The organism is Pseudomonas sp. PS02290 (assembly GCF_029960075.1).
GTDB lineage: Bacteria > Pseudomonadota > Gammaproteobacteria > Pseudomonadales > Pseudomonadaceae > Aquipseudomonas.
The window spans coordinates 1-57,443 of sequence record NZ_JASCOY010000024.1; the positions used below are offsets into that span (position 1 = coordinate 1).

The following is a 57,443-nucleotide window of genomic DNA, read 5'->3' on the forward strand; positions in this document are numbered from 1 at the left end:
CGACCTGGGTGCAGGCTGAACGCAGGTCTCGCGCAGTGGGCCGAGCCGCATGGATGCGGCGAGAGCGCCGTCAGGGCATGGATGCCCGTTCGGCGCGGGCCCACGGAGCGGGACCGGAGTGAAGGAACCCTGACGAAGGAAGGGCCCAACCAGGAGCACAAGCCCTTGGTTACTTGGGGCTTTATCAAGTAACTCGCCGAAGGCGAAACAGTCTGCCCCCAGGCAGACGCCCTTGATCTTAAGGATCTTGATCTTGATCTTAAAGATCTCGCCTCACGGCAAAGGCCGCGTCTCCTGAGACATGAACTCGGTAATCCGCGAACGCAACCACCGCTCAGCCGGATCGTTATCGTGAACACCCGCCCAGACCATCGACAACTCCGCCGGCGCGATCGGGAATGGCGGATCCTCCGCCCGCAACGCGCAGCCTTCGATCAACGCGCAGGCCGCGTAATCGGGGACGGTCGCGATCAACTCGGTGCCGGCGAGCAGCGCCCGCAAACCGCTGAACTGCGGCACCGCCACCACCACCCTCCTCGCCCGCCCGACTTTCGCCAGGTCGATATCGATGTTGCCGCTCAGATCGCCAGAGAACGACACCATGGTGTGCGGCCGCTGGCAGAACTCGTCCAGCGTCAACGGCTCGGGGCGTTTGTCGCCGCGCAGGACCTTGACGCCGATGTCCCGCAGCTTTTTGCGCTTGGCGTTGGCCGGCAGCTCCGTGGTGTAGCTGATGCCCACGGAAATCTCCCCCGACGCCAGCAGCGCCGGCATCAGCAGGAAATTGGCGCGACGCACAACGACAATAATGCCCGGCGCTTCTTCACGCAGACGGTTGAGCAGGGGCGGGAACAGGCCGAATTCGGCGTCGTCCGACAAGCCGATGCGGAAGATGTCGCAGCTGGTCGCCGGATCGAACTCCTTGGCCCGACTCACCGCCCCGGAAATGGTGTCCAGCGCTGGCTGCAGTTCTTTGAGAATCGCCAGCGCCCGGGCGGTCGGCTCCATGGCGCGACCGTTGCGCAGCAGCAGAGGGTCGTCGAACAGGTCGCGCAGCCGCGCCAGTGCCGCGCTGATCGCCGGTTGGCCCATGAACAGCTTCTCCGCCACCCGCGTCAGGTTGCGCTCGAACATCAGCGCTTCGAAGATCACCAGCAGGTTCATGTCGACGCGGCGCAGGTCGTTGCGGTTCATTCAGCGATTCCGGAGTAGGCGTTTTCGGGAGGCCTGACGATGCCAGACCGGCGCAGGTATACACAGGCGCCGAGGGGGTGTCTTGAACATCGGTGCTGCCACCCGCCCAATGCAGATGGAAGGATAGCCGTCCTCAACAGGCATGCACGCTCTGCGCCACGCTCCCCTTGGCGGGCAACAGGGTCATGGTGCGACGCCAGCTGAACGGGGTCAGCCCCACCACGCGGGTGAACACCCGGGTGAAATGGGACTGATCGGCGAAACCGCAATCCAGGCTGATCTGCGAGATGGTCAGCACTGATTCGCCAAGCAAGGCCCGGGCCTTGTCCAGGCGCATCTGCAAAAACCAGTCGCGGGGCGAGAGACCGGTGTTCTTCTTGAATGCGCGGGAGAAATGACTGCGTGACAGCGAGCACTCGGTGGCAATGCGGGCAATGGACAGGCCCTTGTCCATCTGGCTGGACATCAAGTCCTTGGCCCGGCGCTCCTGCCACGGCGACAGGGCGACGCGTTCGAGAACGGATTCAGGGTTCAGCGAGGGGTTGAATGCAGTCATGCCAGGCACTCCAGCTTCACAGTTGGCGGTGAGTGAAGTGTCTACAGCGGCGTTCTTAAAGTCCTTCTCGGGGTATTAAACGTTCTGAAAAGTCGTACGACGACGTGCATCGCTGCGGTGCGCCGAGCCACGCTTCAGAACATTTAAGACCGCACCAAGGACGGCATTTGGCCTGCACACTACCCTGCTCACTCCAACGGTTCGGTTCGCTGCGAGGGACGGCATGTGACCACCCGATACGTGGCTGGCATTGTGATTCCCGACGGCGCGATGGCCCGCGCGGCGACCGACCTGATGCGCGATCATCAGTCAGATCTGCTGCTGAACGCGGCCTGGCGCACGTTCGTCTTTGCCAGCCTGCTGGGGCACAGTCGCGGGCTGCGTGTCGATGCCGATCTGCTGTACACCGCCGCCCTGTTTTTACGCATCGGCATTACCCGGCTGTACGCCCGGTCGCAACTACGGTTCGAGGTCGACAGCGCCAATGCCGCCGCCCAGTTCCTGCGCGGGCACGGGCGCTCGTGGGATGACATCGCCCAGGTCTGGGACGCTATCGCGCTGCATACCACGACGGGCATCCCGCAGCACAAGCCGCCGTTGACCGCCCTGCTCTGCGCCGGCGTCGAAACCGACCTGACCGGCGCCCATTGCCGGTGCTTCAGCCCTGCCGCACAGGCACGGGTGTTGAGCGCGTACCCCCGCGAACCGGGGTTCAAATTCAAGTTTCTGCATGTGATGGCATTGGGTCAGGTGCATCGCCCGCAGACGACCCTGGGCACGACCAACGCCGAGGTGCTGGCGTTTCATGCCCATCGCCTGAACGCGGGCGGCTTCTGCGAACGACTGCTGGCCTCGACGTGGCCGTACTGAGCGGTGAGATTGGGCCTTAAGATTGAGCCGTGCGATTGACTGGGTGCATCTCGATGAGCCGTCGGCGTTACGCGGCGATGGGCAAGGTAAACACGAAGGTCGCACCGCCGTAGCGCGCCGGCATGGCGTAGAGGTTGCCGCCGTGGGCACTGATGATCGACTGACAGATCGCCAGCCCCATGCCCATGCCTTTGTCCTTGGTGGTGAAAAACGCGTTGAACAGCTGATCCAGGTCCAGCGGGTCGATCCCGCGCCCGCTGTCTTCAACGCTGACCACCACATAATCGCGACCCACCACTTCGCTGGTGATCGACAGCCGCCGCAGCACGTGATCCCCCGCGCTCATGGCGTCCAGCGCGTTGAGGATCAGGTTCAGCACCACTTGCTGCAATTGCACACTCGAGGCGCAGACCCGCAACGGTGAACAGGTCAGGTGGGTTGTCATCAAGACCCGCTGTTGCTCGACCTCGATGCCGGTCACCGCCACCACATGACGAATCACGTCGTTGACCAGCAGCTTGCGCCGGTGATGGGGCCCCTGCCGCGCCAGGCTCTGCAGCGCGTTGACGATTTCCCCGGCGCGCCGTCCTTCGGCCACGATGTCTCGCAGGCCCGACAAGGCTTCGTCCACCTGCGGGTTTTCGCGATTGAGCCAACGGATCCCGGCGGCAGCGTTGGACACCATCGACGCCAGCGGCTGGTTGATTTCGTGGGCAATGGACGCCGCCAGTTCACCCATCACCGTGGCGTGGGCCACGCTGGCCAGACTGGCCCGGGCGCCGCGCAGGGCGATTTCCACATCCCGACGCCGCGCGTTTTCCTGCTCCAGGGCCTGGAGCAGGCGCGCGGTTTCCAGGGAGATCGCCGCCTGGCTGGCGAGCAGCTCTAGCACTTCGGTGCGACAGGCCGTGAACACGCCCGGCGCGAGGTTGTTTTCCAGGTACAGCACGCCGAGGATCCCGCCCTGTTTGACCAGCGGCACGCACAACGCCGAGCGCACCGGATGCTGACGCAGGTATTCGTCGGCACTGAAATAGGCATCGGCGCAGACGTCGTCCAGCACCAGGCGCTGGCGGGTGCGCATCACCCGATACAGGATCGACAGCGGCAGGTGGTGTTTGTCGGGGACCGTGTCCGTCAGCTCGATGCGCAAGCCGTCGTTGCCGCTCTGGCCGGTTGCGCAAATCACCGGTGCCTCGTCTTTCACCAGCAACAGCAACGCCCGTTGTGCACCGGCGTGAACGATGGTGTTGCGCAGCAGGGTCTCGATCAGCCGGTCCTGCTCGCTTTCGTCGCGCAGGGCGTGGGCGGATTTCATGACGGAGGACAGGTCGAGGGCATCGCGTCCGGCCAGGGTGATCGATGTGCGCGGGGACGACACGTTCTCCAGCCCCGGCGCAAGGTTCGGACCCGGACCGCGCGGGATGGCAAACGCGCCACGTCGTCCGTCTGGCAGGTCGGATTGCAGATCCGGAATGTCCCGGAATTGCTGCCACTGCTGGTGCATCTCGCTTAGCGCCTGATGCAGCGCGGCGGCACTTTGATAACGGTCATCCGGGTTTTTAGCGATCAACCGATGCACAAGATCGGCCAGCGGCCCGGGGATGTCGCCACGGTGCTGGCTCAGCGGCGGCGGGATGCGCGCGACATGGCAATACACCCACTCCACTGCATCGGCGGCCTCGAACGGCAATCGCCCGGCCAGCCATTCATAAAACGTCATGCCCAGCGAATAGAGGTCGCTGCGTGGGTCGGCCTGACGCTGCACCCGGCGCGACTGTTCGGGGGCCATGTAGCCGAGCGAGCCGCAAAGCGTGTCGGACATCGGCAGTTGCGGCGCCGACTGCACATCCACACTCAAGCCGAAACCGCTGAGCCGCACCTCACCTTCGGCACTTTCGATCAGGTTGCACGGTTTGATATCGCGGTGCAGCAGGCCTGCCTGGTGAGCGCCCGTTACGGCGGCAGCGGCAGCAATGGCCCGCTGCAAAAAGCCCTCGATGGACAGCGGCGCGTCGGGTTGATCATGCAACGACACGCCGCTGGCATCCTCCAGCACCAGCAGCGTGCCGTCCGGCCCCGACAGCAACGCCACCGGCTGCACGGCCCATTGCGGCATCAGCCGGGGGGCCAGTGAAAATTCGTGTTCCAGACGGCGGACCGCGGCAATCGCGGCGCCGGGTGCGGGACGGACGATGCGCCAGTGGCGATCTTCCTGCGGCAGTGTGACCCGGTAATGGGCGAGTTCTCCATCGACAAACAGCAACTGCCAGACGAGCTGCTCCAGCCACTGAGGCCCGAATGCCCCGGCGCTGGAGATCGCTGTGTAAGGCCCGTTGAAAATGGTGCTCATGAAGCCCCTTTATTGGAATCCCGCTGCTGGCACCGTCCCGGCCATTCCCGGCTGAAGCCGGTCCTACAAATACAACGCAGATCCCTGTAGGACCGGCTTCAGCCGGGAAGGCGCCGGACGTCACACCGCCAGTCAAAGGTTGCTCAATCCGGCCTCTTCCCGGCTAAAGCCAGTCCTACAAAAACAACGCATATGCGCCGGGGTCAGTTCACGTGACAGCCCAGCCGGTCACTCATCTTCAGCAGCTCGATCACATTTCGCGCATTCATTTTGGTCAAAACGTGCCTTTTGTGGACCTTGGCGGTGACTTCGCTGGTGCCCAGTTCCACTGCAATCTGTTTATTCATCTTGCCGGTGATCAGCAGCGCCATGACCTGCCGTTCCCTCGGGGTGAGGCTGGCGAAACGCGCTTTGACGCCTGCGGTCAGGCAGCGCTCGTCCAGGCTCGTCGCGTCGCTGGTCAGTGCTTCGCGCACCAGATCCAGCAATTGCTCCGGCTCGAAGGGTTTAGTCAGGAACTCGCGGGCGCCGGCCTTGATGGCGCGCACGGACATGGCGATGGTGCCGTAGCCGGTCATGAAAATGATCGGAAAGGTCTGGCCACGATCCAGCAAGGTCTGCTGCAGATCGAAGCCGGTGCCCTGGGCCAGATTGACGTCCAGCAGCAGGCAGAGGGGGCCTTGGCTCAGGGGCTGGGCGAGAAACGCCTGAGCGCTGTCGAACACCTCGCAGACGATGTCCGCCGAATGCAACAGTCGCTGCAAAGAGGTGCGGATGGCGGCGTCATCGTCCACCACATAGACCTTGGGATTCACAGTCATGACGGGCTCATAAAGGGTTGCATCAACTGCCAACGGCCAGTGCTCTCTGATGCCGCGCATGATACCCGTCGGGCCCGGCCGGCACAGCTCTGATGCTTTGCAAGGTCGCCAGCGCCGAAGGTGCGTCGCAATCCTGTACGCGCGGCACGCTCAGCTCCGGCGTCACGGTGTCCTGAGCGCTGGCCGTCAGCAGGCAGGCGCGGGTGGTGCCGAGCATCCGGTAGAAACGGAATGGCCCCTGGGCGCTGACCATCAGCAACGACTTGGTCGCCAGCCGCACGATGCAGTCCATGACGCAGGCGCGCGGCAAGCGGGTGCGCTGCAAGGCATCGCAGGCACGTTCCAGGGTGAAGCGACCGTCCAGCTCGGCCAGCCGCCGCAGCACGGTGCGCTCTTCGCGACCGAGCAAACGCAGGCTCCAGGCCAGGGAAGCCTGCAGCGTTTGCTGACGCGGCGGCGCAGTGCGCAACGACGCCGAGAGCAGGTGCAGGCTGCCGTCCAGGCTCGCCACCAGTTGATACAGCCCCAGCGCGCAGGCCCGGGCGGCGGCCATTTCCAGTGCCAGCGGCATACCGTCGAGGCGACGGCAGATTTCCCCCACCAGCTCGACGCTGTAGTCGTCCAGCTCGGCGTTGCCGTCAGCCGCCAGATGGCTGTCCAGCGCACGCCATTGCCGCAGGAACAACTGCGCCGACGCACTGCGCAGAATGGTGTCCGGGGAGGCGTTCAGGTCTGGAATATCGAGGGGCGGCACTTGCAGGCTGCGCTCTCCGGCAATGCGCAACGGCTCGCGGCTGGTGGCAATCGCGCGGACCGCCGGCGCGCCACGCAGGATGACTTCCAGCAGGCTGGCGACGCTTTCGACCAGATGCTCGCAGTTGTCCAGAATGATCAGGCCCGGCTGTTGCTGCAGATAGCGGATCAGCCCTTGCAAATCCGGGTCGCCGCCGCTGCAGTCCACGCCGACCGCGCTGGAAAACGCTTCCAGCAGCAGTTCGGCGCATTGCAGTTGCGCCAGCGGCACGAAGTACACGGGGGTGGTGCCGGCTTCCAGCAGCGTCTGACCCAACTCGGCGGCCAGCGCGGTCTTGCCGACGCCGCCCGGGCCGATCAGCGTGACCAGCGCGCAGCCTTCCGCCAGTGTGTTGCTCACTTCATCCAGCAATGCCTGACGCCCGAGCAAGGCGACGCGGGCGGGCAGTGGGTGATGACAGCTGACGCCCTGAAGCACGACCGAGGTGCGGGTGTCGGTCTGTGCGCCATCCCCGCCCAGCAGCACGTAACCGCGGCCGGGCACGGTGCGGATCTGCTCGCGGTCGGTGCCCAGCGCCTTGCGCAACGCGGAGATATGCACTTGCAGGTTGTTCTCTTCAACCACGGTGTCTGGCCAGACACTCTGAAGGATCAGTTCCTTGCTGACCAACTGACCTTGATGACGCAGCAACAGGTCGAGTATGTCGAAGGCGCGGGTGCCAATGCGCATGGCGACGCCGTCCTTGAACACGTCTCTGTGCTCGCGGGAAATCATCGTCTGACCGAGACTTATCATTTCATGCTGTCCTTGGGAGTGGAGTCGCAGGCCCTGATTCGCTGACCATCGTCCGGGCGGGCTTGAATCCCGGAGACGTTCAGCGCAGCTATCCATTTTTAACAAGCGCTCATCTAACCAGTTAAAACCAGACACCGATATTAGCTGTAGGGATAGTGACCGAGGGGTTAGGCGGCAAGCTGCAAGCGGTGATGACTGAACAGGAGGGTTGCGCGCAGTGGCCGATGCCTGGCCTCGAGTAAAACGCGCAATAAAAAACGCCCCGGCTTTTAGACCGGGGCGTTTTTATTGGATCCTCGAGCTATTCCAGCAACGGCACATGGGCCGCGCGTTGATACGGGCCGTACTCGACCGGCACCCACTGGAAGTGTTTGTCGATGGCGACGATGTGGCCGGTGCCGGGGAATGGCAGGTGTGCGGCGGCGACCCAGATCTTCTTGCTGGCCGCTTGAGTGAACACCTGATCGCGGCTGATGATGGCTTTCTGGCTGTTCTCGTCGAAGGCGATGCTGACGTCCGGGTGATCGAACTGCACGGCGAGGCTGTGGATCAGGTCACCGATGAACAGGATGGTCTGGCCTTTGGAGCTGAACTGATACGTGGTGCTGCCTGGCGTATGCCCCGCTTCCAGCGCCGTGCTGACTTCCGGCACCAGCGACTGGCCTGGAGTGAAGGTCTTGAACCGGCCAGCGGCGACGTAGGGTGCGGTGGAATCCTGGGCGATCTTGAAGTAGGCCTTGGCCTGTTCCGGCACGCGGCCAATGGCGGTCGGGTCGAGCCAGTAATCCGCTTCGGGCTTGGCGGCATAGACGGTCGCGTTGGCAAACACCGGTTTCTTGTCGGCGTCGACCAGGCCGCAGACGTGATCCAGGTGCATGTGGGTCAGGAGAATGGTGTCGACCTGATCCGGCTGATACCCGGCGGCCTTGATGTTCTCCGAGAGCATGCCGGCCGTCTCGCCGATGCACTGGCCGGCGCCGGTGTCGACGAGGATCAGGTGCTCGCCGGTGTTGACCAGGAAGGCGTTGAACGCTGTCTGCATGCCCGGTGTTTCGATGGCGCGACGGGCCAGCAAGGCGCGGATGGCGTCGGGCTTCATGCCTTTGAGCAGCTTGGGCGACAGGTCGTTGTAGCCGTCGAACAGCGCCGTAACTTCGTAATCGCCGACGGCCAGCCGGAAATAACCGGGCACCTGGGTCTTCTGCTGGGCGGGCGCCTGAGCCAGCGTGACGCCGGAGCACAAAGCGGCTGCGAGAGCGACGGAGCCCGCCAGAGCGACGGAACGGGCGATTGGAAGAACGGATGCGCGCATGGGGATGCCTTGAATCGGAGAACGTGAGACGTCCGATACTGCGCGGCTCAGGGGCAAGGGTCTTGAAGCAATGTGCTGGAAGCCATGTGTTTTTGGCAGGATCACCAGGCCCCATCGGTTATAGACATCGATCAGAGCGGTGCCTACATTGTGCGCGCGCCTTCGCGCGGGTCGGTCCTGCCCTGCACTTGGCCCCTGCACTTCAGCCCTGCACTTTTCCTGCGGATATCTTCCATGTCGACCGTCGTTCCCCATTACTCGCTGGCGTGGAGCCTGCTCCTGCTGCTCGCCGACGTGCTGGCCTGGCACTTGCTGGCCGACCGCAACCGGCTGGCACGCATCGCCACGCGGCTGGCGGCATTCGTCGCCTACAGCCTGGTGATCATCAATGCCGGCGTGAGCCCGCTGGAAGCGCCGGCCTGGCCTGACGACAGCGCCCTGCAATTCGGCGCCACCGCGCTGGCGATCGTCTGGTGGCTGTACGCCGCACGCACCCTCACCGTGGTCCTCGGGTTGGCGCTGACCAGTCGCGTCGGCCACAGCGGTCGGCTGTTGCAGGAGGTCATCGGTGCGGTGATTTTCCTCATCGCCATCGTGGCGGCGGCGGGTTATGTGCTGCAGCTGCCGGTCAAGGGCTTGCTGGCGACGTCCGGCGCGATGGCGATCATCGTCGGCCTGGCCCTGCAGAGCACGCTGAGCGACGTGTTCTCCGGGATCATCCTCAACACCACCAAGCCGTATCAGGTCGACGATTCGATCTCCATCGACGGCATGGAAGGCAAAGTCATGGACATCGACTGGCGCGCCACGCACCTGCTGACGGGCGTCGGCACCATGGTGGTCATCCCCAACTCCGTGGCGGCCAAGGCCAAGATCGTCAATTTGAGCCGACCGGTCCATATTCATGGCGTGTCGATCAACATCATGATGTCGCCGCACATTCGCCCGCGCCGGGTGCTCGATGCCCTGGAGCGCGCGCTGCAGGGTTGCAGTGCGTTGCTGCAGACGCCCAAGCCTCGCGCGGTGGTCAAGGAAACCAGCCCGACCACCATCGAATACGTGATCACCGGTTTCATCAGCGACCTGAACAACAAGAGCGACGTGCGCAATCTGCTGTTCGATCTGGCCTATCGGCATCTGGAAGCCGCGGGTATCGCCTGGCAATCGGAAACCACCGCCGAAGCGATGTCCCGGCCGCGCGCCTTGCTGGACGAGGTCAAGGTGTTCCGCACCAGCACTGCCGAGGAGAAAAATCAGCTGGCCCAGAGCATGGTCGCGCGCGAGTACACGGCCGGGCAGACGATTATCGAGGTCGATGAGGTCACCGATGGCTTGCTGGTGATTGCCACGGGCGTGGTGTCGGCGAGCGTCAAGGACGGCAACGAGATGGTGGAAGCCGGGCGCATGGGCCCGGGCGAAGTGATGGGTGAGCAGAGTGTGCTGGCCGATACGCCTTCGCAAGCGCGCTTCACCGCCCTCACCTCCTGCGTGGTTTACCGCATCGACAAAGCCGCCACGCGGCAGGCTATGGAACAGCGGGTTGAAATTGTGACGGCGTTGAACAAGCTGCAAGCAGTGCGCCAGCAAGGGACCCAGCATGTGCTGATGCGTAAGCCGGTGGTGATCAAGAAGAATAATTTTCTGGGGTGGTTGCAGAAGCGCTAGGTGAACGGCGAATTCAGTGGGACCGGCTTTAGCCGGGAAGAGGCCAGTATGTACACCATAAGATTTTCGGTGTTACGCCTGACGCCTTCCCGGCTGAAGCCGGTCCTACATCGAATTGGCTTTCAGGCAACGAACCCGTCACCTTCTAGCAGCGAGCGCAGCATCCAGGCGGCTTTTTCGTGGACTTGCATGCGCTGGGTCAGCAGGTCGGCGGTGGGCTCGTCGCTGACTTTCTCCAGCAGCGGGAAGAGTTCGCGGGCAGTGCGTACCACTGCCTCCTGCCCTTCGACCAGTTGCTGGATCATGTCGGTCGCAGCAGGCACGCCCGGCTCTTCCTTGATCGACGACAACCGCGCATAGGTGGAATAGGTGCCCGGCGCCGGGAAGCCCAGGGCGCGGATGCGCTCGGCAATGGAGTCCACCGCCGTCGCCAGTTCGGTGTATTGCTCTTCGAACAGCAGGTGCAGCGTGCGGAACATCGGGCCGGTGACGTTCCAGTGAAAGTTGTGGGTTTTCAGGTACAGCACGTAGGTATCGGAAAGCAGTCGCGACAGTCCTTCAACGATCTCTGCACGGTCCTGCTCGTTGATTCCGATTTCAATAGCCATGAATTGCTCCCTAAGGTCTGTTGATTGCTGAGGGGTCGATTCTAGTGGCGACGACCGAGGGACGGAAATCAGCCATGGCAATCGCGGCCATCGACGCGGCCTATGAAACGTCCTCGGCCCAAGACATTCAGCGTTGACACAAACGGGCGGTTCAGGCGACGTTACGGCCTGCCCTTTTTCGCTCCCTGAACCTTCCGAACAGGCAACGCCATGAACGAATTGCAGCAGCTGAATGAAAGCCACGGGCTGTTGCTGGTGTTCGTCAACGTGCTGCTGGAGCAGATCGGCTTGCCGGTGCCGGCGTACCCGACGCTGATCGTCACCGGGGCGCTGGCCATGCAGAGCAAGCCACTGCTGGGCGCCGGGGTGCTGGTGGCGATGGTCGCCTGCCTGATTGCCGATGGGCTGTGGTACTGGGCCGGCAAGCGTTATGGCGGCGTGCTGCTGAAAACCATCTGCAAGATTTCTCTCTCTCAGGACTCCTGCGTTCGTCAGGGGTTGACCGTTTATGAGCGCGTCGGTCCGCAGGCGATGCTGCTGTCCAAATTTCTCCCCGGCGCCGGTGCGCTGGTCACCACCGTGGCCGGCATGAATGCCACGCCGGTCTGGGTGTTCGTGCGCTATTCCCTGGCCGGTTCGTTTATCTGGGCGGGCTCGGCGCTGCTGCTGGGCATGCTCTTCAGTGACGCGCTGATCCCCATGCTCGACTGGTTGAGCGGTTACATACCGATCGCTATCGTCAGCGTGCTGGCGGTGCTGGGGCTGTTCATTGGCTGGAAGTACTTCAAGCGGCGCCGGCTCAAAACGCGCACGGCGCGAGTGCCGCGCATCACCGTTCCCGAACTGCTGGCCCTGCGCGACACCGACGATGCGCCAGTGGTCATCGACGTGCGACCAAGTTTCCATGCGGCCGTTATCGAAGGCATTCCGGGGGCGGTGTCGATCAGTCTCGAGGAGCCGATAGCCCCGTGGATCGAGCGCCTGGGGGATGTCGACATGGTGTTCTATTGCGCCTGCCCGAATGAGCTGTCGGCGGCATTGCTGGCGGAAAAGCTCCACGCCCACGGCCTGACCCGGGGCAAGGCGCTGATAGGAGGGCTGGATGCCTGGCAGGCGGCGCATGTGCAGCCTGAGGTGTCGGACAGAACGGCGGCGTGAGTGTGGGATTCAGCCGGGAGTGCCTGCCGGGATGCGGTTAATGTGGGAGCGAGCTTGCTCGCGAAGGGTGCTCCAGGCGACAGACCTCTGCTGAATGTGCCGGCCTCTTCGTGAGCAAGCTCACTCCCACAAAATCTGCGGCCTGTCCCGGAACTGTGACCCACATAACACCCGGCCCCTCCCAGGGGTCCGCGGCACGTTTCAAAACCGCGGTCTGCCCCCGCTCCAAACACTCTCCAGTGAGTGAGAATCAGATCCCGCTGAGCGCCAGGTCCATCGCGAAGTACGTGAAGATCAAATCCGCACCCGCGCGCTTGATCGCGCCGAGGGTTTCGCGGACGACGCGGTGTTCGTCGATGGCCCCGGCCTGGGCGCCGAACTTGATCATCGCGTACTCGCCGCTGACCTGATACGCCGCCAGCGGCAGGTTCGAGGCTTCGCGGATGTCGCGGATGATGTCCAGGTACGCGCCGGCCGGCTTGACCATCAGCGCATCGGCGCCTTCGGCCTCGTCCAGCAGCGATTCGCGCAGGGCTTCGCGGCGGTTCATCGGGTTCATCTGGTAGGTTTTACGGTCGCCCTTGAGCGCCGAGCCACCGGCTTCGCGGAACGGACCGTACAGCGCCGAGGCGAACTTGGTCGAATAGGCCATGATCGGCGTCTGGGTGAAACCGGCGGCGTCGAGGGCGGCACGAATCGCCTTCACCTGGCCGTCCATCGCCGCCGACGGGGCAATCACGTCAGCACCGGCACGGGCCGCCATCACCGCCTGCTTGCCAAGGTTTTCAATGGTCGCGTCGTTGTCGACATGGCCGCCGTGCATCACGCCGCAATGGCCGTGGTCGGTGTACTCGCAGAAGCAGGTGTCGGACATCACGATCATTTCCGGCACGGCAGATTTGATGGTCCGAGAGATCCGCGAGACCAGACCGTTTTCCTGCCAGGTGTCGCTGCCGGTAGCGTCCAGGTGGTGGGAGACGCCGAAGGTCATGACCGACTTGATGCCGGCCCGGGCGTAACGCTCAACCTCCTGCGCCAGCTTGGACTCGGGAATGCGCTGTACGCCGGGCATGCTGTTGATCGGCACGAAGTCGTCGATTTCTTCTTCGACGAAGATCGGCAGCACCAGATCATTGAGGGTGAATTCGCTTTCCTGAAACAGCGAGCGGAAATGTTCGTTGCTGCGCAGACGGCGTGGACGGGCAGCGGGAAACAGGCTGGACATGGCGGTTCCTGAGTCAAGAATATCCGGAAGATCGCCGGACTCAACACGTCCGGCGATATCAATGGCGCGAAGCTTATGCCTGGGACGGTTTCGATTCAAACGCCCTGACAAGAAAGTCCGTTACGTTAGCCGCAACAGTGCGCAGAACCAAAACAATGGCGCCGGGTCATTTAGCAATGCCGCAGCCGTTTCGCTTGCGCACCGTCAGAGTGAGGCCGACCTTGAGCAACCCATCCGATCAGCGCAATAACCGTTCTCTGGACGGTCTTAACTTCTTTCTGGCGGATGTGCGCGACGGCCTTGGGCCCTATCTCGCGATCTATTTACTGGCCGTCCACAAGTGGGATCCGGCGAGCATCGGGCTGGTGATGACCCTCGCCGGCATCGCCGCGCTGGTCACACAAACCCCGGCGGGTGCGCTGATTGACCGCACCCGCAGCAAGCGGCTGGTGGTCATCGTGGCAGCGTTGCTGGTGACGGCCGGCTGTCTGGTGCTGCCGTTCATTCACTCGTTCACCTGGGTGGCGATCACCCAGAGCATCAGCGCCATTGCCGGCTCCGTATTCGCCCCCGCCATCGCGGCCATCTCCCTGGGCATCACCGGGCCGAAAGCCTTTACCCGCCGGACCGGGCGCAACGAAACCTGGAACCACGCGGGCAACGCCGTCGCAGCCCTGCTGGCCGGCATCTTCTCGTGGATGTTCGGGCCGATTGCGGTGTTCTACCTCATGGCGTTCATGGCCCTGGCGAGCATTGTCGCGGTGGCGTTCGTCGATGCCTCGGCAATTGATCACGACGTCGCCCGAGGCTTCGACCCCAGCCATGACCAGGGTAAGGACCAGCCCAGCGGGTGGGCAGTCCTGCTGCACAACCGACCGCTATTGGTGTTCGCCATCTGCTGCGGGCTGTTTCACCTGGCCAATGCGGCGATGCTGCCGCTGGTGAGTCAGAAGCTCTCGCAGATCGACGTCAACCTCGCCACGCCGCTGACGTCCGCCTGCATCGTTGCTGCGCAACTGGTGATGGTGCCGGTGGCCTGGCTGGTCGGCGCCAAAGCCGACGTGTGGGGACGCAAACCCTTGCTGCTGGCGGGTTTCATTTTCCTGCCGCTGCGGGGTGTGCTGTATGTCATGTCCGACAACCCGTACTGGCTGGTGGGTGTGCAATTGCTCGACGGCATCGGCGCCGGGGCGTTTGGCGCGCTGTTGCCGTTGGTGGTCAAGGACCTGACGCGGGGCACCGGGCGCTTCAATGTCAGTCTCGGTGCCATCTCGACGGTGTTCGGCCTGGGCGCGGCGCTGAGCAACGGCCTGGCCGGGCTGGTCGTGCGCGAGGCAGGCTACAGCGCGGCGTTCCTGACGTTGGCGGCCATTGCGGCGGTGGCGTTTGTGCTGTTGTGGCTGGCGGTGCCGGAAACCGGCGACCGCGTGGCGCAGGATCAACCCGAGGGCGCGCCGGCCACCTGATCGGCTGGGTTAACGGTCGGGGGTCGTGCTTGCGCCCTCCCCCAGTTCGCGCTGCATGATCACCGTGTCCAGCCAGCGGCCGTGCTTGAAGCCGACGGACTCGAACACGCCGACCTGGCGAAAGCCCAGTCGCGCGTGGAGCCGGATAGAGGCGCTGTTCTCGCTGTTGCCAATGATCGCTACCATCTGCCGGCGGCCGGATGCCGTGCAGTGCTGAATGACCGCCGCCAGTAACGCGTGACCAATACCGAAACCGACCATGCCCTCGCGCACGTAGACCGAATCTTCCACGGTGAAGCGATAGGCCGGGCGCGGCCGGTACGGGGTCGAGTAGGCGTAGCCGACCACTTCACCGTCGCGCTCGGCGACCAGATAGGGCAAACCGTTGGCGCAGATGTCGGCCCGGCGCTGCAGCATTTGCTCCAGGGTCGGCGGTTCCAGCTCGAAGCTGGCGGTGCCGTGAATCACATGATGGGCGTAGATCGCCTGCACGGCGGGCATATCGGACTCGCGGGCGTCGCGCAGGATCGGTTCGTCGGCCATGGCATTTCCTTTTCCGGATCAGAACGCAGAGAGCGCTGAGCTTGCCCGTGAAGCGATGGGCTGTGCAACCCGGTTAGCCGCGTGTGCCCGAGGGTTTCGCGGCGGAAGCAGGGGCGACGAACGCGGGTTCCGCGATTGGTCTAGAATGCCGCCCTTTCCCACTGCCGACCTGCCGCCCACCGATGAATGCCGCCGCCCTCGACCTGCTCGACTCCCACCTTCAGACCGCCCTCGCCGACGCGCCCGCCGAGACCCGCCGGCTGTTTCACGGCCGTGGCCGACGCTGGCCGGGGCTGGAACAACTGACCGTCGACTGGATGCAGGGCGTGGTGCTGGTGTCGCTGTTCAAGGAGCCGGCGGCCGATGAGCTGGAAGCGCTGAAGCAGCGATTGTTCAGGCTAATCGAGTCACCGGCGTGGCAGCAATCCCGCGCCCATACGCTGTTGTTGCAGCACCGCTATCTGCCGGACAGCCACACCGAAGCGTTGTTGGGCGAGGTGCTGGAGGAATGGACGCTGACCGAGGGCGGCCTGCGCTATCTTGTGGATTTCGGCAAGAAGCAGAACACCGGGCTGTTCCTCGACATGCGCTATGGCCGCGACTGGGTGCGGGCCAATGCGGCGGGCAAGCGGGTATTGAACCTGTTTGCCTACACCTGCGGGTTCTCGGTGGCGGCGATCGAGGGCGGCGCGGACTTTGTGGTCAATCTGGACATGTCGCGCGCGGCGCTGAGTCGCGGTCGTGACAACCATCGCTTGAACGGCCATGACCTGAGCAAGGTGACCTTCCTCGGCCACGAGCTGTTCAAATCCTGGGGCAAGGTGAAAAGCACCGGGCCGTATGACCTGGTGATCATCGACCCGCCGTCGTTTCAGAAAGGCAGTTTTCTGCTGACCAAGGATTATCAGCGGGTGCTGCGCAAACTGCCGGAGCTGTTGACGGCAGAAGGCACGGTGCTGGCGTGCATGAACGATCCGTTGCTGGGCGCGGACTTTCTCATCGAAGGCGTGACCCGCGAAGCGCCCGGGTTGCGCTTTGAACAGCGCCTGGAAAACCCGCCGGAATTTGCCGACGCCGAGGAAGGCGGCGGGTTGAAAGCGCTGGTGTTTCGCCAGGGCTAACCGCAACGCACGGTCCCACTAGGTGACCGCGCTGTGTCAGTGGGACCGGGTTTAGCCGGGAAGAGGACCGTTTGTACGCCATCAATTCTGCGGTGTGACCTCCGACGCCTTCCCGGCTAAAGCCGGTCCCACTAAGTGATCGCGCTGTGTCAGTGGGACCGGCTTCAGCCGGGAAGAGGCCCGTTTGTACGCCATCAATTCTGCGGTGTGACTTCCGACGCTTTCCCGGCTAAAGCCGGTCCCACAAGGACGCGGAGCGTCCAGGGCTGCATGCCCACGCGGAGCGTGGGAACGATCATCATGTGAGGCCAGACGCTTAGGCACTCAACCGCGAGATCACGTCATTCAACCCCACCGACAACACATGCAGATCCTGGCTCGCGGTCTGGGTGCGCTGGACGTTGTCCTGGTTGGTGGTGGCGATGGCGGTGATTTCCGTCAGGTTGCGGGAGATGTCTTCGGCCACGGACGTTTGCTCTTCGGCAGCGGTGGCGATCTGGCGGTTCATGTCGCGGATGGCTTCCACGGCGCTGGTAATACGTTCCAGCGAAGAGCCTGCCAGCGCCACCTGATCCACGCTTTCCTGGCTGCGTGCCTGCCCGCTTTCAATCGCCTGGGCAGCATCGACCGCGCCGGTCTGCACCGAGCTGATGATCTGGTTGATTTCCGCCGTCGACGCCGCCGTGCGCTGGGCCAGCGTGCGCACTTCATCGGCGACCACCGCAAAACCGCGCCCGGCATCGCCGGCGCGGGCCGCTTCGATGGCGGCGTTCAGCGCCAGCAGGTTGGTCTGCTCGGCGATGCCGCGAATCACTTCCAGCACCTTGCCGATCCGCCCGCTGTCGGTTTCCAGACGACGAATGACGTTGGCGGTGTTGCTGATCTCGGTGCGCATCTGGGTGATGGCGGTGATGGTCGCGCCCATCACCTTGCTACCTTCCTGGGAACTGCGGTCCGCTTCGTCAGCGGCCTGGGCTGCCTGGGCCGCGTGGCGGGCGACTTCCTGGGCGGTGGCGGACATTTCGGTCATCGCCGTCGCCACCTGGTCGGTGCGCTCGAACTGCTCGTGGGTGCCCTGGGCCATCAGCGCGGCAATCGCTTTCAGCTCGCCGCCGGCACTGTCCAGGTCAGTGGTGCTGCGCTTGAGGCGGGTGAAGGTGTCGGCGAGGAAATCCCGCAGCGTGTTGGCGGCAACGGCCAGACGCCCCAGTTCATCCTGACGGGTGATGCTGACGCGGTCGCTGAACTTGCCCTGACTCAATTGCGCGACGTATTCGATCAGCAGGCGGATCGGGCCGACGATATTGCGGTTGACCATCCACAGGGTGAGCACACCCACCAGCAGCGCCGAGGCAAGCATGACCAGCGTGCCGATGAGAATGGTCCGGTCAGCCGTGCTGCTGAGGATTTTCGACTGCTCGTCACTCTGCTTGCGCAGGCCCGTGACCAGGCCGGTCATCTGCTCGCTGGCGGCACGGTCGACGCCTTTAACGGCCATATCACCGGCGACCGGATCACCGCCGGCAGCGATGTAAGCGTCACGGCCTTTGCGGTAGGCCGCACCAAGGGTACGGTGCTCATTGCGCAGCGCATCAACCTGGGTTTTGGTGGCCGGATCCAGCCCGTCCATTGCACTCAGCCTGCCGAGGGTGTCCTGCACCTGACGTTCCTGGTCTTCGAATTGCGCCCAGAACTTGTCGCGATCGGCCGGCTGTTTGCCGCGCAGCAATACGTTTTTCCACTCCTGCACCTGAACCTTGAATTGCAGGTTGGCCTGATCGACCAGTTGCGAGGCGTGCAGCGGCCCTTCAAGCAGACCGCGATAGGCGTGCACGTTGCTGGACAGGAACTGGAAACACGCGAGGGCAATCAGCACGACCAGCACGAGGCTGCCGCTGAGCAGCGCGAGGATCTGCAATCTCAGGGATTTCGACATAGGAGGATCTCAAAAGGGAGGACAACCTGCTCCGAGGATCACCCGGAGTTTTTGCGGCTTGCCACATCCCTGTGCCATCGCGTCGGACCGATCCGAAAACGAGGCGCCTGCACAGAGTGATTCGACCCCGCGCAGGGCTTCTTGAAGGCCGGTCGGGCAGATCCGACCAACGGCTGAAAAGCGCCAACGGCAAGGGCTGCAGCCCAGTCAAACGGTGGTCGAGACGTGCTGAACGGGATTCAGATGAGTGCGTACCGGCCAGCAATCACTCCCGCTGACCGAACACCTGGGAGGGTCTGCGCAGCACCGGATCGAAGGGGTTGATTTTCTGGCTGATCGCCGCGGCCTCGCGCTTGAGCATGTCCACCACCGTGGGCATGCGGTCGGCACTGAGGCGGTCGCTGATGGTCGCCACACTTAACGCCGCCACTGCCCGGCCATCACGGTCGAGGATCGGCACCGCCAGACCCGCCATGCCCTCCAGCACACCGGTGTTGCGCGCGGCATAGCCGGTACGCCGCACCGTGTCGATTTCCGAGCGCAGCATCACTTCGTCGTACAGATGGAAATCCCGCAGGCGCGGCAGGTTGTAGCGGATCACGGTCTCGCGTTCGTCTTCCGGCAGAAACGCCAGGATCGCCAGACTGCCCTGCCCCACGCCCAGCGCCACGCGGCCGCCGATATCGCCGGTGAAAGTGCGGATCGGGTACGGCCCTTCGCTGCGGTCCAGGCACACGGCGTCGAAACCACTGCGGGCGAGCAGAAACAACGAGTCCCCCAACGAGGCCGACAGGCGCAGCAAGCTCGGCCGCACCACGTCCCGCAGGTTGCCGGACTGCCCGGCGCGCGCGGCCAGGGCGAAGAATTCCAGGCTCAGGCGGTAACGCTTGCTGCGCAGGTCCTGCTCGACCATGCCTTCGTCCATCAGGCTGCGTAGCAAGCGGTGGGTGGTCGGCTGCGACAGGCCGACCTGTTGAGCCAGTTGCGTCACGCGCTCACTGCCATCGGGACACTTGCCCAGCGCCCGCAGCACGGCAAACAGGCGAGAGACCGCGCCAACGCCCGTTTCTTTCTCACCGCTCTTCCGCTCAGTGGAATTCATTTCGCTCTACTCCTCATTTCTTTTCGCTGAATGAATGAATTCAAAAAAACGACTCACTCAATGAAATTGCTCGTTGAGCGCATCCTAGTCTTGGGCCTAGGATCGGTCCACAGGGCGATTTGAATAACAGCGGCAGCCGACACCGATCGAGCGCCAGCGTCCACGGCCACACGCAGCACTTCTCTTCGCATCTGCCCATAAAAAACGCGCGCCGTCGGTGCGCACGAAAAAAGGTGGAACGCAGCCATGGCTTTTCTTCAACTCCAGGCACTGTGCAAGCGCTACGGCCCCATCGATGCCGTCGTGGCCACTGACCTTTCGGTGGAGCAAGGCGAATTCGTCTCCCTGCTCGGCCCCTCCGGCTGCGGCAAAACCACCACCCTGCAAATGATCGCCGGCTTCGTTGATGTCAGCGCCGGGCGCATCCTGCTGGACGGCCGCGACATCACCCACGCCAAACCGGCCAGTCGCGGGCTGGGTGTGGTGTTCCAGTCCTACGCGCTGTTCCCGCACATGACCGTGCGCGACAACGTCGCTTTCGGTCTGAAGATGCGCAAAGTCTCCGCCGCCGACATCGAGCGCCGCGTCTCCCGGGTGCTGGAGCTGGTGCGCCTCACGCCCCATGCCGAACGTTACCCCCGCGAGCTGTCCGGCGGGCAGCGTCAGCGCGTGGCCCTGGCCCGGGCGCTGGTGATCGAGCCGCCGGTATTGCTGCTGGACGAACCGCTGTCCAACCTCGATGCGAATCTGCGCGAAGAGATGCAGTTCGAAATCCGCCGCATCCAGCGCGAAGTCGGCATCACCACCCTGATGGTCACCCACGACCAGGCCGAAGCGCTGTCCATCAGCGACCGCGTCGTGGTCATGCAGGCCGGGCGCATCACCCAGATCGACGAGCCCTACACCCTCTACGAACACCCGCGCACGCGTTTCATCTCCGGCTTCGTCGGCAAGGCCAATCTGCTGCGCGGCGATCGCGATGCCAGCGGCGCGGCCCAGGTCCGTCATCAGCCCGGCGATGGCGAACTGGTGTTGAGCCTGCGCCCGGAAAAAATCGATCTGGTGCCTGCGGGGACCGGTCGCCTGCAAGGTCGCGTGGTCATGCGCTACTTCCTCGGCAGCCAGTGGCTGTACCGCATCAAAACGCCCATCGGCGAAATCACCGTGGTGCGCCGCAACGATGGCGACGCGCCGATGAACGAAGGCTTCGCGGTGGGGCTGGACTGGCCGTCGGACCTGCTGCGGGTGTTGAGCGTCGACGAGGTGCCGGCATGAGTGTGCTGCGCGACACCGGACGCGGGTATCTGCTGTCGGCTCCGGCCCTGGCGCTGTTCTTCGGCCTGCTGGTGCTGCCATTGGCCTTGACGCTGGTACTGTCGCTCAACGTGTTCGACTACGAAGTCGGGGTCAAGGGCGGTGAATGGACCCTGGCCCAGTACGCCAATCTGGTCACCGATTCGTACTTCTACGAGATCTTCCTGCGCACCTTCTGGATCAGCGCCCTGGTGACCCTGCTGTGCGTGGTGATCGGCGTGCCCGAGGCCTACATCCTCAGCCGCATGGGCACCCCGTGGCGCTCGATTTTCCTGATCCTGATCCTCACGCCGCTGCTGATTTCGGTGGTGGTGCGGGCGTTTGGATGGAGCCTGTTGCTGGGCGCGGACGGTCTGATCAATCAGGCGATTCAGGCCCTCGGCGGGCGTCCGATCAAGATGCTGTACACGCCGTTCGCGGTGATTCTGGCGCTGGTCCACGTGATGCTGCCGTTCATGATCATCCCGGTATGGACCTCGCTGCAGAAACTCGACGCCTCCGCCGAACAGGCCGCGCTGTCCCTCGGCGCGACTCAGGCGCAGGTGATGAGGATGGTGGTGCTACCGCAGGTGATGCCGGGCGTGCTGTCAGGGACGTTGATCGTCTTTGGCCTGTCCGCCAGTTCGTTTGCCATCCCGGGTCTGCTCGGCGGACGCCGGCTGAAGATGGTCGCCACGGTCGTCTACGACCAATACCTCTCGGAACTCAACTGGCCCATGGGCGCGGCGATTGCCGTGGCGCTGCTGCTGATCAACCTGTTGGTCATGCTGTCGTGGAACCGGCTGGTTGAAGGCCGCTACAAAAAATCCCTGGGGGAATGAGCGATGTCCAAGAACGGTCCTCTGGCCCTGTCGTTTCATGCCCTGGTGGTGGTGTTCATGCTGGCGCCGCTGGTGGTGGTCTGCCTGGTGGCCTTCACCCCGGAAAACACCCTCAGTCTGCCGTGGCACGGTTTTTCCCTGCGCTGGTTCAGGGCGGTGTTCGAGCGCGCCGACTTCATTCAGTCGTTCTACAACAGCCTGATTCTGGCGGTGGTCGCGGCCACCCTGGCGACATTGATTGCCGTGCCGGCGGCATTGGCGATCACCCGCTATCGCTTTCCGGGTCGCGACTTTCTCAACGGCCTGTTCCTGTCGCCGATCATCATTCCCCATCTGGTGCTGGGAGTGGCGATGCTGCGTCTGTTCGCGCTGATGGGGGTGAACGGCAGTTTTGTCTGGCTGATGTTCGCCCACGTCGTAGTGATCACGCCCTACGTACTGCGCCTGGTCATCGCCGCTTCCATCGGCATGGACCGCAGCGCCGAGCAGGCCGCTGAATCCCTGGGTGCCAGCCGCTTCACCCTGTTTCGCCTGATCACCCTGCCGATGATCCTGCCGGGCGTGGCCGGTGGCTGGTTGCTGGCGTTCATCAACAGCTTCGACGAGGTCACGCTGTCGATCTTTGTCACCTCGCCGTCGACCCAGACCCTGCCGGTGCGCATGTACGTGTACGCCACCGAATCCATCGACCCGATGATGGCGGCCGTGTCCGCGCTGGTGATCGCCCTGACGGCGGCGACCATGATCATTCTCGACCGGGTGTACGGCCTGGACCGTGTGCTGGTGGGGAGGCATTGATGACTCTTTCATCCTTTGACATCTGTTTCAGGGAGCGCGCGCCATGGCATTGCTGAAACGACTGGCCGAACACGACCGCGCCGTGCTGTCCTTCACCCTAGACGGTCAGCCGGCCAGTGGTTTGCAGGGCGATACCTTGCTCACGGCGGTGCTGACAGCGGAGGACTCGCTGCGCGGCAGCGACTTCAGCGGCGAACCCCGCGCCGGTTTCTGCCTGATGGGCGCGTGCCAGGACTGCTGGGTGAAACTGAGCGACGGCCGACGGGTGCGGGCCTGCTCGACGCTGCTGGAAGCCGGCGTGTGCGTGAGTCGTGAACCGGGGCGCAACCAATGAGTGCGCCAACCCTTCAGGCCATGAACACCGTCATCGTCGGCGCCGGGCCGGCCGGAATTCGCGCCGCGCAGACACTGCTTGCCCACGGCCTTCGCCCTTGTCTGCTGGATGAAAGCCTGCGCGGCGGCGGTCAGGTCTATCGTCGCCAGCCGGAGAACTTCAAGCGCTCGGCCAAGGCGCTGTACGGTTTCGAAGCAGGCAAAGCCGTGTCGGTTCACGCCACCCTCGATCAGTTGCAGACCGAAATCGACTACCGCCCCGAGACGCTGGTGTGGAACGCCGAAGCACGCACCCTCGACACCCTGCGCAATGGCCGCACGGCGCAGGTGCCGTTCAAGCATCTGATCGTGGCCACCGGCGCCACCGACCGCATCTTGCCGGTGCCGGGCTGGACCTTGCCCGGCGTCTACAGCCTCGGCGCAGCGCAGATCGCGCTGAAGTTTCAGGGCTGCGCCATCGGTCAGCGCGTGGTCTTCGCCGGCAGCGGGCCGCTGTTGTATCTGGTGGCGTATCAGTACGCCAAGGCCGGTGCGACGGTGGCGGCGGTGCTCGACAGCTCGCCCTTATCCGCCCAGACCCGCGCCCTGCCCGCGCTGCTCGGGCAACCGTCGACACTGGCCAAAGGGCTTTATTACCGCGCCTGGCTGACGGCCCACGGCATCCCGGTGCATCAGGGCGTTCATCTGCACGACATTCAGGGCGAGCGGCGGGTCAGCGGGGTCAGCTGGCAACAGGGCAATCAGCGGAAAAACCTCGCCTGTGACGCCGTCGCCTTCGCCCACGCGCTGCGCAGCGAAACCCAATTGGCCGATCTGCTCGGTTGCGACTTCGCCTGGAGCCCGTTGAATCGCGCCTGGCTGCCCACCCGCGACGCTGCCGGGCGCAGCAGTGTCGAGGGGGTTTATCTGGCCGGTGATGGGGCCGGGATCATGGGCGCCGACGCTGCGGAAATGGCCGGCGAACTGGCAGCGCTGACCTTGCTCGGCGACATCGGTTACCGCATCGACCGCGCCCGCAGCATCGAATTGCAGCGGCAACTGGAAGCCATCCAGCGGTTTCGCCAGGGCCTGGAAACGGCGTTCCCCTTCCCCGAAGACTGGGCCGCGAAGGCGCCGGACAGCCTGACGGTGTGCCGCTGCGAGGAAGTCAGCGCTGGCGACATCCGTCAGACCGTGGCCGAGGGTCACTGGGAGATCAACCGCGTCAAGGCCATGTGCCGGGTCGGCATGGGCCGCTGCCAGGGGCGCATGTGTGGACTGGCCGCGACGGAAATCGTCGCTCAGGCGTCGGGGCGCGACATCGCCAGCGTCGGACGATTGCGCGGGCAGGCGCCTATCAAGCCGCTGCCGTTTGGCGTGGAGGCAGAACAATGAGCCAGCCCGTTGAAGTGGATGCGGTGATTATTGGCGGCGGGATCGTCGGCGCCTCGGCGGCGCTGTTTCTCGCCCTGAGCGGCAAACGCGTGGCGCTGCTGGAGCGGGACTTTTTCGGCTCTCACTCAAGCGGCGTCAATTATGGCGGCGTGCGCCGTCAGGGCCGGCCGTTGTCGCAGCTGCCGCTGTCCCGGCGCGCCCACGAAATCTGGGGGGACCTGCGCGCATTCATCGGCACTGACGGCGAATACGTGCGCTCGGGGCATCTCAAGCTGGCCCGCAGCGACAAAGACATGGCCGCGCTAGTCGCGTATGAAGAGGCGTCGCGCGGGTTCGGAATGGAGCTGCAGTTGCTCGATCACGGCCAGTTGCGCGCGCGCTTCCCCTGGGCGGGCGATGTGGCGGTGGGCGCTTCGTTGTGCGCCGACGACGGCCATGCCAATCCGCGCCTCGTCTCCCCCGCGTTTGCCGCTGCCGCACGCCGCGCCGGTGCGCAGACGTTCGAGCAGGCCCAGGTCAGCGAGGTCGTCCACGACGGGCAGTCTTTCCGGGTGAGGACCGCCAGCGGCCTGAGCCTTCGAGCGCCGTGGCTGCTCAATTGCGCCGGCGCCTGGGCGGCTCAACTGGCCAATCAGTTCGGCGAACCGGTGCCAATGCGCGCGGGTCACCCGGCGATGCTGGTGACCGAGCCGCTGCCGATGTTCATGGACGTCAGCACCGGCGTCGAAGGCGGCGGGATTTATGCGCGGCAGGTGGCGCGGGGCAATTGCGTGCTGGGCGGCGGTCAGGGATTTCCGCTGGACCCGGCCACCGCCCGCCCGGGTCAGGCGGCGATTCTGGAGATCCTGCGCAACGCCGTTGAGCTGTACCCGCCGCTGGCCGGTGCCCAGGCCATTCGCACCTGGAGCGGCACCGAAGGGTATCTGCCCGACCGCGAGCCGGTGCTGGGGGCCAGTTCGACCCAACCCGGTCTGCTGCACGGCTTCGGATTCGCCGGATCGGGCTTTCAGATTGGCCCGGCGGCGGGCGAGGCCCTGGCGCAGATCGTCTGCGTCGGGGCGTCGAACATCGTGCTGAGCCCGTTCTCGATCACACGCTTTCAATCGCAACCGCACACTTCATCGCCCGCCATCGTCGTGCCGTCCGGCACCGATAACGTCATTCCATTGCTCAGAGGAAGTTCGAACCCATGACTCACATGAAACGTGTTGCCGTAACCTGCTTGTCTTGCCTGCCGCTTGCCGTGTTGCTTGCTTCGATGCCCGCACAGGCCGAACCGACGCTGTACCTGGGCATGAACGGCGGCACCATGGAGCGCTTGTACGCCGACAATGTGCTGCCCGCGTTCGAGAAGGCCAACAACGTCAAGGTGGTGATCGTGCCGGGCACGTCCTCGGACATCCTCGCCAAGGCCCAGGCCAGCAAGGACAACCCGCAGATGCACGTGATGTTCCTCGATGACGGCATCATGTACCGCGCCATTTCCATGGGCCTGTGCGGCAAGTTGAACCCGAGCGCGAGCCTGGCGGACATTCCGGCCAAGGGCAAGATCAAGGAAGAAGCGGTGGCCGTGAGCCTGGGTGTCACCGGGCTGGCCTACAACACCAAGATGTTCAAGGACAACGGCTGGAGCGCGCCGACGTCCTGGGCCGACATGGCGGACCCTAAATACAAGGAGAAGCTGGTGTTCCAGTCGCTGGCCTCCTCCACTTTCGGGCTGCACGGTTTTCTGATGTTCAACCGGCTGCAGGGTGGCAACGAAACCAACGTCGAGCCGGGGTTCAAGGCATGGCCGAAGACGGTGGGCCCGAACGTGCTGGAGTACATCGCCAGCTCGGCGAAGATCTCGGAAATGGTTCAGACCGGCGAAGCGGCGCTGTTCCCGCTGACGCCGACCCAGGTGACCGCGCTCAAGCTCAAGGGCGTGCCGGTGGAATACGCGCCGCCGAAGGAAGGCGGTGTGGTCTTGAACGTGGCCGAATGCACCATCGCCAACAACGACCAGCCTGGACTGGCGCAGAAACTCGCGGCGTTCCTGCTGACCCCGGAAGCCCAGGCGCCGGCCCTGGAGATGGGCGACCAGATCCCATCCAACCCGAAAACCCCGACCACCGACAAGACCCGCGGTCAGGTGGAAGCCATGAACAAATACCTGGAAACCGCCGTGACCATCGATTGGGATCAGGTCAACCAGGTCCGCCCGGAATGGAACGCCCGCTGGAGCCGCTCGATCGAGCGGTAGGTGATTAAGGTTGGACCGCGATCCAGTAGTAGGACCGGCTTCAGCCGGGAAGGCGTCGGAGGCCATGCCGGAAAATGGATGGCGCGCACGCTGGCCTCTTCCCGGCTAAAGCCGGTCCCACTAACGCGCCGCGTATGCTGCAGGACCGGCTTCAGCCAGTCCCACCCAAGTGCCGCGTATCCTATGGCACCGGCTTTAGCCGGTCTCTGACCCGGAACGCCGCAAATCACACCACATATGCACCTTCGACACGTACTGCTCCCCCACCGCCACCGCATACGGCTCGACCCCGAACGCCTCAAACCCCATCCGTCCATACAAGTCCTGGGCACCGCGGTTGCCGTCGGTCACCGTCAACTGGACGAGCAACAGCTGCGGCACGCTCTGCGCATAGGCCAACACGCTGCCAACCAGATCATGCCCGACACCTTTCCCCCGATGGGCCTGGGGAACGTACATCCCGAACAGCGTGGATTTGTGGCGAGCTTTCTTTCTGGTTTCAATGGAAAGGCCGGCAACCCCCAGCAAGGTGCTTCCTTCAACGGCGCCGAACACCACCTCTGTCGCCTCAGTCCCGACCACGAGCCGTTTCTCCCACCAACTGATCGGCAAGGCTTCGCGCTCGCCGACGTCGGACGTGAACGCATCAGGATGGAGGGCGTAGGCTTCAAGCATCAGGGCTCGATAAGCCGAAGCATATTCCGGGGTCAGTCGCTGAATGGTTGTGGTCATCGAATTCACACTGCAGGGTCGAGCGCTGATTATGGGTATCAGCCCGCGTGACGACTACGGCCGGGGCGCAGAATAAACAAACACCCTCTCCCTTCGCGCCCGTTCGGTCACGCATCGGCGTGCAGCATGCGGCGAAACACCGGGTTTTCACGCCAGCTATTGCAAAAACCCTGCTCATCGCTGCAACCTCCACGGTTTGTGCGGCTCAGACTATTTCGCGACAGGTAAAATCGCGCACCGTGGGCGCGTCAGTTCGAGGGAGATTTCCATGCGTTTCAGATCATTCATCCAGTGTCTCGCTGTTGTGCCCCTGGCGCTGCTGATGGCAGGGACGGCCGTCGCCAGCGAAGAAACGCAACTGATCCAGTCAATCAATACCTATCGCAGCCAGGCTCAGCCCTGCGCCAATGTGGCGTCGACCGAGCTGCCGCCGCTGAACAGCGACCCGCGCCTGAACCTGCCCGCCAGTGGCACGGTAGATCTGCAGCCGATGCTGGCCCGGGCGTCGTATCCGATGGTCAGCGTCCAGGCCATCACTCTCTCGGGCCCGCGCGACGCGCAAGCGGCCATGGCGGCGATTCAGGAAAGTTTTTGTCAGGTGGTGCTCAATCCGCAGTTCGTCGACATCGGCGTCAGCCGCAACGACAGAGACTGGCGCATCGTGCTGGCGCGTCCACTGCTGGCGGGCGGACTGGGTAACGCGCAGGCCGAGGGCCAGAAACTGCTGGGGCTGATCAATGAAGCGCGCAAGCAACCGCAGCAATGTGGCGCTCAGTCGTTTTCCGCTGCTGCCCCGCTGGTGTGGAACGACACGTTGATGAGCGCAGCCGAAAGCCACTCGCGCTCCATGGCCAACAACAACTATTTTGATCACAAGGGTCGCAACGGCGGGACGCCGGGGGATCGTGCGGAGCTGGCCGGGTATATCGGCCAGCAGATCGGCGAGAACATTGCCGCCGGGCAGGACAATGCGCGCAAGGTGGTCGAAGGCTGGCTCGCCAGCCCCGGCCACTGCGCCAACCTCATGAACCCGCAGTTTCATGACCTCGGCGCCGCCTACGCCACCGACCCGAAGAGCGACGCCGGTATTTACTGGACGGCGCTGTTCGGGGTGCAGTAAGCGCTGATGGGCTTGCGAGCCGCCCTACCAAGCGGCTCTGCGATCAGAGGCCGTCAGCGGCGTGCAACGTGCGCAGTTCAACGTCCGCCGCGCTTTTCTTCTGCCAGACCGGCCAGTACTCAACCCGCTTGGACTCGACCGAGCTCTTGTTGCTCTCGAACCAGCTCAGGGATTTAGGCGAGTTGGTCATCAGCTTGGTGTCGGCGATCCAGTCCTTGAAATCGCTGGACTGCGAGCTGTATTCCGCTTTCGGGTCGCGGGCGACCGGCCATGGCGAGAAGCGTGCTTTCCACATGCCCATGCGCGGGATGACCATCGAATAGTAGGTCTTGCCCGGGGCCAGGTCGGCTTCCAGGAAGTCCGCCGCTTCCGAGACCACCATGAAGGTATGGTGGCCCGGCGTCGTCGGGTAGGCGATCTTGGTGCCGTTGGCCAGAATGCCGATGAACTGGGTCTTGCCACCGGTCACGTCATACACGGACGCGTCGATGGCCTTGGCCATGAACGCGCTGCGCATGAAAACGACCTGTGCGCCGTCCTGAGGACTGGCTTCGATGGCTGGGTTGTCGGCAGGTTTCATCATGGACGAACAGCCGGTCAGCACCAGTGTGCCAACCAACGCCAGAATGTGGGTAATGCGCATTTACAGCTCCTTGGGAAAAATATCCGGCCCGAAAACGGATCGGGCCCGGGGCTGTATCGGCGCTGACACCTTTCTCTTGAATGAAAAAAACACCGCGAGGGCTCTGGAATCGGCGTCCCAAGGCGCCTTGATCGAAGCGCAGTCCGATTATCCCGCCTGGATCGCCGACGCCGGAACCTGCCCGTCACTCACGTTCGCCTCGGTGTAATGCCGCCGGTGCGCCAGTGCCTCACCCTGTTCATCGAACAGATGGCAACGGTGGCTCTGCACACCGACGCGCAGCGATTGCCCCGCCTTGACTGCCGACATTCCCTCGCCTTTGACCATCAGATCATGGCCATCGTCGGTCTGCGCGTGGGTAAACGTCTCCCCGCCCAGATGCTCGACCACCAGGGTTTTTACCGGAATTTGCGCATCGCCCTCGCCCCGATCCGACAGATGCTCGGGCCGCAGGCCCAAGGTCAACGGGTCGCCCGCTTTCACATGCTCGCCCGTCACCGGAACCCACAACAGCTCGCCACCCGGCAGGCTGACCTGGACGCCTTCACCACTGATGGCCACCGCCGTGACCGGTAGAAAACTCATCTGCGGCGAGCCGATAAAGCCGGCAACGAAACGGTTGCGCGGATGGTGATAGAGCTCCAGCGGCGAACCCACCTGTTCGATGCAACCCTTGTTGAGCACGACGATTTTGTCGGCCAGGGTCATGGCTTCGACCTGGTCATGGGTGACGTAAACCATGGTTGCCTGGAGGTCAGCGTGCAGCTTGGCGATCTCGATACGCATCTGCACGCGCAGTGAGGCATCGAGGTTGGAAAGGGGTTCGTCGAACAGAAATACTTCGGGCTCATGGACGATGGCCCGGCCGATGGCGACGCGCTGACGCTGGCCGCCAGACAATGCCTTGGGCTTGCGGTCGAGCAGCGGTTCGAGCTGCAGGATGCGCGCGGCGTTGCGCACCTTGGCTTCGATCTGGTCCTTGGGGGTCTTTTGCATCTTCAGCCCGAAGGCGATGTTGTCGTAGACCGACATGTGCGGGTACAGCGCGTAGGACTGGAACACCATGGCCACGCCGCGATCGGCCGGCTCCAGGTAGGTCACGTCCCGGGCGCCGATGCGAATTTGCCCCTGGGTGATGCTCTCCAGGCCCGCGATACAGCGCAGCAGGGTTGACTTGCCGCACCCCGAAGGCCCGACGAACACCACGAACTCGCGGCTCTCGATACTCAGGTGGATGTCATGCAAGACCTTGATCTCGCCATAGGCCTTCTCGACGCCACTCAAACTGAGCTCAGTCAAAATCGTATCCCCTGAATTATTGTTGTTTGGGCATTTTTCACGGCAACGGCGCGCTGATTTGACAGCAATGCATTTTGTCCTACGATCATTTGTAATTCGTAAATTACAAATGTCAAGGAACTCGCCCGAACCGGATTGACTGCCCCGTAGATCCACCTATATGCACCGTTAACTCCTGTACCCGCGTAACCCTCACCCACAACAATAATGAGGTCACGTAAATGAAGAAGCTGGTTTGGAATGCCCTCGCCCTGTCGATTGCGCTGGGTTCCGGCGCCGCACAGGCCTGGACGCTGGAAGAGGCCGCGGCGCCGTACAAGGGCACCGAAATCAAGGCGATTTTCCTCGACCGTCCCGGTTACGCCGCCGCCATCAAACTGCTGCCGGAGTTCGAAAAGAAAACCGGCATCAAGGTCAGCTACGAAACCATCCCCTACGAGAATAGCCGCGAACGCGAGGTGCTGAGCTTCACGTCCGGCGAGCAGCTCGACGTCGTGCTGACGGACGTGGTGTGGATCGGCGAATTCGCCGGCAACGGCTGGCTTGAACCGGTCACCACCTTCACCCAGGACGCGAAGCTCGCCGACCCGGACCTCAAGCTGGAGGGGTTCTTCCCGATCCTGCTGGAGTCCTTCGGCAGCTGGGACAAACAGACCTACGGCCTGCCCTTCGATAACTACTCAGGCCTGCTGTTCTACAACAAGTGCATGCTGAAAGAGGCCGGTTTCGACAAGCCGCCGGCCACGTGGGATGAGCTGCTCAAGGACTACGCGCCCAAACTCACCGACAAGACCAAGGATCGCTACGCCTACGCCCTGCAATCGCGGCGCGGTGAAACGCAATCGGCGGACAGCTTCATGCGTTTCCTCTGGCCGTTCGGTGGCTCACTGCTGGACGATAAATTCAAATCCAACCTCAATTCCAAGGCGTCCCAGCAAGGGCTGCAATTTCGTCAGGACCTGATGAAATACATGCCGCCGGGCATCGTCGATTACGACCACAACGAAGCGGTCAACGCCCTTGCCCAAGGCAAAGTGGCGATGATCACCGAATGGTCAGCGTTCTACGGCACCTTGGCCGACCCGACCAAATCCAAAATCACCGACTGCCTGGCCGTGGCCACCGAGCCCAAAGGCCCGGCCGGTCTGAAGCCGGCCCTGGGCGGGTTCTCGCTGGGGGTAAACGCCAAATCCGATGAAAAGCAGAAAGCCGCGGCGTGGCTGTTCATTCAGTGGGTCACCTCCGAAGCCATGGCCAAGCCGTACCTGGACGCCGGTGGCGTGAGCGGGCGGATGTCGGTGTACAAGGACGCCGACGTGCAGAAGAAATACCCGTTCGTGCAGCCGATGGTGACCTCGTGGGAAGGCGGCGTGCCTGACTACCGCCCTCGCTTCCCGCAATGGCCGGAGATTTCCGAAGTGGTCGGCGAAAACGGCACGGCGATCATGCTCGGCAAAACCAGCGTGGAGGCCGGGGCCAAGGCGATTGGCAGCAGGATGGAGGAGATCCTGAAGAAGGCCGGGTATTACGACGGCAAGGTCAAATTGCTGAAGTGACGGTTTGACCACACTCCCGTAGGAGCCGGTTTGCTGGCGAATGGAAAATGTCTGACACCTCTGCGGTGAATGGCACAGCGTATTCGCCAGCAAGCTGACTCCCACAGGGGTTCAGCGTAATGCCGTGAGATGCCCGCACCTTCGAGACCCAACACATGCCGAACAAGAAAAAACCACCCTTCCCGACCCTGTGGAACAACACCCGCGCCGCCTTTGCCTTTCTCGCGCCGGCCACCGTTGCCCTGGCGCTGATCGGCATCTTTCCGACGGTGTTCGCGCTGGTCAATTCGTTCCGCCAGTACAACTTGGCCCGGCCAAAAGACGCGACGCCTTTCATCGGCTTCGACAATTACCTCAACGTGCTCAACGACGCTTCGTTCTGGGCCGCGCTGGGGCGAACCGGGCTGTTTCTGATCACCGTGGTGCCAATCCAGCTGGCGCTGGGCCTGATCATCGCGCTGATGCTGCACAAGCCCGGCCTGTCCGGTTTCAAACTGCTGGCGCGCATGAGCCTGGTCATCCCGCTGGCCACCGCGCCCGCCGTGGCCGGGCTGATTGGCCGGCTGATCTTCAACCGCGATTTCGGCGTGGCCAACGCCCTGCTCTCAGTGGTCAATGCCGGGCCGGTCGAATGGCTGGGCGACACCACCAACGCGTTCATTGCCGTGGCGCTGATGGACATCTGGCAATGGACGCCCTTCTGCGCGCTGGTACTGCTGGCCGGGCTGACCATGGTGCCCAATGAAATCGAAGAGGCTGCGCGCCTGGAAACCCGCAGCCGCTGGCAGATCGTGCGCTACGTGCAGTTGCCGTTTCTGCTGCCCAGCGCGACGGTGATTCTGATTCTGCGCACCGCTGACATCCTCAAGATGTTCGACACCGTGTTCACCATGACCCGCGGCGGGCCGGGTGCGGCCACCGAACTGGTCAGCGTGTACATCCAGCGCATCGGCTTTCGGGTGTTCGATCAGGGCGTCGCGTCGGCGCAGGCGATCCTCATGCTGATCCTGACCATCGTGCTGGCCCGGCTGTACATCAAATTCGTTTATCGGGAGATCTGACATGGCCACCGTTGCGACTGCAAAAAGCCCGGCCACCCCCGCCCTGGTTCGCCCACGGGCAAGCGTCAATGCCTGGCATCTGGTCGGTCTTCTGGCGATCTTCCTGTTCGCGGTGTTTCCGTTCTACTGGATGGTCGCCACCAGCCTCAAGACCCAGGCCGAAGCCCTCGCCTCGCCACCGATCTGGGCGTTCACGCCGCACCTGGATAACTACGTGAAAGTGCTGTTTGAGCGCGACGTGCTGCACAGCCTCGGCAACTCGCTGATCGTCGCGGTCTGCACCACCGTGCTCGCCGTCGGCCTCGGTACGCCAGCGGCCTACGCCCTGGCGCGGTTCGAATTCAAGGGCAAGGAAGACCTGTGGTTCTGGTTCATCACCAACCGCATGCTCAGCCCCATCGTCGTGGCACTGCCGATCTTTCTGATGGCGCGCAACATGGGCCTGATCGACACCCATCTGGTGCTGATCCTGATCTACCTGACCTTCAACCTGCCCATCGTCGTGTGGATCTGCACTGACCAGTTTCGCGGCGTGCCGAAGGATCTGGACGAAGCCGCGCGGCTGTCGGGCGCGTCACGCTTCACCATCTTCTGGCGCATCGCCCTGCCCCTGGCGATGCCGGGGGTGGCGGTGTCGGCGATCTTCTCGTTCATCTTTTCCTGGAACGAGCTGCTCTATGCCCTGGTGCTGACGCGCAACACGGCCCGCACCGCGCCGGTGACCGCCACCAGTTTCATGAGCGGCTACGACTTGCCCTGGGGCGAGATCATGGCCACCGGCACGCTGATCGTGTTCCCGGTGATCATTTTCGCGTTGATGGTATCCAGGCATCTGGTACAAGGGCTGACCATGGGCGCCGTGAAATAGACGCCCCGCTTTACCGGCCACAGTAAGGACACCGCCGTGCAGAACCTTTACCCGGACACCCCCTTCGCCACCGAACCGGTGAACGCCGAGGATCAGCTCAATATCCGCATCGCCTGGTCCTATTACGTCAACAGCATGACCCAGCAGCAGATCGCCGACCGGCTGGGCATCACCCGCGTGCGGGTCAACAAGGCCCTGGCGACCTGCCGCGAAACCGGCGTGGTGCAGATTCGCATCACCTCGCCGCTGGCGGCCTGCATCGAACTGGAAGAGCGTCTGCAGAATCGCTTCGGCCTGCGTCGCGTCACCGTCGTGCCCTCACCCGACGATCCGTCGACCATCTTCCGCGTGCTGGGCGTCGGCATTGCGCCGAGTATCGAGGAATACCTCAACGACGGCAGCATCGTCGCCGTGGGCTGGGGCCGCACCCTGCGCCAGGCGGTGCGCGAACTGTCGGCGCGGGCGCTGCCGAACCTGACCGTGCTGTCGCTGCTCGGCGGCCTGCATTACGGCTCGGCCAACAACACGGTGGAAATCGCCTCGAGTTTTGCCGGGCTGTTCGGCGGCTCCTGGTACTACCTCGCCGCGCCGGTGTTCGCACCTTCAGAGCAATACCGCGACATGTACCTCGAAGAAGCCTCGGTGCAAGCCGTGCTCGGCAAGGCGCGGCAGGCCGATCTGGCCTTGCTCACCGTCGGTGATTTGAGCGAGCGTTCACTCATGCTGGAACTGGGGCTGGTCAATGATGAAGACGCGCGCTCGTTGCGGGCCGCCGGTGCCGTCGGTGACCTGCTCGGCCGCTGGCTGGACCGCGACGGCATCGAAGTCAATCACCCGCTGAACCGCCGCGCCGTCTCCCTGGACCTCGAAGACCTGCGGCGGATCAAGAAGGTCGTGCTGGTCTCCGGCGGGCCGTACAAGGCCGACATCATTCGCGCGGTGCTGCTGCGCAATTTCGTCCACGAGCTGGTCATCGACGAAAGCGCGGCGCGGCAACTGCTCGATCAGGACAAATAAATCCCCCCTTCTGGAGCGATCGCGATGGCCCATTACGACTTTGGCGGCAAGCGGATTCTGGTCACCGGCGCGGGCAAGGGCATTGGCCGGGAAACCGTGCAGTGGCTGGAGCGATGCGGCGCGGAGGTCATCGCCATGGGACGCAATCCGGAGGATCTGGCCTATTGCGCGCACAGGGCAGTGGCGGACCTCGCCGACGTCGAGGCGACTCGCGCGGCGGTGGCCTCGGTGCTGCCCGTCGATCTGTTGGTCAACTGTGCAGGAGTGGTCGAGCTGGAGTCGTTTCTCGACACCTCGGTCGAGACTTTCGACCACCTGATGGCGGTGAACACCCGGGCGCCCATGGTAGTGGCGCAAATCGTCGCCCGCGACCTGATCGCTCGCGGCGTGCCGGGCGCCATCGTCAACGTCTCAAGCCTCGCCGCTGCGGTGGGCACCCGGGATCATCTGGCGTATTGCGCGTCGAAAGCGGCGCTGGATGCCATGACCCGAGTGATGGCCGTTGAGCTTGGCCCCTTCGGCATTCGGGTCAACAGTGTGAATCCGGTGGTGACACTGACGCCGATGGCAGACAAGGCCTGGAGCGGCCCGGTCAAGGCCGGCGCGATGCTGTCGCGGATTCCCCTGGGCCGCTTCGTTCAGCCCGGGGAAATCGCCGCGACCATCGCCTTTTTACTCAGCGACGACGCCGGCATGATCAACGGCGTGACCCTGACCGTGGACGGCGGTTTCAGCGCGGGCTGAGGCGCACGTCTAAACCGGCGTTCAGCCCCACAAGGTGCGGCCGAAGAACGTCAGCGCGCGGTCCATGGCCAGTTGCGCCCAGACCGGATCGTATTGCGTGCCCGGAATGCGGCCAGGGCCGACGGCTTCTTCGTTGGCGAAGGCGTGGTGGGCCAGGTAGCGGTGGAATTCCAGGTCGACGCCGCCTTCGCTGAGTTTGGCTTCCAGCTGATCGACGCCGTCCGCCGGGAAGAATTCATCCTGAGTGCCCCAGTGCGCCTGAACGGGCACCTTTATCGCCGCAGGGTCGAGGAATTCCAGCGGCGGCATGCCGTAGAACACCACGCCGGCGGACAGCTCGGGGATGAAGTTGAGTGCCAGCAGGGTCAGCGCGCCGCCCATGCAAAACCCGGTAACACCGACTTTCTGGCTGTGTCCCTTGAGGTATTGCACGGCGCCGCGGATGTCCTGGGTGGCGGCATCGGCGAAGTCGAGCTTGTCCATGAGGTGATGGGCTTCTTCTTCCTCGACCGTCATTTCGCCGCGATAAAGATCAGGCACAAGCGCCAGGTACCCGGACGCCGCCAGCCGATCGGCCACGCCACGGATCTGGTCGTTGAGGCCCCACCACTCCTGAATCACCACCACGGCGGGTGCGCCTTCGGTCTTGGCCGGGCTGGCCAGGTAGCCACTCAACTCTTTGCCGTCCGGGCGTTTGAACGTGATGGTCTTGCCCGTTGCCTGTGTCGATGCTTGAGTCATGGGGTTCTCCGGATAGAAATTCGGTTGGATTAACAGCGTAAGACGACTGACCGTCAGTTCTACGGCAGCAACACGACGGTGAACAGCGTGACCCACGTGAAATTACTGACAGGTTCGGCGTGAACCCCGTTCAACCGTTTTGCAGATCCGTGCCCATGGCAGCGCCGGTCATGTCTCGACGACGCTCGTCACGTGGGGCAGCGCGATGCTCGCGCAACTGCTTTTTCAGGGTGGCCGCCGAGGGCGCATAAAGAAAGCCGAACGACACGCTGTTGCGTCGGCCTTTCACCGCGTGGTGCATCAAGTGTGCGTGGTAGAGGCGTTTGAGGTAGCGATTGCGCGGCCGTGGTCGCGCAGGCCAATGGCGATGGACCATTCCGTCGTGGACCAGCATGTAAATCAGGCCGAACGCCGCGACGCCTGCGCCCACCCATTGCAGCGGCTCATGGCCGTGGTTGCCGGCAACGATCAGCGCGACCGCCACCATGCCCAGCGCCAGCAAATAAATATCGTTGGTTTCGAAGGCGCCGAGCTGTTCTTCGTGGTGGGATTTGTGCAGGAACCAGCCCCAGCCGTGCATGACGTACTTGTGGGCCAGAAAGCCGACCCCTTCCATGGCGACAAGGGTGAGGAGAAAAATCGTGAAGTTGAAGATCATAGCGTCGGGAAGGCCGATGGGTCTGGACGTCGACGTGCAGCATACCGGGGTCACGGGAAATTTCCAGATTCGCGCTCACAACGTTTGCTTTCCTGACCAACCGATGTAAAAAATGGCCCCATGGGTGAGCGTCCCGGACGTTCACTGTATTCGTGCCCTGCCCCCTCGCGGCGGCCGGCACCGCTTTCAAGGAATCAAGCATGGCTCCAAGACACGTCATCAACGCTTCGGTCAGCCCCAAGGGCAGCCTGGAAACACTCTCGCAACGTGAAGTCCAGCAACTCAGCGCCGCAGGCTCCGGCAGCATCTATACCCTTTTCCGCCAGTGCGCCCTGGCCATTCTCAACACCGGCGCCCATGTCGATAACGCCAAAACCATCCTCGAGGCCTACCAGGACTTCGAAGTGCGCATTCACCAGCAAGACCGTGGCGTGCGCCTCGAACTGCTGAACGCCCCGGCCGACGCCTTCGTCGACGGCGAGATGATCGCCAGCACCCGGGAAATGCTGTTCAGCGCCCTGCGCGACATCGTCTACACCGAGAGCGAGCTCGACAGCCAGCGCATCGACCTGAGCAGCTCCCAGGGCATCACCGATTACGTTTTCCACCTGCTGCGCAACGCCCGGACCCTGCGCCCCGGCGTCGAACCGAAGATGGTGGTGTGCTGGGGCGGTCACTCGATCAACACCGAAGAATACAAATACACCAAGAAAGTCGGCCATGAGCTGGGCCTGCGCAAGCTGGACATCTGCACCGGCTGTGGCCCCGGCGTGATGAAAGGCCCGATGAAGGGCGCGACCATTGCCCACGCCAAGCAACGCATCACCGGCGGCCGTTACCTGGGTCTGACCGAGCCGGGCATCATTGCGGCCGAAGCACCGAACCCGATCGTCAACGAACTGGTGATCCTGCCGGACATCGAAAAGCGCCTGGAAGCCTTCGTCCGTGTCGGCCACGGCATCATCATTTTCCCGGGTGGCGCAGGCACGGCAGAGGAATTCCTCTACCTGCTCGGCATCCTCATGCACCCGGACAACCAGGACCTGCCGTTCCCGGTCATTCTCACCGGCCCGAAAAGCACCGCGCCGTACCTGGAGCAGCTGCACGCGTTCGTCGGCGCGACACTGGGCGACGCCGCGCACAAGCATTATCAGATCATCATCGACGACCCGTCTGAAGTGGCGCGGCAGATGACCCTGGGCCTTGCGTCGGTGCGCCAGTTCCGCCGCGACCGCGCCGACGCGTTCCACTTCAACTGGCTGCTGAAGATCGAAGAGAGCTTCCAGCGTCCGTTCGATCCGACCCACGCCAACATGGCCAGCCTGCAACTGCGCCGCGACCTGCCGCCCCACGAACTGGCGGCCAACCTGCGCCGGGCGTTCTCCGGGATCGTGGCGGGCAACGTCAAGGACAAGGGCATTCGCCTGATCGAGGAACACGGTCCGTATGAAATCCACGGCGACGCGGAAGTGATGCAGCCGCTGGACAAGCTGTTGCAGGCCTTCGTCGAGCAGCACCGGATGAAACTGCCGGGCGGCGCGGCGTATGTGCCGTGTTATCGAGTGGTTTCCTAACGGCGCATGGCCTGAGGTCATACTTCAGGCATGACACTGCACCACCCCTGTGGGCGCCCAATTGTGGGAGCGAGCTTGCTCGCGAAGAGGCCGGAACAGCCGCTAAATATCCAGCGGCTGAAAGAACCTCTTTGTGAGCAACGTACAGCGCCACCCCGGTCACTCCAACAAGTGCTATGCCGCAAGCACCTGCCTCTCCCCGAATTCCGGAATTGATCCATGATCCACATCCGCCCCATGACCGCCGATGACTTCGCGGTCTTCTGGCCCACCTTTCAGGCTGTTGTTCTGGCGCAGGAAACCTACGCCTACGCCCCCGACCTGAGCGTCGAGCAAGCCCGGCACCTGTGGCTGGAATACCCGCTGCACACGCTGATCGCCGAAGAAGACGGCATATTGCTGGGCAGCTATTACCTCAAGGCCAACGCTGCCGGCCCTGGCAGCCATGTCAGCAACTGCGGCTACATGGTCACCCCGGCCGCGCGCGGTCGTGGCGTCGCGCGCCTGATGTGCGAGCACTCCCAGCAACTGGCGCTGGACAGCGGCTTCTCGGCCATGCAGTTCAACTCCGTGGTCGCCACCAACGACGTCGCCGTCGCGCTCTGGCAGAAACTCGGTTTTGAGATCGTCGGCCGTCTGCCCCGCGCTTACCGCCATGCCCGGCTCGGGCTGGTGGATTGTCTGGTGATGTACAAATGGCTGGCGGACATGCCGGCCTCGCGCAAAGCCAAAAGCCCGTTGCTGATCGGGCGCAAGAACATCGAATCGGTGATCTCCCGCCCCCGGCGCAAACCCTCTGACGGACCTGCCTGATCTTTTCGTTAATCGGGAACCACCTGCCTGCCTGACGCCACTCACCCTGCAAAGTACTCACTTGCACGGACGGCGTCAGCATGGCTTTACCTACAGTCTCACGTGGCCAGACCACCAATGTCGGCACCACCCATCTGAACCCTGCCGCTGCAACGGCAACCGGCCCCACGCAGCGTAAAAACGTTCTGGCGCGCATGGCCACTGCCAGCCGGTCGACGCTGCAGAAAAGCCGCCACTTCGCAGGCGGTCTGTTCAAGGCCCGGCCGGGCGATGCCTCGTCCATCCCACGCGCCTCCGGGGCCGGGAACACCACCAACACTGCGCTCGCACCCAACGCGGCGGCGGCATCAACTACGGCCGCTGCATCAGCCGCGCCACAGGCGAACGCGCCGGTGCCGCCCACCGGTCCTGCGACAACCCAGCTACCCGCCATGGCGATGACAACCCGGCTGAGCATGGCGTTGCACAATCAGCAACTCACTTTTGGCGGCTCCGGCCAGCCCAACCGCACCGAGCGCCTGCTCGAAGGCATTCTGAGCAAGCACGACCAGCGTTATCAGGGCTTGGCGGAGCTCAATCAGAGTGCAGAGAAAACCGAATACCTGCTGGTGGATACGCAGCACCGGCTGCTCCACGCCCATGCCAGTGACGCGGCCATTTCCCTGTTCAAAAGCAGTGAAAAACGCGCGAACAACGCCTTCGATGTGGCGATGCCCACCGATGCCCACCGCGCGCAGGTCACCGGCGTGCACAAAGACGCCAACAACATGGCCTGGCGCATTCACGAAAATAAGCTGTACGCGTTGCAAGGGGGCCAGTGGCATGAGAACACCCAGGGCGCAACGCTGAAAACCCTGCACAACATCGGCGCTGGCAACCTGTTCGGGCTCAACGGCGAAGGCCTGGTGTATTCGCTGAATGATCTGAATACCCCGTTGAATTTCGATCACAAGGTCACGGCGCTGGGGCGCTCGCCGGACGGTCAACTGATGGCGCTCAGCGAAGACACTCAAGGCCAGCACTTGCTGGTGCAGCGCAATGCCCTGGGCGCGGGCGTGCACGATGTGCACCACTTGATCACGCCCACCGGCACGGACAACGACGAGGCGCTGAAACCCAAATCGGTGGCCATCGCGGGGCAGCGCCTGCTGGCGACGACGGCGTCGGGCAAACTGCTGCAGGCGACAATGCCGGCCGTAGATGATCGCAAGAAAACGATGCTCGTCACGGGCGAGCTCACGCTGCAGCCAGCGCCACCCTCACCCGCCCTGCTGGCTGCCTTCGGCAATCACACCGTCAGCGACTTCTTCCACGACGATAAAAATGTCCTGCACGCCCGAGTCAAGGATCAGCAAGGCCTGGAGCACAGCGCCGCATGGGATGACAAAAGACAGGACTTCGTCCCCGGCTGGTCCATGGCGCCGCTGGTTATGGACCGTCAGCACGGCTTGCCTGTCCTGACACCTGAGGCCGCCGCGCAAATCCAGCTGCCACGGGGCAAAATCGCCAGCCACGACAACACGCTGCTGGTCCAGGACCCGCGCACCGAGGAATGGAAGAAGACCACCGAAAAGGACATCAAAGCCCTGCAGGCAGGCCAGGACGGCTTCGCTTACATCATCGACAAGGACGGCAAGCTCAAACAGTTGAAAGTGGTGCCCCAGGCCGCCGCCCATGACATGGGTCGCGGCGCCGATCTGGCCCTGCAGGGTCGCGGGACCGAAGCCAAGGGCACCGCCCTGCGCGGCGCCGAGCATCTGGTCGCCGACAAACTGGCGGTACAGAACGATCAGAATTTCATGACCCTGAGCGACGGTGAACTGCGTTTGCATGACCAGAACGGCGAACGCGCGCAGTTGCCCAAGCCACCCGGCACCGGTGATATCCAGGCGATCAGCACGGGCGGCAAGGATTGGTTCGCCCTGCGCGGCGGCGCCCTGTTTCGGCTGAGCGGCGACGATGCCAACGCTCGAAAGCTCAATCCTCAGCGGGCCTGGCAAGCGGTTCAGGGCCCGACCACCCCGCCGGGGGCCGTTCTTCAGGACCTGCGCCCCCATCACGACGGACGTTTGGTGGCTACCACCAGCGCGGGAGAATTCGTCAAAACCGCGACCGGGTGGGAAGCCGCAACACCCGCGCCGGCGGCCCCGCGCAATGACCACGCGGCCTTCAATCGGCTGGCAGCCGCCGAGCCGGAAACCCTGCGCAGGGGCTCGGCCAAGCTCACCGTCAACGTGATGGGCAGTAACAACGTCGAGAGCATGAAGGTGAAGCAATATGCCCCCGCCACCCTAAGGCAGAATTACCTGACGGCTCATCTGTCCTTGACCGGCGCGGCGAAAGTGCCGGCCGACAGCCTCCAGCACGCCTGGAAAGGCCGCGAAGGCCTGAGGCCGATCTACACCGAAGAAACCGCGCTGCTGCGCGAACTCCACACCCGCGCGACGACGGCGACCGGAGCGCCGGGGCGGCCAATGGCACAGCGCATTGATGACCTGGCGCCCCGCCTGACGTCACATGAATCGGGCGAGCTGGCAGAGCTGTTCAACTGGTTCCAGACCAGCGTCACCGAGGACCTGCAGAAAACCCTCCGTGAACTGGCTCAGGACGAGGGCGCCTTGCTGAAGAACGGCACCGTCAATCCGGCCTTTCGGGGCAAGCCGCGCACCAACGACATGCTGCCGCAAGTGGCCGGCGTCATGCGCCACAGCGGCATCGACAACGCCCATGAGCTGGGGCAGTTGCTCGACTCGCTGGAGAATGCGCATTTCACCCTGGAGCGTCGCAACACGGAGAAACCGCTGGATGGCTCCCGCACTCAGGGCGATAAACAGGCGCTGCTGCGGGCCCGCCTGGCCCTGGACGTCAAGGTGCTCAACGACATCAGCACCGCCCTCGACGGGTTCGCCGATGAAGTGAAAAAACCGGGCGCCAAGGATTTCGCCCCCATCGCCACGGCGCTGGCCGCCCTGCACAACGACACCTACGAAGGCAGCCCGGTCAAACGCTACACCGACGCGGGCTTTCGTGACCACGCCTCCCTCGAAGCCAGTTACGACGCCACCAAGAACCTGCTCAAGCACTTGCGCAAGGACAACCACCCGCTCAAGCGCAACATATTGCAGGGACTGGAAACCCCTGCCGGCCCCAATAACGCCGATGTCACGCGCAGCCTGACCCAGGCGCTTCGCGATCTTGAACCCCGGGAAAGCGTCAAGCTGAACCGCAACTACGGCGGCGGTATCACCGGCGGCGTCGCGGGCCCGGCGGAACCGGCCTTCCTCGGTTTTCGCGGCAACATCGATCCGGAGCGCACCTACGGCCTGACCTTCACCCGCTTTGATCGCGGCCTGAAAGTGTCGATGAGCCGCGAAGGCGCCATCAGCGGCACAGGAAGCTTCGGTTTTGGTGGCGGCAAAAGTGACACCAAAACCACGCCCGGCGACAGCCACGCCAACATCCAGTCCAACGGTGGCTGGTTCGGCGGCAGCCTGGACGCCAAGTACAAATACGCCAACAGCACGGCGCTGAGCTTTTTCATCCGTGACGACGAAATCGATGATTTCATGGCCGACCTGATGCAGACGCCGCTGGCCAGCAGCAAGCGCCCGACCCAGGGTGGCCTCAAACCGATGGAATTGATGGATCGTGGCGTCGAGAAGGAAGTGCGCACCACCGGCAAGCACGCGTTCGACCTGGATGCAGGGGTCAACCTGGAATCCCGTACCAACAAGGGCCAGACCGATGCGGAGCCCGTCGCCGGCTTCATGCGCTTCGGCGCCGGCCTGCTGGGAACCGTGTCACTGCTCAGCGCCGAACGGGAACGCACCGAGGGCCATGGCAGCGATGGCCTGCACACCGACATCTACAGCAGCAACCGCGCCCGCTTCCTCGAAAAAGGTTCGGTGACCGGCTACGCGCGGATGTTCAGCACCGTCTTTACGTCGCGCCCCAGCAACCTGTTCGTGGCTGGCGGTGCACCCTTGGGGGTCAGCGCGACACTGGCGTTCGACAACAAGACCGGCAAGAGCTACGACGTGCGCTTCAAGAACGCCCTGCCGCTGCAGACCGCCGACGTCAAAACCCTGGGCGAAACACTGGAGAAGGCCTTCCCCGGCATGAGCAAGAATCCGTCGGCTGAAGGGAAGAATCCTGAGCAGGTGCTGCAGGACCTCAAGAGCAAATACCTGACGGCCACGCCAGACGAGAACGACGCGCAATACGCCGCGCGCCAGAGCCTGCGCCAGCTCGACCGGCAGAACACCGCTGCCGGCCAGGGCTCGAGCCTGATGTCGCTGATGGACATGGTGGTCAAGCACAACAACGTCAACCGGCTGGATCAGGCCGCGCCGTCCAAGCGGCAGATCGACCGCGTCAAACAGATGCTCGGCCGCGACTGCAACGAAGGCAACGCCCGGCGCATTCACGACATGATGAGCGCCGACCCGCAGTTCAAAGGCCTGCTCGACGCGATGAAGGACACCAAGGGCACTACTCGCGCGGAAATCAAGCTTGAGGTCCGCGACGACATCAAGGAACGCATCGAAACCGGCGCGCTGGACGGAAGCCTGACCGACGCGATGCTCAAGGACATGCTCGGCGACAAGAACAATCTGCGCATCAAGAGCATCGCGGTGTTCAAGACCGCAGCCAAGGAAGACTCGTTCGGCACGCCCTTCCCGTTCGTCAGCTACAAGAGTGGCAGCGCACTGAGCATCGAACGCCTGATGGGCGAAGTCACCTTCGAGTACGGCATGGACCCTACCAACCCGAAAAAGGCCACCGCCGACGGCGACATTGCCGACCGTGGCGACTCGCAGCCCGCCCTTGAACTGGGCCAGGTCGGCAACGGCGCCTTCCGGCCGCGCTAGGCCGACGCCCATGACTTTCCATTGATTCAATCGAAACCCCGGACAGGACACCGCAGATGATGAACACGACGACACAAGAAGACGCCTGCATTCAGGCACTGGGCAAACAACTGGGCACGGCGTTGCAACTCGAAAACGGCGTGTGCGCGCTGTTCGACGAGGGCCGCGAAGTGGTCATCATCGAGATCCCGGCGGGCGGCGACGTCGCGATCCTGCATTGCAAACTGTCGCTGCGCCCCGACCCGAGCCTGTACGAGCGGCTGATGAGGCTCAACTTCGACAGCGGCGCCATGAGCGGCTGCTGGCTGGCGCTGGATGAGCAGCACTCGGTTCGCCTGTGCACACAACTGCCGCTCAAGGCCCTTGATGAGATGACCTTCGTGGACTGGGTGCAAGGGTTCGTCCTGCAGACCCGTGACGTTGCCGGCCTGCTGCAACAGCGCCCTTCATCGCCGGCCAAGGCACCGACTCATGCCCAGGGACACGGTGGCCTGTCGCGGCGGATCGGCTGACATCGTGCCGGCGCGCCGATGCTGCGTCGGGAAACCGGGCCGGTGACGCTTTCAGGGCCGGGCATGGCGCTTTCAAACTTGCCGGAATGCCATCTCTCGACGATTCTCTATGCACGGCCAGACCGGCCGTGCTCACAAGAAACGCGCCGGAGAGGCCAGCATGACGACCGTAGCAGAACTACTGAAGTTGAAAGACCCGCATCACGCTGACGTTCACACCGTCGGGCCTGGGGAGATGGTCCTCGAGGCGATCAAGTTGATGGCCGAAAAGAACATCGGCGCCGTGCCGGTGGTGCGCGATGGCAAGGTGGTTGGCATCGTCAGCGAGCGGGATTACGCCCGCAAGATGGAGCTCAAGGGCCGCGCCTCGGCCGGCACGCCGATCAGCGAGATCATGACCCACGACGTACAGACCGTGGGTTCGCAGCACACCGTCGAGCACTGCATGAACATCATGACCGACCGCCGGCTGCGCCATTTGCCGGTGGTGGACGAAGGCCGGCTGATCGGTCTGCTGTCCATCGGCGACCTAGTCAAGGCGGCCATCGCCGAGCAGGCCAGGCTGATCGAAAAAATGCAGGAATACATTCGCGGCGAAAGCTACTGAGCATCCACACGAAAAAGCCGGAGCTTTAAGGGCTCCGGCTTTGTGTTGTGCGAGTGAATGAATCGCCGGTTAGCGAACCTTGAAGCGATCGATCATCGCCACCAGTCGCTCGTTGGACGCCATCAGCGCGTCAACGCTGGTGTCGGTCTGCTGACCACAGCCCACCAGCTCACCGACCATGTGCCGAATGGCGATCATGTTCTGGTTGATCTCCTCGGTCACCGCGCTCTGCTCCTCTGCCGCCGTTGCAATGTGCGCGCTCAGGTCATGAATGCGCAGCACGGAACCAGCCATGCCATCCAGGCCTTCGTTGACCCGCGACGTGCGGTCGGCGGTGGACTGGCAGCTGACTTTGGTTTTTTCCATCGCGCCCACGGCAGTGCTCACGCCCTGCTCCAGCCGCGCGAGCATCTCGTTGATCTCCGACGTGCTCTGCTGGGTACGACCGGCCAGCGCCCGCACCTCATCGGCCACCACCGCAAAGCCACGGCCCTGCTCACCTGCCCGCGCCGCTTCAATGGCCGCGTTGAGGGCCAGCAGGTTGGTTTGCTGGGCGATGCCGCCGATAACCCCGAGCACATCGGTGATGCGCTTGGCATCGACCTGCATTTCCTGCACGTATTTCGTCGCGTCTTCGACTTCCGCCACCAAGGCCCGCACGCTGACCGAGGCTTCGTCGACGACGTCACGGGAACGCTGCGCTGCGTCATTGGCCGATTGGGTAAAGCTCGCCGTCTGCGTCGCGCTCTCGGCGACGCTGTCGGCGGTGGCGCTCATCTCGTTGATCGCGGTCACCGCCTGATCGGTTTCCGAAGCGTGACGGTTGAGGATCTGGTTGATGTTGCGCGACTGATCCTGCAACTGCACCAGCCCGGCCGAGATCTGCTCGGTGCCGTTGCGCACCTCGACAATCATGGCTTGCTGGAAGGCGATGAACTTGTTGACCGAATGGCCAACAGCGTCCAGCTCGTCCTGGCCTTTGATCGGAATACGGCGGGTCAGGTCAGCCTCACCCGAAGACAGCGCGTCGATGTTGGTGCGCAGAACGGTCACGCGTGCCAGCAGACGGTGGAAGGCAAAGCCCAGCACCACCAGCAACAGAATGACCAGCGGGATCTGCAACCAGCCCAGGGTCTTCAGCACTTCGGTGCTGCTGGCGGTGAGCATGGCGGTCGGCAGCGACGTGGCGATGACCCACGGCGTGCCCGCGACCGGACGCAGGAAGAAGGTCAGATCACCCAGTTGCGGGTCGATGTATTCCTGGGAATACACAGCGTCGCCGGAGATCTTGCCCAGACCCTCCTGAATGGCCTTGGCGAACATCGACTGGCCGCTGAAGCCGGAAATGTTCTTGAGGATGATTTCGCCGGGGATGCGGCTCTGGTTGGTCAGGATCTTGCCGTCGCGCTCGACGATCATCACCTGACCCTGAATGTCTTTTTCCTTTTCCTGGATCAGGCCGTTGAAGAAGCCCAGGGTGACGTCGATGGTCGAAACGCCGTACAGCGCGCCATCCTTGTAGATGCCCATGGCGCAGTTGGTGCGCGGCTGCGGGCTGGCTTCGTCCTGGTAGGCAGCGGCCCAGGCGCATTTGCCCTTGGGTGCGTTCTGCCCGGCGCGGTGCCATGGCTGTTCCCAGTAGTTGGGCGCAGGGTCGGAGTTCCAGAAGGTGCTCACCACCAGTTGGCCACTGCCGTCACGGTGGAAGAATGAGCTGTGCTTGTTGCGCCCCGGGGTGCGCTTGTCCGGCATCGGCCAGACGCCGCCGCCAAAGACTTTCTGATCGCCGTACTGATCAACCAGGCCTGGCAGCACCTTGTCGATGCCATCGCTGTCCAGCAGCGGCACCGCCTGGGTGATCGCCCGGGACTGGGCCTCTACGCGGGCCAAGTCCGACAGGATACGCGTGCCGATCTGATCAACCTGGCTCAGGACTACCTGCTCCTGGGTCGCGCGGACCTTGGGCGTGACCAAGTGAACGATGCCCTGTTCAGTGATCACCGCGATCACCACAATCAAGGCCACAAATATGACCGTATAGCGCGCCTGCACTGTTTTAAACATCGTCGTCCCCATGCCAAATATTTTGTAATTGTTTTGCATACTCCTGATGGGCTATCGACCGAAAGTCGCCAAGGATGAGGGGCGCAAAAAAAAGGTTTTTCCCCCGGCCCGGCGGGGCGTCATTGCACCGGGAGGAAGTTCAGGAACAGCAGGCTCTGGGCGTAATTCAAACCGATGCGTCTATATCGCTCGTCGAGCATCTGGGTGAGCAGATCCAGGCGCGCCACGATCTTGCCGAATTCAGTGGCAAAACTGAGGTTGCTGCCCTCCTCCGAAATTTCGTTGGAGAACAGCAACAGCTCGCCATTGGCGTTCTGTCGCTGGCTCAGCAGCCAGGTGGCCTTCTCGATATTGCGCGCGGCGTTGCTGACGAAGGTCGGGTTGATCTGGTCGGTCATGAAAAATTCCAGGCGCCCGCCGTGGGCCGTGACCAGCATGCTGCCGATGGCATAGATGAACGCACCGACGCGGTCGCCAAGAAACTCCGGGCTCAGGGCGTAGCTCAGCGCGGCGAGGTCACGCCGGGTGCCCAACTGCGGCAACGGCTTCTGTTGCTCGATGGCCTGTCGCACGTTGCGCTCCGCACTTGCGGCGTCAACGAAGCCGGACTTGCGCCACTCGCCGGGATTGCGCAGGTAGAGTTTGTTCATCAGCAGATAGAGGCTGTCGAGGTTGTCGGCCATGGCCAGTGTGGCCATGCGGTCCACGCTGGTCTGGAAGAACTCCTGGGGGCGGGTCTCGCTGAACTGCGTGGCGACATCCCGGCCGTCCTGGCGCGTACAACCCGCCGCGCAGAGCCCGAGCATGCACAGGGCAAACAGCGGGCGCAGGTGACGGCAAACGGATAAAACAGTGAACACGGCGAGCATCAATCCCAGGTTTCAACGAACGGGACACCGCGTTCATCAGCGCGTCCCGGCCAAGGTCAGAACGGCTGAAGGCAAAAAAGTGCAATGTCGGCGGCAAATCCGCGTTTAAAGCGGTTCGGCAGACATGTGAGCTTTCATGCAAATGATTCCCTCATCCATTTGACGCCGCCGTCCGCTTTCACCAAGCTAGCCGCCTTCGCATGATTCTCAGGAAACACCCCGCGTGATGACCACAAGCCTGCTCTGGCGCCGTTTCGTATTTTGCCTCGCTCCCCTGATCGCCCTGCTCGCCGCCTGTGACGGCGGTGCGCCGAAGACCAAGCCCTCCGAAGCGACGACCTACGTCAGCGTCGAGTGGGACAAACTGCCGGCGGTGAACGACACCGACCTGATGGCGGGCTACAACAGCTGGTTCTCGGCGTGCAAGCGTCTGGCCAAAGACCCGGTCTGGGGTGGCACGTGCGCCCTCGCCGCCCAGGTGCCACAAAATCCTGCGGCGGTGCGCGACTTTCTCAAGAACCAGCTGCAGGTCTACAGCCTGCGTTCCTCCGAGCACGGCGCCAACGGCCTTATCACCGGCTATTACGAGCCCATCTACAAAGGCAGCGAGCAGCGCAACGACGCACACCCGGTGGCGGTGTATGGCGTGCCCGATGACCTGATCATCGTCAACCTCGACAGCATCTATCCCGAGCTCAAGGGCAAGCGCCTGCGCGGGCGCCTTGACGGCCGCGTGCTGCGTCCCTACGACGACGCCGCCACCATCGGCAACAAAGGCGCCAACGCCCCCGTGCTGGCCTGGCTGGAAAACCCCATCGACCTGCAGTTCCTGCAAATCCAGGGATCGGGTCGGGTTCAGCTGGAGAACGGCCGTCAGCTGCGCATCGCCTATGCCGATCAGAACGGCTACCCGTACAAGCCGATCGGCCGCTGGCTGGTGGAGCAAGGGCAATTGACCAAGGACGAAGTGTCCATGGGCCGCATCCGCGACTGGGCGATTGCGCACCCCGAACGCGTGAATGAACTGCTGGGCAGCAACCCGAGCTACGTATTCTTCACTCAGCGCCCGGACAGCACCGAAGGCCCGCGCGGCTCGCTGAACGTGCCGCTGACCGCTGGCTACAGCGTGGCGATTGATCGCAAGGTCATCCCCCTCGGCAGCCTGTTGTGGCTGTCATCGACCCGCCCCGACGGCACGCCGCTGGTACGCCCGGTTGCGGCGCAGGACACCGGCGGCGCCATCGCCGGCGAAGTCCGCGCCGATATGTTCTGGGGCACCGGCGACGCGGCCGGCGAGCTGGCTGGCAATATGAAGCAGCAAGGCCAGATCTGGATGCTGTGGCCTAAAGGTGCGGCCCTGCCGGATGCCAAACCCAAGGACTGATCGAGCTGAACCGCCGCCTGATACGCCACCCGCGTCAGGCGGCGTGTATCGCGGGTTGAACTGAAATCGGTTTCAGGCATCACAGCATGCTTCTTCCCGGAAACCCTTCTCGATCTCCCATGAATACCTCCGACACCCCGCATGACTTCAACATGGGCTGGCTGCTCTTCGCCCTCGCCATGGGCGCGTTTGCCATCGGCACCACCGAATTTGCCTCGATGACCCTGCTGCCGTTTATTGCCGGCGATTTCCAGGTCACCCAGCCGCTCGCCGGGCACGCCATCAGTGCCTATGCATTGGGCGTGGTGATTGGCTCACCGGTGATCATGGTCCTCGGCGTACGCCTGCCGCGACGGGCGCTACTGGTGGCCCTCGCTGCCTTCATCGGAATCGCCAATGGGCTGAGTGCCGTGGCGCCTTCGCTGCCGTGGCTGGTGTTCTTCCGCTTTCTGAGCGGGTTTCCCCATGGCGCGTATTTCGGCGTGGCCATGCTGCTGGCCGCGTCCCTGGTGCCGAAGAATCGCCGCGCCCAGGCCGTCTCCCGCGTTTTCATGGGGCTGACCATCGCCACCATCATCGGCGTGCCGTTCGCCACCTGGATCGGCCAGACCATCGGCTGGCGCTGGGGCATGGCCATTGTTGCCGGGCTGGCTGCCATCACGGCGGTGCTGATCCGCTGCCTCGCCCCCGCGTCCCCTGCCCAGGCAGACGCCAGCCCGTTGCGCGAACTCAACGCCCTGCGCTCGCGGCAGGTGTGGCTGACCCTGGGCATCGCCGGGATCGGCTTCGGCGGGATCTTCTGCGTGTACACCTATCTGGCCGCCACCCTGATCGAGGTCACCCATGCATCGAGCTTCATGATTCCGGTGGTAATGGCGGTGTTCGGTCTGGGTACCACGGTGGGCAATCTGATCTGCGGCTGGGCCGCCGACCGCGCCACCATGCTCGCCGCTGGCGTCTCGCTGGGCTTCACCGCGCTGGTGCTGGCGCTGTATCCCTCGGCCACCGATAACCTGTGGCTGCTCATTCCGCTGGTGTTTTTCATTGGTTGCGGCGTGGGCCTGGCGGCGATCCTGCAAACCCGCCTGATGGACGTTGCGCCCCATGCGCAATCTCTCGCGGGCGCACTGGTGCAGAGCGCGTTCAATATGGCCAACGCCATTGGGCCGCTGGCGGGTGGCGCAGTGATTGCGGCGGGATACGGCCTGCCGGCCACGGGCTATGCGGCAGCGGCATTGACGCTGGGCGGTCTGGGCATGTGGTATTGGGCGCTGATGGATGCACGGCAGGGTGATCGCCGCGTTGCCCGGCAGGCTTCCGGGTCAGTCTGATGCCGCGAGCTGTTTGATTGCGCGGTTGATCCGAGCTCTGCCCTGACACTGCGTCCGGGCGAGCTCCAGACCTGTCACACGTTGGGGTCTGCCTCATCGGGCGACGGGAACAACGTATCGACCTTGTGCTTGCTTGAAGTGCGAACCGGCGCCATGGCAGCGGACTCCGCCAGGCGTGTGGCCATTTCCCAGTGACGGGATTCCTGCCCTTCAGGCTTGCCTTCGGACTCCCAGATCAACTGGGCCAACTGACGAACAGTGTCTTCGTCGACATTCATGCGTATCCCCCATTGATGCTTGCGCAGGACATTGGCCGGCGCCAGAGCGGTGCCGAATCCAGCCTCCGCTACGGTACCCGCCATGAATAGTACCAGCCGATAACGAGGGTAAATGACGGGCGTGCAAAGGCCGGCGAACGCAAGCCGGCCGCTGGTCGGACTTAACGGATCCACCGGAAATCGGCGGCGAACCACGATGGCCTCCTCAATCCCTGTTGCGTTTGAGCAACAGGCTGGCAACCAGGCCAAGGCCTGCAGCCACGCCGACGGCGGCCCAGGGATGGGTCGTCACGTAGGATTTGGCAATGCCCACCGCGCGGGTCAGCGCAGGTTGGGCTTCCATCTCGATCTCGGTCACTGCGCTGGTGCCGCGGGCCAGAAAATCCTTCAGCCGCTCACGGGCCTGGGTGGTGCGATCCTCATTCAAGGCATCCCCTGCCGCCAGCAAGGCATTGGTCTCGTCGAGAAAAGTGTTCAGCTCGGAACGGGTTTTCTGATAAAGATCGTCACGCAGTTGTTCGGTGATATCGCTTGCCATAATAGTTTTGCCTCCTGGGTGTGAGAAAGGTTGACTAAATCGCCAATCGATTCGTTCCAGTGACTTCGAAAAAACCTCTTTTCGCCGCACCGCAATTGATCATGCACCGCTCGCGGTGCAGCCTGAATCGGATTCAACAGCCGTATGACGTATTTAAAAGGGACTCAATGAAAGTCGTGCCGATCCTCGAACTGCCCGCCGATCAACAGGCCAGCGTTCGGCAACTGCGCAACCAGCCAGACGTGCGCAAGTTCATGTACACGGACCATGAAATCGGCGAGGCCGAGCATCTGAACTGGCTTGAGGGGCTGCGTGACAGCGCCCGGCAGCAGGTCTTCGTCATCGTGATGGAAGCTGCGCCCGTTGGCGTTGTGTCCCTGAGCGCCATCAACACCACCCACGGCACGGCAGACTGGGCCTTTTACCTCGACACCACGCTGCAGGGCAAAGGGCTCGGCAGTCAGGTGGAATTGTGGATGCTCGACCACGCGTTCGGCGCCGCAGGACTGGAAAAACTCAATTGCGAAGTGCTTGAGATCAACCCGGGGGTGATCAAGATGCACCAGAAATTCGGCTTCGTGATCGAAGGCGTACGGCGGGAGCACATCGTGCGCGATGGCAAGCGTATCGACGCCGTGCTGCTGGGTATCACCAAAAGTGAATGGCAGGCGCAGCGGCCCAAGGTGCTAGCCGCGGTGGAGCGGATTGCAGGACGTCGCTAACGCATTGTGCAGAAATGAGCGCCCATGCTTGGCTTGATGCGGGTGGAGCTGTTCGCAGATCAGGCGATGTTAAGCAGGCGAACCGCCGGGCGTTCATCGGCTTTGCAGTACAAATAGTCGCGCCATTTTCTGAAAGCGCTCTGCTGCCGCACGAAAGCCTCTTCCCATTGCATGCCGCCGATGTGCTCGACGGGGATAGACATCATCTGCTCAGTTGCCTGATCCAGCTCGCTGATCAGGTCGAGTGCGTTAGGAATATCGTTGGTCTGAGGTCTCATCCGGGGCACCTTATTTTTTGATTAATGAATGGAGTGCCCAACCCCTTGTTAGTGCTCGCGTTCCGACGAGTGGCTCGTTTGTGTAACACATTCGTCGTGTTGTAAGAAAAACCCCACGCTGGGTGGGGTTTGGTGTGACATCGGCCGCTAGCTGTTACCGGGAGAGGGCTCTTCGTCCTCGTCGACAGGCGGATTGTCAGGAATCTCCATCTCATCCAGCCCCTTGTTTCGGGCTGCAGTTGCCGCGTCTTCACCCTGCCGGGCTGACTCGTTATCAGCGTGCGTGTCGGGATAAATCTCTTCTTCGCTGCCCGGCTCCGCTGGACCCTGATATGCGTTATCTGGCCCGTTGTCTTCGATACCCATGATGACCTCCAGTACGAGTCGCAGGAAATCTGCGCTTACAGGACAGAGGTGCATCAGGAAGGATTAGTGCCCGGTGGAAGATGAATGGCGCGTGAAGCCGATGGAAACTGATCTGCCGGTCATCGCGATCAGGCCGGCCTCCACAGGCGCATTTCAAGATCTGCCCCCCGGAGCCAGTCTGTTCCCCGGCTCCCCTCTTTGCCCAGCCTTCGGCCCAGCCAGTCGCTCGAGATGACTCTTCAACAGGCCTGTACACTGAGCAACGCACTGAATGCTACGGAAAAAAAAACCGCCGAAGCGGTTTCTTTTGTGCAGCCCACCGTGGGGGTCGTCACACCTTGAAGCGAGCCACCATGTTCTGCAGCGTATTGCCCAGGCGTGCCAGTTCCAATGTCGAGGCAGCACTCTGCTCCGTCGCGGTAGCAGACTGGTCAGCGACGTCACGAACACTGATCACGCTGCGATTGATTTCGTCGGTCACCGCGCTCTGCTCCTCGGCCGCAGCCGAAATTTGCTGGCTCATTTGCTCTATCGTGCCAATGGAACGCGTAATCTCTACGAGGGCTTGCTCGGCCTGCCGCGCCAGCTCGACGGTGCCCTCTGTTCGCCGCATGCTGGCGTCCATCAAGCTCGACGCTTCCACAGTGCCGTGCTGGAGGGCCTGGATCAGCGCTTCGATTTCAGTGGTCGAGCTCTGTGTCCGCTGAGCCAATGACCGGACCTCGTCGGCCACCACTGCAAAGCCGCGACCCTGTTCGCCGGCGCGTGCAGCTTCGATGGCGGCGTTGAGTGCGAGCAGATTGGTCTGCTCCGCCACGGCCTTGATCACGTCGATGACGCTGCCGATCTTATCGCTGTCATGGGTCAGACGCTGCATTGCCACGCCCAACTGCCCGACCTCTCCAGACAGCTGACTGATTTCCTTGGTTGCATGCTGTACGACCGTGCTGCCATGGGCCGCACGCTCGGTCGCTTGCCGGGCCGCACGCGACGCATCCTCGGTGTTTTGTGCAACTTCCTGCACGGTTGAAGCCATTTCATTCATGGCAGTTGCCACCTGGTCCACTTCCAGTTTCTGCTGGGTGACGCCAGCGCTGGTCTGTTCGGTCGCGGCCGACAACTCTTCGGCGGCGGTTGCGATCTGGGTAATGCCCTGTCCGATGCCACCAATCAGTTCACGCAAGGAAGACGTCATGTGCTGCATGGTGTTTTGCAGCAGGCCCAGTTCGTCTTTCCGGTCTGTGCCAATGTCGTAGGTCAGGTCGCCATCGGCGATGCGACGGGCAGCGATGACGCTGTCGTTCAGTGGACGAGTGATCTGGCGGGTGATCAATGCTGCGGCGAGAACACCCAGTAACAGCACCACTAACGCAACACTGAACAACTGGATGATCGCATTGCTCTTTTCATTGTTTGCTGCAACGACCTGGGAGGCCATCAAGTCCTCGACACTTTTTACGGTGTCGGTCGTGAGCTTTTGTAACGCGTCACGTATCTGGTCATTTTGTTGCAGCATCTGCGAGATCGTCGCCATGTTCTCCTTGTACTGCCGGAGCGCGACAAGCGAGGTGTCAACGGCTGCAGTTGACTGCGCGGGTAACTGGCTTCGGGCTTCAGCCACCTGGCTAACCAGCGCGTCGGCAGTCGCAAAAGTGGCCTGGCGATTGTCTTCGGTAGGAATGCTCAAGTAACGACGGAATACCAGACGGAAGTTGGTCATACCATTGCGCAGGTCGCCTGCAATTTTCACATGGTCGATACTGGCCTGGTCTGGCGAGTTTGAAGCATCGTCCAACGTCTTCTGCAGCAGGCTCTCGAAGGTCGCGCTTACTTCATCCGAGACCTTGATCAACGGTTTCATCGCCCCATCGATTTTCTGGTTGTTGCTGACCAGTTGATCGAAGGTTTTCTTGAGTTCTGCTGCCTGGTTATCGATCCCCCTGAGCATGTCCACGTTTTTGGCGACGGTCAGGATCTGCAAACCTTTATTGATGGTGCTGTTCAATGACGCAAGGGCAACGCTATACGCTTCCGCAGCGCCGGCACTGGGGCTGGCCGCGTAGGTTTGCGACGCCACTTTAACGTCGAGCATATCGGCTTTCACTTCAGCGACCCTGGCTGCTTTCTCCAGTCGCTGGATAAGCAGGTTCGCGCTGCCATAACCAATCCCGGTAACCACCAGAACGCCCAGCAGAATGGCACCAAAGCCCAAGCCGAGCTTCTTGCTTACTTTCAAATTATCCAACCAGTTGGATCTCATCGCCTTTTAACCTTTGATTTTTTCGTAATGCTCTGTTATCGACTCCTTATATAAAAAGTTAATCAAAAGGATCATCGTTAAAACTGATGATTTAGTTCGAATTTCTCTATCGATCATCGTTTATCACCCTCGGCCCCCGGCCAGGCTTCAGAACCCGGGCTCTGCGTTCGGGAGGGTTGAAGGGCACGCCCAACCTCATTCGAATGGCTGATTTTCGCCATTCGGGAGCGGGTGCCACGGTGGAATTAAGGGAAACCACGTGCAACGCTCGTTTCTGACAGCGATGACCCTAATTGCACCTCACGATCCACAGCTGACCGATTTGTGTGGTAAAGCTCTGACTCATCAGATCCCGCCGCATGGCCCACTCAGGGGCAGCCGGCACACTCGCCGCGCGCAGCGTTCCACGCCCCCACTTGGCATTGATCTTATCCAGCACGTTCATCACCTTCTCGGCTTCCACGGGTTGCGAATGGGCGAACAGGTCGTCGGTAAATTCGCCGGGCTGCCGCAGGTCCATTAAAAGGACTTCGGCCTTGCTGTATTTGAAGCCTTCCCGGAATAACCGGTTGACCGCTTCCGTTGCCGCTTTCGTCATCAAGCGCACGTCATTGGTGGGGTACGGCAATTCGACCAGAGCGCCGTTGGCATATTTGGCCTCCTCAGGATTGAACATCCCCGTTCGGATACTGACCCGGATTTTTTTGCACAACGAGTTCTGTGCCCGAAGATTTTCCGCGGCGCGCTGGGTATAGGTGGCGACGGCTTCCCTGATGGGCTCGATAGTCGTCAAACGGCTTCCAAACATTCGGCTGCAGCAGATCTCCTGCTTCGGCGGATCGACCTCCCCCAACTCCAGGCATGGAGTTCCCGACAACTCGCGCGCAGTCTTCTCGATCACAACGCTGAATTTCTGCCGCAGCGTCCAGGGATCGGCCTTCGCCAGATCCATCGCGGTCTTGATCCCCATGACTTCGAGATGGGCCTTCATGCGCTTGCCCACGCCCCACACTTCGCCGACGTCCGTGTTACGCAACGTCCAGTCGCGGTTGAACGGATCGCAGATATCGACCACCCCGCCGGTCTTCGCCAGCAAGCGTTTTGCCGTGTGATTGGCGAGTTTTGCCAGTGTTTTGGTGCGAGCGATACCCACGCCCACCGGAATGCCGGTGCGCTTGTAGAGGGTCGCCCGAATCTGCCTGCCGAAAGCCGTCAAGTCGCCGGGGATGCCAGAAAGGTCAGCGAAGGCCTCGTCGATGCTGTAGACCTCCAGCGCGGGGACCATCGATTCGATGATGCTCATGACCCGCTCGCTCATGTCGCCATACAGCGCGTAATTGCTGCTAAAGGCGATCACACCGTCTCGGCGTAATTGGTCCTTGATCTGAAAGTAAGGCGCACCCATTTTCACGAAGGGCTTTGCGTCATAGCTTCGGGCAATCACGCAACCGTCGTTATTCGACAACACCACGATGGGCGTTTTGGCGAGGTCAGGCCGAAAGACCCGCTCGCAACTCGCATAAAAGCTGTTGCAGTCGATCAGCGCAAAGACGGGCTCAGGCTTTGTCATGATCGCGAACGCTGAATCACCACGCCCCAGATCACCCGATCGGCCGGTACGTGAAAGAAGTAAAGACGCAGCTTTTCGGCGCCGGCCGACGATGGGCCAAGAAAGGTGACGCTCATGATGCAAGCCTTGCCGTGAATAACTGTACGTATATACAGTTAACGTTCTAGCCTGCCTCCGGTCAATGTACTGTGTAGGGATTTTCGACGGGTGACCGTAGGTGCGGACGCTACTCGATCTACGAGTCTGCGGACCATTGCTCTGAGGGGCTTGTGCCAGAGCAGTTGGTCATTAATGGATACGACTTTTGGCTGATCGAGCTTACGATGTCGCGCCGGCGGCTCGTATTGAGGGTATGGCGATGTGCGGCACGCCGGCGGGACAATTCGCTGGGTTCGAAGTGTGACGGAAGTGGGAAATGTGAGGAATCAGAGGTTGCGAATGCAAGTCAAACTTACACATATAGGGAAAACAAGATGAAATCTGGGATGCTGGCTTTACTGGTCATTGCAGTCGCTATGCTGTCGGGGTGTAACCACTTCAGCCAGGGCGATTATCGGGGCATACACAGAGCCGGAACCATTCCTTGCAATGGCACACCGCCGAATC

At 62.8% G+C, this 57,443-nt stretch carries 50 protein-coding genes and 1 pseudogene; 26 read left to right on the forward strand and 25 right to left on the reverse strand.

Going from position 1 to position 57,443, the window contains the following annotated elements:
• Positions 1–273: 273 nt before the first annotated feature.
• Together QMX88_RS12980 and QMX88_RS12985 are read right to left on the reverse strand one after the other, a co-directional pair.
• Positions 274–1,194, reverse strand: coding sequence for a LysR family transcriptional regulator (locus QMX88_RS12980; RefSeq protein WP_133771037.1), 921 nt, complete (start codon positions 1,192–1,194; stop codon positions 274–276).
• 133 nt (positions 1,195–1,327) lie between these two features.
• Positions 1,328–1,750 carry a helix-turn-helix domain-containing protein gene (locus QMX88_RS12985; RefSeq protein ID WP_282369861.1) on the reverse strand — a complete coding sequence of 141 codons (423 nt, stop codon included), beginning with the start codon at positions 1,748–1,750 and terminating at the stop codon, positions 1,328–1,330.
• 225 nt (positions 1,751–1,975) lie between these two features.
• Here QMX88_RS12985 and QMX88_RS12990 point away from each other — a divergent pair, with 225 nt between their 5' ends.
• Entirely contained in the window at positions 1,976–2,620 is a 645-nt protein-coding gene (locus tag QMX88_RS12990; RefSeq protein ID WP_282369863.1) for a phosphohydrolase, read from the forward strand.
• Positions 2,621–2,687: 67 nt separating this feature from the next.
• On the opposite strand, the gene QMX88_RS12995 is transcribed toward QMX88_RS12990, so the two are convergent.
• From QMX88_RS12995 to QMX88_RS13010, 4 genes are all read right to left on the reverse strand, one after another.
• Positions 2,688–4,973, reverse strand: coding sequence for an ATP-binding protein (locus tag QMX88_RS12995; protein ID WP_282369865.1), 2,286 nt, complete (start codon positions 4,971–4,973; stop codon positions 2,688–2,690).
• 203 nt (positions 4,974–5,176) lie between these two features.
• Positions 5,177–5,794: a response regulator transcription factor gene (locus QMX88_RS13000; protein WP_282369867.1), complete on the reverse strand. Its 618-nt coding sequence runs from the start codon at positions 5,792–5,794 to the stop codon at positions 5,177–5,179.
• 22 nt (positions 5,795–5,816) lie between these two features.
• Positions 5,817–7,343 (reverse strand): ATP-binding protein, encoded by a 1,527-nt coding sequence (locus QMX88_RS13005; protein WP_282369869.1) that lies wholly within the window; start codon positions 7,341–7,343, stop codon positions 5,817–5,819.
• A 301-nt stretch (positions 7,344–7,644) separates the two neighbouring features.
• Positions 7,645–8,655: an MBL fold metallo-hydrolase gene (locus QMX88_RS13010; protein WP_282369871.1), complete on the reverse strand. Its 1,011-nt coding sequence runs from the start codon at positions 8,653–8,655 to the stop codon at positions 7,645–7,647.
• Positions 8,656–8,889: 234 nt separating this feature from the next.
• Between QMX88_RS13010 and QMX88_RS13015 the strand changes: the two genes are divergently transcribed.
• On the forward strand, positions 8,890–10,320 hold the full coding sequence (locus tag QMX88_RS13015) for a mechanosensitive ion channel family protein (RefSeq protein WP_192171908.1): 1,431 nt from the start codon (positions 8,890–8,892) through the stop codon (positions 10,318–10,320).
• Positions 10,321–10,442: 122 nt separating this feature from the next.
• On the opposite strand, the gene QMX88_RS13020 is transcribed toward QMX88_RS13015, so the two are convergent.
• On the reverse strand, positions 10,443–10,928 hold the full coding sequence (locus QMX88_RS13020; protein ID WP_282369874.1) for a Dps family protein: 486 nt from the start codon (positions 10,926–10,928) through the stop codon (positions 10,443–10,445).
• 210 nt (positions 10,929–11,138) lie between these two features.
• Between QMX88_RS13020 and QMX88_RS13025 the strand changes: the two genes are divergently transcribed.
• Positions 11,139–12,086 carry a VTT domain-containing protein gene (locus tag QMX88_RS13025; RefSeq protein ID WP_282369876.1) on the forward strand — a complete coding sequence of 316 codons (948 nt, stop codon included), beginning with the start codon at positions 11,139–11,141 and terminating at the stop codon, positions 12,084–12,086.
• 250 nt (positions 12,087–12,336) lie between these two features.
• On the opposite strand, the gene hemB is transcribed toward QMX88_RS13025, so the two are convergent.
• Entirely contained in the window at positions 12,337–13,311 is a 975-nt protein-coding gene (hemB, locus tag QMX88_RS13030) for a porphobilinogen synthase (protein ID WP_074887680.1), read from the reverse strand.
• A gap of 221 nt (positions 13,312–13,532) precedes the next feature.
• Between hemB and QMX88_RS13035 the strand changes: the two genes are divergently transcribed.
• Positions 13,533–14,777: an MFS transporter gene (locus QMX88_RS13035; protein ID WP_282369882.1), complete on the forward strand. Its 1,245-nt coding sequence runs from the start codon at positions 13,533–13,535 to the stop codon at positions 14,775–14,777.
• A 9-nt stretch (positions 14,778–14,786) separates the two neighbouring features.
• Here the strand turns inward: QMX88_RS13035 and QMX88_RS13040 are convergent, their stop codons facing one another.
• Positions 14,787–15,320, reverse strand: coding sequence for a GNAT family N-acetyltransferase (locus tag QMX88_RS13040; protein ID WP_282369884.1), 534 nt, complete (start codon positions 15,318–15,320; stop codon positions 14,787–14,789).
• 182 nt (positions 15,321–15,502) lie between these two features.
• On the opposite strand from QMX88_RS13040, the gene QMX88_RS13045 reads away from it, so the two are divergent.
• Positions 15,503–16,441, forward strand: a complete 939-nt coding sequence (locus QMX88_RS13045; protein ID WP_282369886.1) for a class I SAM-dependent methyltransferase — start codon at positions 15,503–15,505, stop codon at positions 16,439–16,441.
• Positions 16,442–16,757: 316 nt separating this feature from the next.
• On the opposite strand, the gene QMX88_RS13050 is transcribed toward QMX88_RS13045, so the two are convergent.
• Positions 16,758–18,377, reverse strand: a complete 1,620-nt coding sequence (locus QMX88_RS13050) for a methyl-accepting chemotaxis protein (RefSeq protein ID WP_282369888.1) — start codon at positions 18,375–18,377, stop codon at positions 16,758–16,760.
• A 265-nt stretch (positions 18,378–18,642) separates the two neighbouring features.
• Positions 18,643–19,479, reverse strand: coding sequence for an IclR family transcriptional regulator (locus tag QMX88_RS13055; RefSeq protein WP_282369890.1), 837 nt, complete (start codon positions 19,477–19,479; stop codon positions 18,643–18,645).
• 246 nt (positions 19,480–19,725) lie between these two features.
• Here QMX88_RS13055 and QMX88_RS13060 point away from each other — a divergent pair, with 246 nt between their 5' ends.
• From QMX88_RS13060 to QMX88_RS13090, 7 genes are read left to right on the forward strand one after another with little or no spacing between them, the layout of a single operon-like run.
• Positions 19,726–20,754 carry an ABC transporter ATP-binding protein gene (locus QMX88_RS13060; RefSeq protein WP_282369892.1) on the forward strand — a complete coding sequence of 343 codons (1,029 nt, stop codon included), beginning with the start codon at positions 19,726–19,728 and terminating at the stop codon, positions 20,752–20,754.
• The gene (locus QMX88_RS13065; RefSeq protein ID WP_282369893.1) at positions 20,751–21,614 is read left to right on the forward strand and encodes an ABC transporter permease; all 864 of its coding nucleotides are present in this window, start codon (positions 20,751–20,753) and stop codon (positions 21,612–21,614) included. Before QMX88_RS13060 ends, QMX88_RS13065 begins: the two co-directional genes overlap by 4 nt.
• 3 nt (positions 21,615–21,617) lie before the next feature.
• The gene (locus QMX88_RS13070) at positions 21,618–22,412 is read left to right on the forward strand and encodes an ABC transporter permease (RefSeq protein ID WP_037010374.1); all 795 of its coding nucleotides are present in this window, start codon (positions 21,618–21,620) and stop codon (positions 22,410–22,412) included.
• 43 nt (positions 22,413–22,455) lie between these two features.
• Positions 22,456–22,746 carry a (2Fe-2S)-binding protein gene (locus QMX88_RS13075; RefSeq protein WP_282369905.1) on the forward strand — a complete coding sequence of 97 codons (291 nt, stop codon included), beginning with the start codon at positions 22,456–22,458 and terminating at the stop codon, positions 22,744–22,746.
• Positions 22,743–24,119: an FAD/NAD(P)-dependent oxidoreductase gene (locus QMX88_RS13080; protein ID WP_282369907.1), complete on the forward strand. Its 1,377-nt coding sequence runs from the start codon at positions 22,743–22,745 to the stop codon at positions 24,117–24,119. The genes QMX88_RS13075 and QMX88_RS13080 overlap by 4 nt, the downstream gene beginning before the upstream one ends.
• Positions 24,116–25,312 (forward strand): NAD(P)/FAD-dependent oxidoreductase, encoded by a 1,197-nt coding sequence (locus QMX88_RS13085; RefSeq protein WP_282369909.1) that lies wholly within the window; start codon positions 24,116–24,118, stop codon positions 25,310–25,312. The genes QMX88_RS13080 and QMX88_RS13085 overlap by 4 nt, the downstream gene beginning before the upstream one ends.
• A complete protein-coding gene (locus tag QMX88_RS13090; RefSeq protein ID WP_282369911.1) occupies positions 25,309–26,361 on the forward strand; it encodes an ABC transporter substrate-binding protein in 1,053 nt (350 codons plus the stop codon). The genes QMX88_RS13085 and QMX88_RS13090 overlap by 4 nt, the downstream gene beginning before the upstream one ends.
• Positions 26,362–26,556: 195 nt before the next feature.
• Here the strand turns inward: QMX88_RS13090 and QMX88_RS13095 are convergent, their stop codons facing one another.
• Positions 26,557–27,093 (reverse strand): GNAT family N-acetyltransferase, encoded by a 537-nt coding sequence (locus tag QMX88_RS13095; protein ID WP_282369913.1) that lies wholly within the window; start codon positions 27,091–27,093, stop codon positions 26,557–26,559.
• Between the two features lie 322 nt (positions 27,094–27,415).
• Between QMX88_RS13095 and QMX88_RS13100 the strand changes: the two genes are divergently transcribed.
• Positions 27,416–28,213 (forward strand): CAP domain-containing protein, encoded by a 798-nt coding sequence (locus QMX88_RS13100; protein ID WP_442969455.1) that lies wholly within the window; start codon positions 27,416–27,418, stop codon positions 28,211–28,213.
• Between the two features lie 43 nt (positions 28,214–28,256).
• Here QMX88_RS13100 and QMX88_RS13105 read toward each other — a convergent pair whose 3' ends face one another.
• A complete protein-coding gene (locus QMX88_RS13105) occupies positions 28,257–28,856 on the reverse strand; it encodes a hypothetical protein (protein WP_282369917.1) in 600 nt (199 codons plus the stop codon).
• Between the two features lie 147 nt (positions 28,857–29,003).
• Positions 29,004–30,155 (reverse strand): ABC transporter ATP-binding protein, encoded by a 1,152-nt coding sequence (locus QMX88_RS13110; RefSeq protein WP_282369919.1) that lies wholly within the window; start codon positions 30,153–30,155, stop codon positions 29,004–29,006.
• Between the two features lie 221 nt (positions 30,156–30,376).
• Here QMX88_RS13110 and QMX88_RS13115 point away from each other — a divergent pair, with 221 nt between their 5' ends.
• The 5 genes from QMX88_RS13115 (at position 30,377) to QMX88_RS13135 (ending at position 35,401) form a co-directional block, all read left to right on the forward strand.
• Positions 30,377–31,711 (forward strand): ABC transporter substrate-binding protein, encoded by a 1,335-nt coding sequence (locus QMX88_RS13115; protein ID WP_282369920.1) that lies wholly within the window; start codon positions 30,377–30,379, stop codon positions 31,709–31,711.
• Between the two features lie 155 nt (positions 31,712–31,866).
• On the forward strand, positions 31,867–32,772 hold the full coding sequence (locus QMX88_RS13120) for a carbohydrate ABC transporter permease (RefSeq protein ID WP_282369922.1): 906 nt from the start codon (positions 31,867–31,869) through the stop codon (positions 32,770–32,772).
• A 1-nt stretch (position 32,773) separates the two neighbouring features.
• Complete coding sequence (locus QMX88_RS13125) at positions 32,774–33,640, forward strand: carbohydrate ABC transporter permease (protein WP_282369924.1); 867 nt, start codon at positions 32,774–32,776, stop codon at positions 33,638–33,640.
• Positions 33,641–33,676: 36 nt separating this feature from the next.
• Entirely contained in the window at positions 33,677–34,657 is a 981-nt protein-coding gene (locus QMX88_RS13130; RefSeq protein ID WP_282369926.1) for a sugar-binding transcriptional regulator, read from the forward strand.
• A gap of 24 nt (positions 34,658–34,681) precedes the next feature.
• On the forward strand, positions 34,682–35,401 hold the full coding sequence (locus tag QMX88_RS13135) for an SDR family oxidoreductase (RefSeq protein ID WP_282369928.1): 720 nt from the start codon (positions 34,682–34,684) through the stop codon (positions 35,399–35,401).
• A 21-nt stretch (positions 35,402–35,422) separates the two neighbouring features.
• On the opposite strand, the gene QMX88_RS13140 is transcribed toward QMX88_RS13135, so the two are convergent.
• Complete coding sequence (locus QMX88_RS13140; protein WP_192171930.1) at positions 35,423–36,142, reverse strand: dienelactone hydrolase family protein; 720 nt, start codon at positions 36,140–36,142, stop codon at positions 35,423–35,425.
• 130 nt (positions 36,143–36,272) lie between these two features.
• On the reverse strand, positions 36,273–36,800 hold the full coding sequence (locus QMX88_RS13145; protein WP_282369983.1) for a sterol desaturase family protein: 528 nt from the start codon (positions 36,798–36,800) through the stop codon (positions 36,273–36,275).
• 200 nt (positions 36,801–37,000) lie between these two features.
• On the opposite strand from QMX88_RS13145, the gene ppnN reads away from it, so the two are divergent.
• The 5 genes from ppnN to QMX88_RS13170 all read left to right on the forward strand — a co-directional run bounded on the left by ppnN (position 37,001) and on the right by QMX88_RS13170 (position 45,177).
• A complete protein-coding gene (ppnN, locus tag QMX88_RS13150) occupies positions 37,001–38,374 on the forward strand; it encodes a nucleotide 5'-monophosphate nucleosidase PpnN (RefSeq protein ID WP_172612611.1) in 1,374 nt (457 codons plus the stop codon).
• Positions 38,375–38,593: 219 nt separating this feature from the next.
• Entirely contained in the window at positions 38,594–39,187 is a 594-nt protein-coding gene (locus QMX88_RS13155) for a GNAT family N-acetyltransferase (protein WP_282369938.1), read from the forward strand.
• Between the two features lie 80 nt (positions 39,188–39,267).
• Entirely contained in the window at positions 39,268–44,058 is a 4,791-nt protein-coding gene (locus QMX88_RS13160) for an AvrE-family type 3 secretion system effector (RefSeq protein ID WP_282369939.1), read from the forward strand.
• A 59-nt stretch (positions 44,059–44,117) separates the two neighbouring features.
• On the forward strand, positions 44,118–44,570 hold the full coding sequence (locus tag QMX88_RS13165; protein WP_282369941.1) for a type III secretion system chaperone: 453 nt from the start codon (positions 44,118–44,120) through the stop codon (positions 44,568–44,570).
• Positions 44,571–44,730: 160 nt separating this feature from the next.
• Positions 44,731–45,177, forward strand: coding sequence for a CBS domain-containing protein (locus QMX88_RS13170; RefSeq protein WP_282369943.1), 447 nt, complete (start codon positions 44,731–44,733; stop codon positions 45,175–45,177).
• 69 nt (positions 45,178–45,246) lie between these two features.
• On the opposite strand, the gene QMX88_RS13175 is transcribed toward QMX88_RS13170, so the two are convergent.
• Together QMX88_RS13175 and QMX88_RS13180 are read right to left on the reverse strand one after the other, a co-directional pair.
• Entirely contained in the window at positions 45,247–47,241 is a 1,995-nt protein-coding gene (locus tag QMX88_RS13175) for a methyl-accepting chemotaxis protein (protein WP_192171935.1), read from the reverse strand.
• A 119-nt stretch (positions 47,242–47,360) separates the two neighbouring features.
• On the reverse strand, positions 47,361–48,047 hold the full coding sequence (locus tag QMX88_RS13180; protein ID WP_282369985.1) for a hypothetical protein: 687 nt from the start codon (positions 48,045–48,047) through the stop codon (positions 47,361–47,363).
• Positions 48,048–48,336: 289 nt separating this feature from the next.
• Here QMX88_RS13180 and mltA point away from each other — a divergent pair, with 289 nt between their 5' ends.
• Together mltA and QMX88_RS13190 are read left to right on the forward strand one after the other, a co-directional pair.
• The gene (gene mltA, locus QMX88_RS13185; RefSeq protein ID WP_282369987.1) at positions 48,337–49,494 is read left to right on the forward strand and encodes a murein transglycosylase A; all 1,158 of its coding nucleotides are present in this window, start codon (positions 48,337–48,339) and stop codon (positions 49,492–49,494) included.
• A 119-nt stretch (positions 49,495–49,613) separates the two neighbouring features.
• Complete coding sequence (locus tag QMX88_RS13190) at positions 49,614–50,825, forward strand: MFS transporter (protein WP_282369948.1); 1,212 nt, start codon at positions 49,614–49,616, stop codon at positions 50,823–50,825.
• A gap of 74 nt (positions 50,826–50,899) precedes the next feature.
• Here QMX88_RS13190 and QMX88_RS13195 read toward each other — a convergent pair whose 3' ends face one another.
• Positions 50,900–51,187 carry a DUF2934 domain-containing protein gene (locus QMX88_RS13195; protein WP_282369950.1) on the reverse strand — a complete coding sequence of 96 codons (288 nt, stop codon included), beginning with the start codon at positions 51,185–51,187 and terminating at the stop codon, positions 50,900–50,902.
• Between the two features lie 121 nt (positions 51,188–51,308).
• Positions 51,309–51,641, reverse strand: a complete 333-nt coding sequence (locus QMX88_RS13200; RefSeq protein ID WP_282369952.1) for a DUF883 family protein — start codon at positions 51,639–51,641, stop codon at positions 51,309–51,311.
• A 167-nt stretch (positions 51,642–51,808) separates the two neighbouring features.
• Between QMX88_RS13200 and pseH the strand changes: the two genes are divergently transcribed.
• On the forward strand, positions 51,809–52,363 hold the full coding sequence (gene pseH, locus QMX88_RS13205; protein ID WP_282369954.1) for a UDP-4-amino-4,6-dideoxy-N-acetyl-beta-L-altrosamine N-acetyltransferase: 555 nt from the start codon (positions 51,809–51,811) through the stop codon (positions 52,361–52,363).
• 59 nt (positions 52,364–52,422) lie between these two features.
• On the opposite strand, the gene QMX88_RS13210 is transcribed toward pseH, so the two are convergent.
• From QMX88_RS13210 to umuC, 5 genes and pseudogenes are all read right to left on the reverse strand, one after another.
• Entirely contained in the window at positions 52,423–52,641 is a 219-nt protein-coding gene (locus QMX88_RS13210) for a hypothetical protein (protein WP_192171939.1), read from the reverse strand.
• Between the two features lie 147 nt (positions 52,642–52,788).
• Positions 52,789–53,007, reverse strand: coding sequence for a hypothetical protein (locus QMX88_RS13215; protein WP_192171940.1), 219 nt, complete (start codon positions 53,005–53,007; stop codon positions 52,789–52,791).
• Between the two features lie 331 nt (positions 53,008–53,338).
• Complete coding sequence (locus QMX88_RS29685; RefSeq protein WP_442969456.1) at positions 53,339–54,211, reverse strand: methyl-accepting chemotaxis protein; 873 nt, start codon at positions 54,209–54,211, stop codon at positions 53,339–53,341.
• Positions 54,194–55,267, reverse strand: a pseudogene (locus QMX88_RS29690) (methyl-accepting chemotaxis protein); the annotation flags it as partial. The gene QMX88_RS29685 and the pseudogene QMX88_RS29690, both read right to left, overlap by 18 nt.
• Positions 55,268–55,556: 289 nt before the next feature.
• On the reverse strand, positions 55,557–56,837 hold the full coding sequence (umuC, locus tag QMX88_RS13225; protein WP_282369989.1) for a translesion error-prone DNA polymerase V subunit UmuC: 1,281 nt from the start codon (positions 56,835–56,837) through the stop codon (positions 55,557–55,559).
• Positions 56,838–57,443: the final 606 nt, after the last annotated feature.

Coding starts and splice junctions, on each gene's coding strand:
- QMX88_RS13170 (WP_282369943.1), top strand. CDS start 44,731: ATGACGACCGTAGCAGAACTACTGAAGTTGAAAGACCCGCATCACGCT.
- QMX88_RS13175 (WP_192171935.1), bottom strand. CDS start 47,241: ATGTTTAAAACAGTGCAGGCGCGCTATACGGTCATATTTGTGGCCTTG.
- QMX88_RS13065 (WP_282369893.1), top strand. CDS start 20,751: ATGAGTGTGCTGCGCGACACCGGACGCGGGTATCTGCTGTCGGCTCCG.
- pseH (WP_282369954.1), top strand. CDS start 51,809: ATGAAAGTCGTGCCGATCCTCGAACTGCCCGCCGATCAACAGGCCAGC.
- QMX88_RS13195 (WP_282369950.1), bottom strand. CDS start 51,187: ATGGCGGGTACCGTAGCGGAGGCTGGATTCGGCACCGCTCTGGCGCCG.
- QMX88_RS13210 (WP_192171939.1), bottom strand. CDS start 52,641: ATGAGACCTCAGACCAACGATATTCCTAACGCACTCGACCTGATCAGC.
- QMX88_RS13095 (WP_282369913.1), bottom strand. CDS start 27,093: ATGACCACAACCATTCAGCGACTGACCCCGGAATATGCTTCGGCTTAT.
- QMX88_RS13085 (WP_282369909.1), top strand. CDS start 24,116: ATGAGCCAGCCCGTTGAAGTGGATGCGGTGATTATTGGCGGCGGGATC.
- QMX88_RS12985 (WP_282369861.1), bottom strand. CDS start 1,750: ATGACTGCATTCAACCCCTCGCTGAACCCTGAATCCGTTCTCGAACGC.
- QMX88_RS13145 (WP_282369983.1), bottom strand. CDS start 36,800: ATGATCTTCAACTTCACGATTTTTCTCCTCACCCTTGTCGCCATGGAA.
- QMX88_RS13125 (WP_282369924.1), top strand. CDS start 32,774: ATGGCCACCGTTGCGACTGCAAAAAGCCCGGCCACCCCCGCCCTGGTT.
- QMX88_RS13200 (WP_282369952.1), bottom strand. CDS start 51,641: ATGGCAAGCGATATCACCGAACAACTGCGTGACGATCTTTATCAGAAA.
- QMX88_RS13045 (WP_282369886.1), top strand. CDS start 15,503: ATGAATGCCGCCGCCCTCGACCTGCTCGACTCCCACCTTCAGACCGCC.
- QMX88_RS29685 (WP_442969456.1), bottom strand. CDS start 54,211: ATGCAGCACATGACGTCTTCCTTGCGTGAACTGATTGGTGGCATCGGA.
- QMX88_RS13055 (WP_282369890.1), bottom strand. CDS start 19,479: ATGAATTCCACTGAGCGGAAGAGCGGTGAGAAAGAAACGGGCGTTGGC.
- QMX88_RS13115 (WP_282369920.1), top strand. CDS start 30,377: ATGAAGAAGCTGGTTTGGAATGCCCTCGCCCTGTCGATTGCGCTGGGT.
- QMX88_RS13015 (WP_192171908.1), top strand. CDS start 8,890: ATGTCGACCGTCGTTCCCCATTACTCGCTGGCGTGGAGCCTGCTCCTG.
- QMX88_RS13090 (WP_282369911.1), top strand. CDS start 25,309: ATGACTCACATGAAACGTGTTGCCGTAACCTGCTTGTCTTGCCTGCCG.
- QMX88_RS13040 (WP_282369884.1), bottom strand. CDS start 15,320: ATGGCCGACGAACCGATCCTGCGCGACGCCCGCGAGTCCGATATGCCC.
- ppnN (WP_172612611.1), top strand. CDS start 37,001: ATGGCTCCAAGACACGTCATCAACGCTTCGGTCAGCCCCAAGGGCAGC.
- QMX88_RS13080 (WP_282369907.1), top strand. CDS start 22,743: ATGAGTGCGCCAACCCTTCAGGCCATGAACACCGTCATCGTCGGCGCC.
- QMX88_RS13180 (WP_282369985.1), bottom strand. CDS start 48,047: ATGCTCGGGCTCTGCGCGGCGGGTTGTACGCGCCAGGACGGCCGGGAT.
- QMX88_RS13140 (WP_192171930.1), bottom strand. CDS start 36,142: ATGACTCAAGCATCGACACAGGCAACGGGCAAGACCATCACGTTCAAA.
- QMX88_RS13070 (WP_037010374.1), top strand. CDS start 21,618: ATGTCCAAGAACGGTCCTCTGGCCCTGTCGTTTCATGCCCTGGTGGTG.
- QMX88_RS13005 (WP_282369869.1), bottom strand. CDS start 7,343: ATGATAAGTCTCGGTCAGACGATGATTTCCCGCGAGCACAGAGACGTG.
- QMX88_RS13060 (WP_282369892.1), top strand. CDS start 19,726: ATGGCTTTTCTTCAACTCCAGGCACTGTGCAAGCGCTACGGCCCCATC.
- QMX88_RS13165 (WP_282369941.1), top strand. CDS start 44,118: ATGAACACGACGACACAAGAAGACGCCTGCATTCAGGCACTGGGCAAA.
- QMX88_RS13160 (WP_282369939.1), top strand. CDS start 39,268: ATGGCTTTACCTACAGTCTCACGTGGCCAGACCACCAATGTCGGCACC.
- QMX88_RS12980 (WP_133771037.1), bottom strand. CDS start 1,194: ATGAACCGCAACGACCTGCGCCGCGTCGACATGAACCTGCTGGTGATC.
- QMX88_RS13105 (WP_282369917.1), bottom strand. CDS start 28,856: ATGCGCATTACCCACATTCTGGCGTTGGTTGGCACACTGGTGCTGACC.
- QMX88_RS13190 (WP_282369948.1), top strand. CDS start 49,614: ATGAATACCTCCGACACCCCGCATGACTTCAACATGGGCTGGCTGCTC.
- QMX88_RS13010 (WP_282369871.1), bottom strand. CDS start 8,655: ATGCGCGCATCCGTTCTTCCAATCGCCCGTTCCGTCGCTCTGGCGGGC.
- hemB (WP_074887680.1), bottom strand. CDS start 13,311: ATGTCCAGCCTGTTTCCCGCTGCCCGTCCACGCCGTCTGCGCAGCAAC.
- QMX88_RS12995 (WP_282369865.1), bottom strand. CDS start 4,973: ATGAGCACCATTTTCAACGGGCCTTACACAGCGATCTCCAGCGCCGGG.
- QMX88_RS13135 (WP_282369928.1), top strand. CDS start 34,682: ATGGCCCATTACGACTTTGGCGGCAAGCGGATTCTGGTCACCGGCGCG.
- QMX88_RS13100 (WP_442969455.1), top strand. CDS start 27,416: ATGGCAGGGACGGCCGTCGCCAGCGAAGAAACGCAACTGATCCAGTCA.
- QMX88_RS13020 (WP_282369874.1), bottom strand. CDS start 10,928: ATGGCTATTGAAATCGGAATCAACGAGCAGGACCGTGCAGAGATCGTT.
- QMX88_RS13215 (WP_192171940.1), bottom strand. CDS start 53,007: ATGGGTATCGAAGACAACGGGCCAGATAACGCATATCAGGGTCCAGCG.
- QMX88_RS13025 (WP_282369876.1), top strand. CDS start 11,139: ATGAACGAATTGCAGCAGCTGAATGAAAGCCACGGGCTGTTGCTGGTG.
- QMX88_RS13155 (WP_282369938.1), top strand. CDS start 38,594: ATGATCCACATCCGCCCCATGACCGCCGATGACTTCGCGGTCTTCTGG.
- mltA (WP_282369987.1), top strand. CDS start 48,337: ATGACCACAAGCCTGCTCTGGCGCCGTTTCGTATTTTGCCTCGCTCCC.
- QMX88_RS13120 (WP_282369922.1), top strand. CDS start 31,867: ATGCCGAACAAGAAAAAACCACCCTTCCCGACCCTGTGGAACAACACC.
- umuC (WP_282369989.1), bottom strand. CDS start 56,837: ATGACAAAGCCTGAGCCCGTCTTTGCGCTGATCGACTGCAACAGCTTT.
- QMX88_RS13075 (WP_282369905.1), top strand. CDS start 22,456: ATGGCATTGCTGAAACGACTGGCCGAACACGACCGCGCCGTGCTGTCC.
- QMX88_RS13050 (WP_282369888.1), bottom strand. CDS start 18,377: ATGTCGAAATCCCTGAGATTGCAGATCCTCGCGCTGCTCAGCGGCAGC.
- QMX88_RS13000 (WP_282369867.1), bottom strand. CDS start 5,794: ATGACTGTGAATCCCAAGGTCTATGTGGTGGACGATGACGCCGCCATC.